The organism is Microbacterium phycohabitans, from assembly GCF_032464935.1.
Taxonomy (GTDB): domain Bacteria; phylum Actinomycetota; class Actinomycetes; order Actinomycetales; family Microbacteriaceae; genus Microbacterium; species Microbacterium phycohabitans.
Genome location: NZ_JAWDIT010000001.1, coordinates 904,024 through 961,289 on the forward strand (window position 1 = coordinate 904,024; position 57,266 = coordinate 961,289).

At 71.6% G+C, this 57,266-nt stretch carries 50 protein-coding genes and 1 pseudogene (1 of these 51 running past the window's edge); 22 read left to right on the forward strand and 29 right to left on the reverse strand.

Annotation, left to right across the window (positions count from 1 at the left end; all coding sequences use genetic code 11):
- From RWH44_RS04260 to RWH44_RS04295, 8 genes are all read right to left on the reverse strand, one after another.
- On the reverse strand, positions 1-1,182 hold the 5' portion of the coding sequence (locus RWH44_RS04260) for an ATP-binding cassette domain-containing protein (RefSeq protein WP_316003573.1). The gene continues 1,158 nt to the left of window position 1, outside the view; only the first 1,182 of its 2,340 coding nucleotides appear in the window; its start codon is at positions 1,180-1,182; the stop codon falls past the left edge of the window.
- A 271-nt stretch (positions 1,183-1,453) separates the two neighbouring features.
- Positions 1,454-3,007 carry a DEAD/DEAH box helicase gene (locus tag RWH44_RS04265; RefSeq protein ID WP_316003574.1) on the reverse strand — a complete coding sequence of 518 codons (1,554 nt, stop codon included), beginning with the start codon at positions 3,005-3,007 and terminating at the stop codon, positions 1,454-1,456.
- Positions 3,008-3,204: 197 nt separating this feature from the next.
- Positions 3,205-3,774: a DNA-3-methyladenine glycosylase I gene (locus RWH44_RS04270; RefSeq protein WP_316003575.1), complete on the reverse strand. Its 570-nt coding sequence runs from the start codon at positions 3,772-3,774 to the stop codon at positions 3,205-3,207.
- Between the two features lie 176 nt (positions 3,775-3,950).
- On the reverse strand, positions 3,951-6,053 hold the full coding sequence (locus RWH44_RS04275) for an acyl-CoA dehydrogenase family protein (RefSeq protein ID WP_316003576.1): 2,103 nt from the start codon (positions 6,051-6,053) through the stop codon (positions 3,951-3,953).
- Positions 6,054-6,348: 295 nt separating this feature from the next.
- Positions 6,349-8,385, reverse strand: coding sequence for a DNA helicase RecQ (gene recQ, locus RWH44_RS04280; RefSeq protein WP_316003577.1), 2,037 nt, complete (start codon positions 8,383-8,385; stop codon positions 6,349-6,351).
- Between the two features lie 86 nt (positions 8,386-8,471).
- Complete coding sequence (eccCa, locus tag RWH44_RS04285) at positions 8,472-12,476, reverse strand: type VII secretion protein EccCa (protein WP_316003578.1); 4,005 nt, start codon at positions 12,474-12,476, stop codon at positions 8,472-8,474.
- Complete coding sequence (locus tag RWH44_RS04290; RefSeq protein ID WP_316003579.1) at positions 12,473-13,513, reverse strand: FHA domain-containing protein; 1,041 nt, start codon at positions 13,511-13,513, stop codon at positions 12,473-12,475. Before RWH44_RS04290 ends, eccCa begins: the two co-directional genes overlap by 4 nt.
- Complete coding sequence (locus RWH44_RS04295) at positions 13,510-14,874, reverse strand: hypothetical protein (protein WP_316003580.1); 1,365 nt, start codon at positions 14,872-14,874, stop codon at positions 13,510-13,512. The genes RWH44_RS04290 and RWH44_RS04295 overlap by 4 nt, the downstream gene beginning before the upstream one ends.
- Before the next feature lie 292 nt (positions 14,875-15,166).
- Between RWH44_RS04295 and RWH44_RS04300 the strand changes: the two genes are divergently transcribed.
- From RWH44_RS04300 to RWH44_RS04345, 10 genes are all read left to right on the forward strand, one after another.
- Positions 15,167-15,478, forward strand: a complete 312-nt coding sequence (locus tag RWH44_RS04300) for a WXG100 family type VII secretion target (protein ID WP_076673401.1) — start codon at positions 15,167-15,169, stop codon at positions 15,476-15,478.
- 28 nt (positions 15,479-15,506) lie between these two features.
- Complete coding sequence (locus tag RWH44_RS04305) at positions 15,507-15,794, forward strand: WXG100 family type VII secretion target (protein WP_076673399.1); 288 nt, start codon at positions 15,507-15,509, stop codon at positions 15,792-15,794.
- Between the two features lie 115 nt (positions 15,795-15,909).
- Positions 15,910-16,308 (forward strand): hypothetical protein, encoded by a 399-nt coding sequence (locus tag RWH44_RS04310; protein ID WP_076673397.1) that lies wholly within the window; start codon positions 15,910-15,912, stop codon positions 16,306-16,308.
- Entirely contained in the window at positions 16,305-17,606 is a 1,302-nt protein-coding gene (locus RWH44_RS04315) for a S8 family peptidase (RefSeq protein WP_316003581.1), read from the forward strand. The genes RWH44_RS04310 and RWH44_RS04315 overlap by 4 nt, the downstream gene beginning before the upstream one ends.
- Positions 17,603-19,138 carry a hypothetical protein gene (locus RWH44_RS04320; protein WP_316003582.1) on the forward strand — a complete coding sequence of 512 codons (1,536 nt, stop codon included), beginning with the start codon at positions 17,603-17,605 and terminating at the stop codon, positions 19,136-19,138. The genes RWH44_RS04315 and RWH44_RS04320 overlap by 4 nt, the downstream gene beginning before the upstream one ends.
- Positions 19,139-19,179: 41 nt before the next feature.
- Positions 19,180-19,497, forward strand: a complete 318-nt coding sequence (locus RWH44_RS04325) for a WXG100 family type VII secretion target (protein ID WP_076673392.1) — start codon at positions 19,180-19,182, stop codon at positions 19,495-19,497.
- A gap of 1 nt (position 19,498) precedes the next feature.
- Positions 19,499-19,786, forward strand: coding sequence for a WXG100 family type VII secretion target (locus RWH44_RS04330; protein ID WP_298870681.1), 288 nt, complete (start codon positions 19,499-19,501; stop codon positions 19,784-19,786).
- A 156-nt stretch (positions 19,787-19,942) separates the two neighbouring features.
- Positions 19,943-21,277, forward strand: a complete 1,335-nt coding sequence (gene eccD / locus RWH44_RS04335) for a type VII secretion integral membrane protein EccD (protein WP_298870679.1) — start codon at positions 19,943-19,945, stop codon at positions 21,275-21,277.
- Between the two features lie 4 nt (positions 21,278-21,281).
- Positions 21,282-22,610, forward strand: coding sequence for a type VII secretion protein EccB (eccB, locus tag RWH44_RS04340; RefSeq protein WP_316003583.1), 1,329 nt, complete (start codon positions 21,282-21,284; stop codon positions 22,608-22,610).
- Entirely contained in the window at positions 22,607-23,950 is a 1,344-nt protein-coding gene (locus RWH44_RS04345) for a S8 family serine peptidase (RefSeq protein WP_316003584.1), read from the forward strand. The genes eccB and RWH44_RS04345 overlap by 4 nt, the downstream gene beginning before the upstream one ends.
- A 189-nt stretch (positions 23,951-24,139) precedes the next feature.
- Here RWH44_RS04345 and RWH44_RS04350 read toward each other — a convergent pair whose 3' ends face one another.
- Both RWH44_RS04350 and RWH44_RS04355 read right to left on the reverse strand, forming a co-directional pair.
- Complete coding sequence (locus RWH44_RS04350) at positions 24,140-25,417, reverse strand: FHA domain-containing protein (RefSeq protein WP_316003585.1); 1,278 nt, start codon at positions 25,415-25,417, stop codon at positions 24,140-24,142.
- Positions 25,418-25,531: 114 nt separating this feature from the next.
- Entirely contained in the window at positions 25,532-25,726 is a 195-nt protein-coding gene (locus RWH44_RS04355) for a hypothetical protein (RefSeq protein ID WP_316003586.1), read from the reverse strand.
- Positions 25,727-25,751: 25 nt separating this feature from the next.
- Here RWH44_RS04355 and RWH44_RS04360 point away from each other — a divergent pair, with 25 nt between their 5' ends.
- Complete coding sequence (locus RWH44_RS04360; RefSeq protein ID WP_316003587.1) at positions 25,752-26,267, forward strand: CGNR zinc finger domain-containing protein; 516 nt, start codon at positions 25,752-25,754, stop codon at positions 26,265-26,267.
- A 63-nt stretch (positions 26,268-26,330) separates the two neighbouring features.
- On the opposite strand, the gene RWH44_RS04365 is transcribed toward RWH44_RS04360, so the two are convergent.
- Genes RWH44_RS04365 through RWH44_RS04390 form a run of 6 tightly spaced genes read right to left on the reverse strand, consistent with a single transcriptional unit; the run spans position 26,331 to position 32,618 of the window.
- The gene (locus RWH44_RS04365) at positions 26,331-27,785 is read right to left on the reverse strand and encodes a sodium/solute symporter (RefSeq protein ID WP_316003588.1); all 1,455 of its coding nucleotides are present in this window, start codon (positions 27,783-27,785) and stop codon (positions 26,331-26,333) included.
- Positions 27,782-28,174: a heavy metal transporter gene (locus RWH44_RS04370; RefSeq protein ID WP_316003589.1), complete on the reverse strand. Its 393-nt coding sequence runs from the start codon at positions 28,172-28,174 to the stop codon at positions 27,782-27,784. The genes RWH44_RS04365 and RWH44_RS04370 overlap by 4 nt, the downstream gene beginning before the upstream one ends.
- A 43-nt stretch (positions 28,175-28,217) precedes the next feature.
- Positions 28,218-28,922 (reverse strand): LytR/AlgR family response regulator transcription factor, encoded by a 705-nt coding sequence (locus tag RWH44_RS04375; protein ID WP_316003590.1) that lies wholly within the window; start codon positions 28,920-28,922, stop codon positions 28,218-28,220.
- Positions 28,919-30,091, reverse strand: a complete 1,173-nt coding sequence (locus tag RWH44_RS04380; protein WP_316003591.1) for a sensor histidine kinase — start codon at positions 30,089-30,091, stop codon at positions 28,919-28,921. The genes RWH44_RS04375 and RWH44_RS04380 overlap by 4 nt, the downstream gene beginning before the upstream one ends.
- A gap of 13 nt (positions 30,092-30,104) precedes the next feature.
- The gene (locus RWH44_RS04385) at positions 30,105-30,341 is read right to left on the reverse strand and encodes a YbdD/YjiX family protein (protein ID WP_316003592.1); all 237 of its coding nucleotides are present in this window, start codon (positions 30,339-30,341) and stop codon (positions 30,105-30,107) included.
- 15 nt (positions 30,342-30,356) lie between these two features.
- Complete coding sequence (locus RWH44_RS04390) at positions 30,357-32,618, reverse strand: carbon starvation CstA family protein (protein WP_316003593.1); 2,262 nt, start codon at positions 32,616-32,618, stop codon at positions 30,357-30,359.
- Between the two features lie 319 nt (positions 32,619-32,937).
- Between RWH44_RS04390 and RWH44_RS04395 the strand changes: the two genes are divergently transcribed.
- Positions 32,938-33,249 carry a GNAT family N-acetyltransferase gene (locus tag RWH44_RS04395; protein WP_316003594.1) on the forward strand — a complete coding sequence of 104 codons (312 nt, stop codon included), beginning with the start codon at positions 32,938-32,940 and terminating at the stop codon, positions 33,247-33,249.
- Positions 33,246-34,268 carry a pirin family protein gene (locus RWH44_RS04400; protein ID WP_316003595.1) on the forward strand — a complete coding sequence of 341 codons (1,023 nt, stop codon included), beginning with the start codon at positions 33,246-33,248 and terminating at the stop codon, positions 34,266-34,268. Before RWH44_RS04395 ends, RWH44_RS04400 begins: the two co-directional genes overlap by 4 nt.
- A 101-nt stretch (positions 34,269-34,369) precedes the next feature.
- On the opposite strand, the gene RWH44_RS04405 is transcribed toward RWH44_RS04400, so the two are convergent.
- Both RWH44_RS04405 and RWH44_RS04410 read right to left on the reverse strand, forming a co-directional pair.
- On the reverse strand, positions 34,370-35,515 hold the full coding sequence (locus tag RWH44_RS04405; protein ID WP_316003596.1) for a M15 family metallopeptidase: 1,146 nt from the start codon (positions 35,513-35,515) through the stop codon (positions 34,370-34,372).
- Between the two features lie 128 nt (positions 35,516-35,643).
- Positions 35,644-36,336, reverse strand: a complete 693-nt coding sequence (locus RWH44_RS04410) for a hypothetical protein (protein WP_316003597.1) — start codon at positions 36,334-36,336, stop codon at positions 35,644-35,646.
- Positions 36,337-36,465: 129 nt separating this feature from the next.
- Here RWH44_RS04410 and RWH44_RS04415 point away from each other — a divergent pair, with 129 nt between their 5' ends.
- On the forward strand, positions 36,466-37,569 hold the full coding sequence (locus tag RWH44_RS04415; protein WP_316003598.1) for an Rv2578c family radical SAM protein: 1,104 nt from the start codon (positions 36,466-36,468) through the stop codon (positions 37,567-37,569).
- A gap of 147 nt (positions 37,570-37,716) precedes the next feature.
- Here RWH44_RS04415 and RWH44_RS04420 read toward each other — a convergent pair whose 3' ends face one another.
- The gene (locus tag RWH44_RS04420; protein WP_316003599.1) at positions 37,717-39,987 is read right to left on the reverse strand and encodes a DEAD/DEAH box helicase; all 2,271 of its coding nucleotides are present in this window, start codon (positions 39,985-39,987) and stop codon (positions 37,717-37,719) included.
- A 560-nt stretch (positions 39,988-40,547) separates the two neighbouring features.
- Here RWH44_RS04420 and RWH44_RS04425 point away from each other — a divergent pair.
- The 3 genes and pseudogenes from RWH44_RS04425 to RWH44_RS04435 all read left to right on the forward strand — a co-directional run.
- The gene (locus RWH44_RS04425) at positions 40,548-41,171 is read left to right on the forward strand and encodes an antibiotic biosynthesis monooxygenase (protein WP_298870640.1); all 624 of its coding nucleotides are present in this window, start codon (positions 40,548-40,550) and stop codon (positions 41,169-41,171) included.
- A complete protein-coding gene (locus tag RWH44_RS04430) occupies positions 41,168-42,073 on the forward strand; it encodes an aldose 1-epimerase family protein (protein ID WP_316003600.1) in 906 nt (301 codons plus the stop codon). Before RWH44_RS04425 ends, RWH44_RS04430 begins: the two co-directional genes overlap by 4 nt.
- A gap of 241 nt (positions 42,074-42,314) precedes the next feature.
- Positions 42,315-42,941, forward strand: a pseudogene (locus RWH44_RS04435) (DUF998 domain-containing protein); the annotation flags it as partial.
- 562 nt (positions 42,942-43,503) lie between these two features.
- Here RWH44_RS04435 and RWH44_RS04440 read toward each other — a convergent pair.
- The 5 genes from RWH44_RS04440 to RWH44_RS04460 form a co-directional block, all read right to left on the reverse strand.
- On the reverse strand, positions 43,504-46,674 hold the full coding sequence (locus RWH44_RS04440; protein ID WP_316003601.1) for an efflux RND transporter permease subunit: 3,171 nt from the start codon (positions 46,672-46,674) through the stop codon (positions 43,504-43,506).
- Between the two features lie 82 nt (positions 46,675-46,756).
- The gene (crcB, locus tag RWH44_RS04445; RefSeq protein WP_298870632.1) at positions 46,757-47,122 is read right to left on the reverse strand and encodes a fluoride efflux transporter CrcB; all 366 of its coding nucleotides are present in this window, start codon (positions 47,120-47,122) and stop codon (positions 46,757-46,759) included.
- A complete protein-coding gene (locus RWH44_RS04450) occupies positions 47,119-47,481 on the reverse strand; it encodes a fluoride efflux transporter FluC (RefSeq protein WP_316003631.1) in 363 nt (120 codons plus the stop codon). Before RWH44_RS04450 ends, crcB begins: the two co-directional genes overlap by 4 nt.
- Before the next feature lie 147 nt (positions 47,482-47,628).
- Complete coding sequence (locus tag RWH44_RS04455) at positions 47,629-48,594, reverse strand: DNA topoisomerase IB (RefSeq protein WP_316003602.1); 966 nt, start codon at positions 48,592-48,594, stop codon at positions 47,629-47,631.
- 5 nt (positions 48,595-48,599) lie between these two features.
- Positions 48,600-48,869, reverse strand: coding sequence for a DUF7218 family protein (locus tag RWH44_RS04460; RefSeq protein WP_316003603.1), 270 nt, complete (start codon positions 48,867-48,869; stop codon positions 48,600-48,602).
- A 238-nt stretch (positions 48,870-49,107) separates the two neighbouring features.
- On the opposite strand from RWH44_RS04460, the gene RWH44_RS04465 reads away from it, so the two are divergent.
- The 3 genes from RWH44_RS04465 to RWH44_RS04475 all read left to right on the forward strand — a co-directional run bounded on the left by RWH44_RS04465 (position 49,108) and on the right by RWH44_RS04475 (position 51,034).
- A complete protein-coding gene (locus tag RWH44_RS04465) occupies positions 49,108-49,272 on the forward strand; it encodes a hypothetical protein (RefSeq protein WP_298870623.1) in 165 nt (54 codons plus the stop codon).
- Between the two features lie 311 nt (positions 49,273-49,583).
- The gene (locus RWH44_RS04470) at positions 49,584-50,429 is read left to right on the forward strand and encodes a DUF4097 family beta strand repeat-containing protein (RefSeq protein ID WP_298870621.1); all 846 of its coding nucleotides are present in this window, start codon (positions 49,584-49,586) and stop codon (positions 50,427-50,429) included.
- Positions 50,429-51,034 (forward strand): PadR family transcriptional regulator, encoded by a 606-nt coding sequence (locus RWH44_RS04475; RefSeq protein ID WP_298870618.1) that lies wholly within the window; start codon positions 50,429-50,431, stop codon positions 51,032-51,034. The genes RWH44_RS04470 and RWH44_RS04475 overlap by 1 nt, the downstream gene beginning before the upstream one ends.
- Positions 51,035-51,038: 4 nt before the next feature.
- Here RWH44_RS04475 and RWH44_RS04480 read toward each other — a convergent pair whose 3' ends face one another.
- Positions 51,039-51,554, reverse strand: a complete 516-nt coding sequence (locus tag RWH44_RS04480; RefSeq protein ID WP_316003604.1) for a universal stress protein — start codon at positions 51,552-51,554, stop codon at positions 51,039-51,041.
- Between the two features lie 176 nt (positions 51,555-51,730).
- On the opposite strand from RWH44_RS04480, the gene RWH44_RS04485 reads away from it, so the two are divergent.
- Positions 51,731-51,913, forward strand: a complete 183-nt coding sequence (locus tag RWH44_RS04485) for a DUF3073 family protein (protein WP_136586128.1) — start codon at positions 51,731-51,733, stop codon at positions 51,911-51,913.
- A gap of 144 nt (positions 51,914-52,057) precedes the next feature.
- Here RWH44_RS04485 and RWH44_RS04490 read toward each other — a convergent pair whose 3' ends face one another.
- From RWH44_RS04490 to purM, 3 genes are read right to left on the reverse strand one after another with little or no spacing between them, the layout of a single operon-like run.
- Entirely contained in the window at positions 52,058-53,275 is a 1,218-nt protein-coding gene (locus tag RWH44_RS04490; RefSeq protein WP_316003605.1) for an MFS transporter, read from the reverse strand.
- The gene (gene purF / locus RWH44_RS04495; protein WP_298870605.1) at positions 53,272-54,747 is read right to left on the reverse strand and encodes an amidophosphoribosyltransferase; all 1,476 of its coding nucleotides are present in this window, start codon (positions 54,745-54,747) and stop codon (positions 53,272-53,274) included. Before purF ends, RWH44_RS04490 begins: the two co-directional genes overlap by 4 nt.
- A gap of 6 nt (positions 54,748-54,753) precedes the next feature.
- A complete protein-coding gene (gene purM, locus RWH44_RS04500) occupies positions 54,754-55,896 on the reverse strand; it encodes a phosphoribosylformylglycinamidine cyclo-ligase (protein WP_298870602.1) in 1,143 nt (380 codons plus the stop codon).
- Between the two features lie 92 nt (positions 55,897-55,988).
- On the opposite strand from purM, the gene RWH44_RS04505 reads away from it, so the two are divergent.
- Positions 55,989-56,600: a zinc-binding alcohol dehydrogenase gene (locus RWH44_RS04505; protein WP_316003606.1), complete on the forward strand. Its 612-nt coding sequence runs from the start codon at positions 55,989-55,991 to the stop codon at positions 56,598-56,600.
- 3 nt (positions 56,601-56,603) lie between these two features.
- Here the strand turns inward: RWH44_RS04505 and RWH44_RS04510 are convergent, their stop codons facing one another.
- A complete protein-coding gene (locus RWH44_RS04510; RefSeq protein ID WP_316003607.1) occupies positions 56,604-56,939 on the reverse strand; it encodes a potassium transporter Trk in 336 nt (111 codons plus the stop codon).
- Between the last annotated feature and the right edge of the window lie 327 nt (positions 56,940-57,266).

The window sequence follows — 57,266 nt, forward strand, 5'->3', positions numbered from 1 at the left end:
CGCGGTGGGTTCGTCGAAGACGTAGGTGATGTCGCTGAGACTCGAGCCCAGGTGGCGGATCATCTTGGTGCGCTGCGCCTCTCCCCCGGACAGCGTGCCGCTGGAACGGTCGAGCGAGAGGTAGCCGAGCCCGATGTGGACGAACGCGTCGAGCGTGTCGCGCAGACCCTGCACGAGGGGCGCCACCGAAGGGTCGTCGATGGTGCCGACCCAGACCGCGAGATCGGTGATCTGCATGGCCGCGGCATCCGCGATGTTGACGTCCCCGATGCGCGATGACCGCGCGCCCTCGTTGAGGCGAGTGCCCTCGCACGCCGGGCACGCGACGACCGTGGCCGCACGGTCGACGAAGGCGCGGACGTGCGGCTGCAACGCGTCGCGGTCTTTCTGCAGCATGCTCTTGGTGATCTTGGGGACGAGCCCCTCGTACGTCATGTTGGTGTTCGCGATGCGGACCTTCGTCTGCTCCTTGTAGAAGAAGTCGGCGTGCTCCTGGGGGGTGAAGTCGCGCACGGGCTTGTCGGGGTCGACGAAGCCCGACTCGCTGAAGACGCGCACCATCCAGCCGTCGGCCGTGTAGCCGGGCACGAGGATGGCTCCGGCGTTGAGCGAGAGCGAGGCGTCGACGAGTTGATCGAGGTCGAGGTCGCCGACCTGACCGAGGCCCTCGCACTCGGGGCACATGCCACCGGTGATCTCGAACGAGCGACGCTGCTTCTGCCCCTTTTTCGCGCCCGTGGCGATCGTGACCGCACCCGCCCCCGAGATCGAGGGCACGTTGAACGAGAACGCCTGAGAAGACCCGACGTGCGGCTGACCGAGGCGGCTGAACAGGACCCGCAGCATGGCGTGCACGTCGGTCGCGGTGCCGACGGTGGAGCGGGCGTTCGCAGCCATGCGCTCCTGATCGACGCGGATGGTGGCGCTGAGGTTCTCGAGGGCGTCGACGTCGGGTCGCGACAGCTCGCCCATGAATTGCTGCACGAAGGTGGGGTAGGTCTCGTTGATCAGCCGCTGCGACTCGGCGGCGATCGTGCCGAAGACCAGCGACGACTTGCCCGATCCGCTGACCCCGGTGAACACCGTGAGGCGCCGCTTGGGCACGTCGAGGTCGACGTTCTTCAAATTGTTCTCGCGGGCGCCGCGCACGCGGATGACGTCGTGGGCGTCGGGATCGGTCATGGGCGCCTCCTCGGGATCGTCCCCAGTGTGGCGCAGATCACCGACATCGACGATGTGCCGATTCGGCGGTGCGTCCCGGTCGGCCGTGGGGTCGCCCGTCGGCGCCCGCGTGCACAACGGCAGGCCGACCCCGCGACACACCGCAGCACAGGCCCCCAGGCTCGGCGGGTCGCCCACGGCATCCGCCGTTGTGCACAGGGGCGCGGGCGAGCGACCGCACAGACGACGGCGCCCCCGCAGACGGATCTGCGGGGGCGCCAGGAGGAAGGCGTCAGCCCTGAGCGCGACGGTTCGTGCGCGGGCTGCGGGCGCCGACGACCATGCCGGTCGTGGGCGTTCCGGATGCCGAGCGACCCGCGCCCTGCGGACGACCCGCGCCGGCGCCGGCGCGCTGCGCACCCGCTCCGGCCTGGCCGCGACCGGCGCCCGAGCGCTGGCCCTGGCCACGGCCACCCTGGGGAGCGTGGCCGGACGCTGCGGGGGCCTCGCCACCCTGACCGCTGCCGCCGCGTCCGCGACGACGGCGACCGCCGCCGGCGGCCGGGGCCGCGGCATCCTGACCCGGGGTGCGGGCGGCGCGCTTGCGCTGGGCGTTGGCGCCCTGCGAGCGTCCACCGCCCTGCGGCTGCACGACGACGGGCTCGGGCTTGACGTACGGGGCGACCTCGCCGACCAGCGCCACGACCTCGGGCGAGGTCGGGGTGACGGGCTGCGGGGTGGCCGAGATCTTGGCCTTGCGCAGGATGTCGAGCGTGTCGCGTCGCTGCTCGGGGAGCATGATCGTCACGACGTCGCCGGCCGTGCCCGCGCGGGCCGTGCGGCCGGAGCGGTGCAGGTACGCCTTGTGCTCGACGGGCGGGTCGACGTGCACGACCAGCTCGACGCCGTCGACGTGGACGCCGCGGGCGGCCACGTCGGTGGCGACGAGCACCTTGGCGCGTCCGTCGCCGAAGGCGGCGAGGTTGCGGTCGCGCTGCGGCTGCGACAGGTTGCCGTGCAGGTCGACCGAGGGGATGCCGGCGGCGGTGAGCGCCTTCGCCAGCTTCTTGGCCTGGTGCTTGGTGCGCATGAAGAGGATGCGACGGGCCGTGCCCGAGGCGAGCGTCTGCACGAGCTCCTTCTTCGCGTCGGCGTCGGCGGGGGCGAAGACGTGGTGCGTCATCGCGGCGACGTGCGAGTGCGCCTCGTCGACCGAGTGCAGGACTTCGTTGCGGAGGAACCGCTTGACGAGCTTGTCGACGCCGTTGTCGAGCGTCGCCGAGAACAGCAGACGCTGACCGTCGGCGGGCGTGCGCGACAGCAGACGGGTGACACCGGGGAGGAAGCCGAGGTCGGCCATGTGATCGGCCTCGTCGAGGACGGTGATCTCGACGTCGCCGAGGTTGGCGAAGCCCTGACCGATCAGGTCTTCGAGGCGGCCCGGGCAGGCGACGAGGATGTCGACACCCGCGGCGAGCGCGTCGACCTGGCGCTTCTGGTTGACCCCGCCGTACACGGTGGTGGTGACCAGCCCGAAGGCGGCGGCGAGGGGCTTGATGACCTCGTCGATCTGGTTCGCGAGCTCGCGCGTGGGTGCCAGCACGAGGGCGCGGGGCTTGCGACCGCGGCGGCGGTCGGTCTTCGCGGCGAGGCGTGCCACGAGCGGCAGCGAGAAGGCCAGGGTCTTGCCGGAGCCGGTCTTGCCGCGGCCGAGCACGTCACGGCCGGCGAGGGTGTCGGGCAGGGTGTCGGCCTGGATGGGGAAGGGCTCGTTCTTGCCCTGAGCGGCGAGAACGTCGACCAGCGGCGCGGGCACGCCGAGGTCGGTGAAAGTCTGAGACGTCATGAATACTCCTGCCGCGGCGCGGGAGCACGCGGCGGTTCGGGATGCCGCGATGCTGCGGCAGAAATGGGCGAAGGCGCCGGGTGGCGCATCCGTTCGCCGTGAAGGTCAAAGGCCCGAGAAGAAGGGGCCGGTGCGTTCGACGACGCGTGGAGCGAGAGCTCCTGCACCTAGTCTACCGGTTCCGAGCAGCCCGCCCGTCAGGCCGCTCGCCAGCACCCCGCCACGTGGTCGTCGACCATGCCCGACGACTGCATGAGGGCGTACATCGTGGTGGGCCCGACGAACCGGAACCCTCGGCGGCGGAGCTCGGTGCTCATCGCGGTCGATTCGGGCGTCACCGCGGGAACGTCGGCGAAGGTCGCCGGCGGCGTGTGCGACGCCGGTGCGAACGACCACATCAGTGCATCGAGCTCGCCCGGGGCCATCCCCGCGACGATCGTGGCGTTGCCGATCACGGCCTCGATCTTGCCGCGGTGGCGGATGATTCCGGCATCCTGGAGCAGGCGCTCGACGTCGTCGGGACCGAATCGCGCCACGGCCGAGGGCTCGAAATCGTGGAACACCTCACGGAAGCGCGGACGCTTGCGCAGGATGGTGATCCAGGCGAGGCCCGCCTGGAATCCCTCGAGGCTCATCTTCTCGAACAGCGGGCGGTCGCCGTGCAACGCAGTACCCCACTCCTCGTCGTGGTAACGCTGATACTCGGCGTCGGCGCCCGCCCACGCGCAGCGGGTGACGCCGTCGCCTGCGGTCACGAGGTCGCTCATGCCCCCAGGCTATGCCGGACCCCCGACACCCACCGCGCGGCGATCGGGCCAGGGGATCGTTCGAGGACAGGACCGATGAGCGGCCACCCGGCCTGTTCTCGACGGATGTCCTGTCACGGCGCGCCGAAACGACACCGCCCCGCCTCTCGTGGAGGCGGGGCGGTGTCGATCGCGACTCAGCGCGCGGGCTTCTTCTCCGGAACCGGGGCGTTGCCCGACGCCTTCAACGCGGCGTAGTACGACGCGGCCTCGTTCTGACGATCGTCCTCGACGCCCGACGCGATCGAGGCGCGGATGTGCTCGGGGCCGTAGCCGAACGCGTCGACGAGGTCTTGCGCGTGCGGGCGCAGACGAGCGCACAGACGGTCGATGTAGCTCGACACCGCCGCGGCCCGCTGCGTCGACAGCCGCCCGTGGATGAGGTACCAGGCCAGGTGCTTCTCGATCAGCTGCAGACCGAACAGGTCGCGCAACCAGGTGAGCACCTTCAGGGTGTCGCGGTCGTCGATGCGGTTGATGGCGTCGGTGAACGCCTCCCACTGCAGCAGCTCGCCGTGGGCGCGCGCGGCCTCGATGAGCTCCGCCTGGTTCTCGTTGAACAACGCCGCCGCGTCTTCGCGCGAGAGCTTGGATGCCGGACGCAGGCGCCCCGCGATGTCGGCGATCATCTGCTGCACGCGGTCGGCGAGCAGCTCGTGCTGCTGTTCGGCGCGCAGTCCCTTCTCGACCGAGCGGGCGGTCGAGCCGAAGTCGCTCACGGCCTGACCCAGCTGACGCATGCCCGCGCCGTGGAAGAGCTTGCCGGCCGTCTGGCCGACCGCGAAGGCGGCGAGCTGCTTGGCATCCTTGCCCTTGAACTGCTTCGCGTAGTCGGCGAGCAGACGCTTGCCGACGAGCTGCAGCAGGATGTTGTTGTCGCCCTCGAAGGTGACGTAGATGTCGAGATCGGCGCGCAGGCCCACCAGACGGTTCTCGAAGAGGAAGCCCTGGCCGCCGCACGCCTCTCGTGACTCCTGCAGCGTGTCGAGCGCGTGCCAGGTCGACAGGGGCTTCAGGGCGGCCGCGAGCGTCTCGAGGTCTTCGCGGTCGGCGTCGGTGTCGAGCGCGCCGCTGAAGACGCCGTCGAACTTCTGCAGGAACTCGTCGTGCGCGAAGATCTGGGCGTAGGTCGTGGCCAGGCGCGGCAGAAGACGTCGCTGGTGCTTGCCGTAGTCGAGCAAAGTCACCTCGGGGGTGCCGCTGCCCGAATCGAACTGACGGCGCTGGTTGCCGTAGGTGATCGCGATCGTGAGGCCGATGGCCGACGCCCAGGCGGCCGCGCCGTCGAGCGAGACGCGCCCCTGCACGAGCGTGCCGAGCATCGTGAAGAACCGGCGGCCGGGGCTCGCGATCTCGCTCGAGTACGTGCCGTCGGCAGCGACGTCGCCGTAGCGGTTGAGGAGGTTCGTGCGGGGGACGCGCACCTGGTCGAAGTGCAGCCGCCCGTTGTCGATGCCGTTCAGACCGCCCTTGAGGCCGTCGTCCTCGCCGCCGATGCCGGGGAGGAAGTTCCCCTCGTCGTCGCGCAGCGGCACGTAGAAGCAGTGCACGCCGTGGTTGACGCCCTTCGTGATGAGCTGGGCGAACACCGTGGCGGCCTTGCCGTGCAGAGCGGCGTTGCCCAGGTAGTCCTTCCAGGCGCCGCGGAACGGCGTGTGGATGACGAATTCCTCGGCCTCGGGGTCGTAGGTCGCGGTGGTGCCGATGGCCGAGACGTCGGAGCCGTGCCCGGTCTCGGTCATGGCGAACGCGCCGGGGATCTCGAGGCTCATGATGCCGGGGAGCCACTTGTCGTGGTGCTCGCGCGTGCCCAACTGCAGCACGGCCGAGCCGAACAGGCCCCACTGCACACCCGACTTGATCTGCAGGCTGGGATCGGCGGCGACGAGTTCTTCGAAGCCGGCGATGTTGGCGCCGTTGTTCTCCTCCCCGCCGAAACGCTTCGGAAAGGCCCGGTGCACGGCCCTGTTCTGCACGAGGAGGTGCAGCTGGCTGAGGGTGCGCTCGCGGTGCGCGTCCATGCCGAGGCTGTCATCGCGCCAGAGCGCGGGGTCTTTGATCATCTCGCGCGCCTCGCGGCGGATGTGGCCCCACGTACCGAGCAGCAGATCAGTGACCCGCTCGGTGTCGATGCGGGCTTCGGCGGCCTCGGCCGCGGTGTGCGCGGCGGTGGGCGCTCCCCCGACGGGCGTGCGCGTGCTCGTGGCGGGCGTGGTGGGACGGACGGCGGCGTCGGTCATTCTCGGCACCTTTCGACGTTGCAAAGGGATGCCATCCACGGTAGGTGTCCCACAACGACCGCTCAAACATCCTGTGTGATGTTCACAACGCGGCCGGTCGCCCGCGCCTGGAGTCGTTGTGGGGGGTCAACATTCCCGGGAGTGCGCTGGGCGCGGGGATGGCGCGGCGGCAGCGCGGCGGCGGGCGGCGGCGGGCGCGGCACGGACGACACGGCGCGGACGACACGGCGCGGCGCGGGCGACGTCGCCGGAGCCCAGAGGGTGCTCCGTGGGCGCGACCCGCCGGCGGGCCGCGTCAGTTCGCCGCGACCACCGTCAGAATGCCCTCGCCGTACGCCTCGCGCTTCTTGGCACCGATGCCGGTGATGCCGTCGAGATCGCCGACCGCGGCGGGTCGCGCCGCGGCGATCGCGCGCAGCGTGGCGTCGCCGAAGACGATGTACGCCGGCACCCCCTGCTCGCGCGCCTTCTCGGCCCGCCATGCGCGCAGCGCCTCGAAGAGATCGCGATCGTCGGGGGCGACATCGTCGGCGCTCGATTTGCGCTGACGGCTCCCCCCGCCGCCACCGGTGCGGCCGAGGGCGTCGCGACGCAGCGGCACGGGGGTCTCTCCGCGCAGCACCCCGGCAGAGGCCTCGCTCAGTGCGAGCGTGCCGTAGTCGCCCTGAGCAACGATGATGCCGCGGGCGAGCAGCTGCCGGATGACGCTGCGCCAGTCCTGATCGGACAGGTCGGCTCCCAGACCGTAGGTGCTCAGACGGTCGTGGCCCTGCTGCGCGATGCGCTCCGTCTTGGCCCCGCGCAGGATGTCGATGAGGTGGCCCGCGCCGAAGGCCTGCCCGCGCTCGCGCTGCAGACGCACGATCGTCGACAGCAGCTTCTGCGCGGCGATGAGGCCGTCCCAGGTGTCGGGCGGGGTGAGGCAGGTGTCGCAGTTGCCGCAGGGCTCGGAGCGCTGACCGAAGTAGTCGAGCAGGTTCTGGCGTCGGCATCCGACCGTCTCGCACAGCGCGAGCATCGCGTCGAGATGCTGGCCGAGGCGCATCTTGTAGGAGCGGTCGCCCGGTGACTGATCGATCATGCGGCGCTGCTGCACGACGTCACCCAGGCCGTAGGCCATCCACACCACCGACGGGTCGCCGTCGCGGCCCGCTCGACCGGTCTCCTGGTAGTAGCCCTCGACCGATTTGGGCAGATCGATGTGGGCGACGAAACGCACGTCGGGCTTGTCGATGCCCATGCCGAACGCGATCGTGGCGACCATCACCACACCGTCGTCGCGGAGGAACCGCGACTGGTGCGCCGCGCGCACGGACGCGTCGAGACCCGCGTGGTACGGGAGGGCATCGAGGCCCTGAGACGCCAGATAGGCGGCGGTCTGCTCGACGGTCTTGCGGCTGAGGGCGTAGACGATGCCCGCCGATCCCTCGGGCTGCGAGCGGATGAACTGCACCAGCTGACGACGCGGGTCGACCTTGGCGTCGATGCGGTACTGGATGTTGGGCCGGTCGAAACTCGCGACGAAGCCACGGGCGTCGCGCAGCCGCAGACGCTCCACGATCTCGCGCGCTGTCTCGGGCGTCGCCGTGGCGGTGAGCGCCATGCGCGGAACGCCGGGGAACCGGTCGGCGAGGTCGCCGAGCGCGAGGTAATCGGGGCGGAAGTCGTGACCCCACTGCGACACGCAGTGCGCCTCGTCGATCGCGATGACGCTGAGGCGGCCGCGGGCGAGCAGCCCGAGGGTCTGCGCGCCGTTCAACCGCTCGGGCGCGACGTACAGGAGGTCGAGCTCGCCCGCGAGGTACGCCTGCTCGACGGCCTGGCGCTCGGCGGGCGCCTGCGTCGAGTTGAGGTAGCCGGCGCGCACGCCGTTGGCGATGAGCGCCTCGACCTGGTCGTGCATGAGGGCGATCAGGGGGCTGACGACCAGGCCCGTTCCGGGCCGCACGAGAGCGGGCACCTGGTAGGTGACGCTCTTTCCTCCACCGGTGGGCATGAGCACCACCGCGTCGCCGCCGTCGATCACGTGCTGGACGATGTCGGCCTGGTCGCCCCGGAACGCGTCGTAGCCGTAGACCTCGTGCAGCACCGCGCGCGGGTCGTGACCGGTGAAGTCGCGGACGGCCGGCAGCTCGCGGGCCGTTCCCGTGGCGGCGGCCGCGCGGGCGAAGGCCGACGCGGGGTCGACCGGCGGCGGCGGCGCGTCGAGATCGTCGGGCGGCGCGAACTGATCGGGGTCCCACTGCGCGCCGGCGTACGGATCGTCGGGGACGTCGTACGACTCGGGCGGCGCGTCGGCGTACGACTCGGGGGCGGCGCCGGGATATGTCACGCCTCCACGGTAACCCGGGCCGCCGACACCGACACCGCCCCGCCATCTGCTGGGGATGACGGGGCGGCTGGGGAGGAGCGGCTCGATCAGTGCGTCGGCGGCGAGAACACGAGCTGGGATGCCACGAGCCCGTGCTCGCGGCTGACGATCTGCGCGCGGCCGGGAGCGGCGCGCTCCGGCTTGACGCGGCCGATCAGTGCCCCCTCTTCGGGGTTGCCGCCGAGCAGGATGCCGGTGACGCCGAGGTCGGTGAACCGCTGGATGATCGGGTCGTACGCCGCGCGGCTCGCGCCGCCCGAGCGTCGGGTGAGGATCACGTGCAGGCCGAGGTCGCCCGCCTGGGCGAGCAGCGGCTGGAGGACGGCGAGAGGGTTCCCCTGGCTCGTGGCGACGAGGTCGTAGTCGTCGACGAGGATGAACCCCTCGGCGCCCTTCCACCAGCTGCGCTCCCGCAGCTGCGCCGGGGTGACGTCGGGCCCCGGGATGCGCGTGGTGAAGTACTGCGCCAGGTCGTTCATGCCGCCGGTCGCGAGATCGTGCGAGGTGAGGTAGGCGCCGAGGTAGTCGTCGGGGATCTCCCCGAGGAGCGCACGGCGGTAGTCGACCACGAAGATCTTCGCCTCGGCGGGGGTGTACAGCCTCTGGATCTCCTTCGCCACCGCCCGGAGGAACGACGACTTGCCCATGCCCGAGTCGCCGTACACGAACAGGTGCGGCTCGACGCGGGGGTCGATGCCGAAGGGCGCCAGCTGAGCCTCCTCGATGCCGAGCAGCATGCGGCCGTCGCCGGGCTCGGTGAGCGCGCGCACCTCGTCGAGCGTGATGTTCTCCGGCAGCAGACGCAGCTTCGGTCCGGGCTCGCCGTGCCACGCCGCCGCGACGCGGCCGATCATGTCGGCGACGCCGTCGGCGATCGTGGCGGGATCGTCGGCTCCGTCGACGCGCGGCACCGCGGTGAGCATCTGCAGCTTGGACGCACTGAGACCACGACCGGGCTGACCGACGGGCACGTTCGCCGCCTGCTTGCGGTCGACGTCGGAGTCGGTCGGGTCGCCCAGGCGCAGTTCGAGGCGCGTCTGGATGAGGTCCTTCAGGTTGGCGCGGATCTCGAGCCAGCGGTTCGCGGTGACGACGACGTGCACGCCGAAGCTGAGGCCGCGGGCGGCGATGGTCTGCACCCGCGCCTCGAGCGGCTCGAACTCCGAGCGCAGGGTCGACCAGCCGTCGATGACGAGGAAGACGTCGCCGAAACCGTCGTCGAGGCGTCCCTCGCGTCGGCGCGAACGGTACGTCTCGATGGAGTCGACCGCATTGCGGCGGAAGTACTGCTCGCGCGCGTCGAGCACGGCCTCCACCTCGGCCACGGCCCGGCGCACCGCCTCGGGCTCCGTACGCGTGGCGACGCCCGACACGTGCGGATGCTGCTGCATCGCGGTGAAGCCGCCCCCGCCGAAGTCGAGGACGAAGAACTGGAACTCCCGCGGAGTCCCGGTCAGCGCGAGGGCCGAGACGAGCGTGCGCGCGAGCGTCGACTTGCCGCTCAGGGGCGAGCCGACGATCGCCACGTGACCCGCGGCGCCGCCGAGCGACACGGTGAGGTGGTCGCGGCGCTGTTCGAGCGGGATGTCGACGAGTCCGATCGGCACGGTCAGCGCGCCGGCGCCGCGCCAGCGGTGCGACACGAGTCCGAGCTCGGGGTCCTCGGCGAGATCCGGCATGAGGGCGTCCAGCGGCGACGGCTCCGCAAGAGGGGGCAGCCACACCTGGTGAGCCTCCGGGCCGCGGTCCTTCATGCGGTCGACCGCGATCTGGAACGTGGAGCGCTTCTCCGCCGTGGGGGCCGCGATCGCCGCGGGCGCGGCATCCGCCTCCTCCGGCGACCCGTCGTCGTCGGGCTGGGCCAGAGCCGTGAACACCTCGACGCGGGCGGGGCCGCCCGAGACGGACTCGGCGCCTCCGACATCGACACCGGCCGTGCCCCGCGGGCGCCCGGAGACGTAGGCCGCGCGGAACTGCACGAGGTTCTCGGTGTCGCTCTTGAGGAAGCCGACGCCGGGCTCCTGCGGGAGCGTGTAGGCGTCGGGGGTGCCGATGATGGTGCGGGATTCGGATGCCGAGAACGTCCGCAAGCCGATCCGGTACGACAGGTAGGTGTCGAGGCCGCGGAGCTTCCCCTCTTCGAGGCGCTGGGATGCCAGGAGCAGGTGCACGTGCAGCGAACGGCCGACGCGGCCGATGTTGAGGAAGCTGTCGACGAACTCGGGCTTGGCCGTGAGCAGTTCGGAGAACTCGTCGACGACGATGAGCAGGGCCGGCAGCGGCACCAGGTCGCCGCGCCCACCGCGACGTGCGGCCTCGTACTCGCCGACGTTGGCGAAGTTGCCCGCCGAGCGCAGCAGTTCCTGGCGGCGCACGACCTCGCCCTGCAGGGCGTCCTGGAAGCGGTCGACGAGCGCGAGCTCGCTGCCGAGGTTGGTGATGACCGCCGACACGTGCGGCATCTCGGCCATGCCCGCGAAGGTCGCTCCACCCTTGAAGTCGACGAGGACGAAGTTGAGCTGCTCGGGCGAATGGGTCATGGCGAGAGCGAGCACGAGGGTGCGCAGCACCTCGGACTTGCCCGAACCCGTCGCTCCGACCATCACGCCGTGCGGGCCCATGCCCTGAGAGGCGGACTCCTTGAGATCGAGCACGAGCGGGGCGCCCGAGGGCTCCTGCCCGATCGGCACGCGAAGGCGGTCGCGCTCGAGGCGCGGAGTCCACGCCTGATCGAAGTCGACGGCGCGCACGTCGGGCAGGCCGAGGAGCTCGGTCAGCTCCGCCTGGCCCTGCGCGGTGGGGGCGTCGACGACGACCATCGGGGCGGGGCGCAACGGCATGAGGCGGCGCGCGGTCGCCTCGGCCTCGGCGATGGACATGGCATCCGGGACGAAGGACTGCGCGCGACCGGCGCCGTCGATGAATTCGGCGGGGGCGACGGCGGGCACGGCCTCACCGCGACGCGTGCGGACGGCGACCGGGGCGTCCGCCAGGGCGACGCGGGCGATGGCCGGGTCGTCGAGCTCGTCCCAGCGCGTGGGCAGGTCGATGACGGTGACGCCCTGCGCGCCCTCGAGTCCGGTGAGCGGGGCGTTCGAGGAGGCCTCGACGCCGTCGACCACCAGGACGACGTGCGGGGTGATTCCACCGCCGGGGGTGAAGCGGGCGCGCGAGGCGAGCTGAGCGGGCAGCATGTCCATCAGCTCGTCGGGCGATGCCGCGATCATGCGCGCGGGGCCGAGGCGGTCCTGCACGCGCGACGACATCGCGTGCGGCAGCCACTTCACCCAGTCCCAAGCGCCGATCTGCGCGGGCCCGGCGAGGACCGCGATAATGACGTCTTCGGGGTCGTGCAACGTCGCCGCCGACGCGACGAGCGAGCGGGCGAGGCTGCGCACGGCCTCCTCGTCGGGACCGACGAGCTCGATGCGCGCGTACTCGCCGAGCGGGAAGCCCAACGGCAGATCGCGCTGGATCTCGTGCGTGAGCATGAAGCGGTGCGCCGCGGAGGCCGCGACGGGGTCGAGCTGGGCCAGGGGCGGCAGCTCGGGAGCCTCGAGCGTGAGGCTGAGCGGCTGATCGGCCACGCCGATGCGGGCCAGCAGGAACGTCTCGTCGCCGGGCTGACGCTCCCACACGCGCGAGCGCTCCTCGGCGATGAACGGCAGGGCCGAGGGGGCGGGCATGATCCACCCGCCGTGACGACGCTGCTTGCGCGCGGCCACGCGCACGGTCTCGCGCAGCTCCGACAGATAGGCGAGGTACTCGCGCCGGTTGCCGAGCACCTCGGCGTTGCGCTGCGCGCGCTGGCGCCACCCGTTCACGGCCACGAAGCCCAGCGACGACAGCAGGAACATGCCACCGATGAGGAAACCGGTCGGGCCGCTGTTCGAGATCGTGACCATGACGATCGCGCCCACGCTGCCGAGCATCGGCAGGAGGGAGGTCAGGATGCCGCTGCCGCCTTCGTTCGGAACGAGCTCGGGCGGCGGCTGCAGCACGACCCGCCCGTTGGGCAGCGATGGCGGGGCGATACGCGGACCCGTGCTCACACCGGACCTCCGATCAATCGGCTCAGGGTGAACACGCGCTCGCTCAGACGCACCCGGGTGCCGTCTTCGAGCAGCGTGCGCGCACCGGGCTGCAGGGGGTGGACGGCTCCGTCGTCGTCGATGAGCTCCGAGCCGTTCGTGGAACCCGCGTCGATGACCCACGCGGTCTCGCCGTCGTGCTCGAGGCGCAGGTGCGTCTTCGAGATGAGACGATCGGGATCGTCGACGGCGATCAGGACGTCGCCCGGCTCGCTCGCGACCGGCGCGCGCCCGAAGTTCACCGAGGCGGGCAGGTCGATCTGCTCGCGCTGACCGGTGTCGAAGATCACGAGCAGCTGCGCGCGGCCCACGCCGCCCGTGACGATCGGCTCCTCCGCCGCCCGCGCGGGCGGTGCGGCGACGGGGGCACGCCCGCCCGCCGCAGCGGGGGCGTCGACGGCGGCCGGAACGTCGGTCGCAACCGGCGCATCGACGGCGAGCAGCGGGGTGTCCCACGCCGGCGCGGTGGGCAGCGCGGCGGCGGCGGCGGACACGCGCAGGGGTTCGCGGCCGGCGGAGGGGCGCGCGTGGACGGTGGGTTCGGCGAGCGCGGGGGCGTCGTCGGCATCCTGTTCCTGCCGCCCTCGGGGAGCGACGACGAGGACGGTGCCGGCCGCGCGGTCGGCCCAGGAGCGTCGCAAACCCGAGCGGTCGAAAGCGGCCGACGCGACGACGACCCAGGCTCCGGCGACGAGGACGAGACCTCCGAGCAGCACGAGCGACCCGCGCACGAACGCCCTTCCCGCGCCGGGCACGAGCGGAGCCTCGGCGCGCGAGGTGCGCAGACCGAACAACAGCGCGCCCGGGCCGAAACCGCGACGCGCCTGGAGGATCCACAGGCCCAGCAGCGCCTCGGCGGCAACCGCGGCCCCCAGGACGGGCGATCCGAGGAGGGATGCCGCGCCGGCGGCGATGACCACGAGGGCGGCGTCGACGCTGAAGGCGCCAAGGCGCACCCCCACCGTCGCGGGCGCGCCGAGCGGCGGCGAGGGCGTCATGCCGCCATCATCGCACGCGCGACCTCGATCGCTCCGGCGGCCAGCAGACCGGCCGGGAGCGACAGGGCCGTCGCGAGCGCCTCGAACACGTCGCCCGTGCGCGACCATCCCAGCGACCTCAGGCCGCGCCCCACCGGGACCACGAGGAGGGCGGCGGCGAGGGCGGCGACCAGGATGACGCCGGCGACGACGACGAGCATGTCGGACGCGATCGTGGGCACGAGGGCCGTCAGCACGGCCGCCGTCACCGCCACGGCACCGAATCGAGCCACCCATCGCAGGAAGGGCACCGTGCTCTTTCGCGAACTCAACAGCAGCGCGAGCACCACCGTGACGGCGAGGGCGATGCGCCCGCCGAGAACGACAGGGTCGGCGACCGCGAAGGTCGGCAGGGCGGCGAACGCACTGGCCGCCCCCGCCGCGACGAGGAGCACGACCCCGACCGTCAACCGTGCGGTCGAGCGCTCGACGAGGGCGTCGGCGTCGTCGGCCTCGATCGTGCGCACCTCGTCGGGCAGGCTCTGCCGCACCGTCCATCGGGTGCTCTGGAAGCGTGCGTAGTCGATGAACGTGCCGGGCTCGACGTCGACGAGGCTCGACTGCAGGATGCGCTGGGCCACGGGAACGAGTCCGAGGGTCACGGCGGCGGGGGCCGAGGGGTCGAGGTGCAGCAGGAGCGCGAGCGCCCACACGGCCGCAAGCACGGCGGAGATGATCGTCGCGGTGCGGCTCTGCGCGCGGAGGGTCTGGGTGGCGCCCATCACTCCGGCGACCCCGGTGACGACGGACGCAGCGAGAAGACCCGTGAACACCGCGACCTGCACGGACGACGCGGGAAGATCGGGCACGATCGCCACTCCCCCGCCGAACGCGAGGGCGGCGACGGACACGACGGGGGCGAGAGTCGCCGTGCGCGCCCGCGCGCGCAGCGAGAACACCGCGACGGCCGCGAGAGCCGCGAGCAGGGCCAGCGCGGCGACGGGAGTGCGCACCTCGCCCGGAAGAGTGTCGGCGCCGAGCAGACGGAGGAAGGCCAAGATGCCGCCCGCCGCGGCGATCACCATCCACACGGCCGTCGCGCGCGCCGCGATCGGCACCCGTGTCGCGCGCCGATCGACCGGGTCGACCGTGGCGGCGGGGTCGACCAGGACGAGGACGACTCCGTCCTCGAGGGCGGTCATCGTCGTCGAGCGGTCGATCTCGCGCCCCGAGAGCCCCACCACGCGCACATCGCGCTCGAGCGGGCTGCCCGCGGCGCGAAGAACATCGCGGACTTCGGCACGCAGCGGCACCACGAGGTCGAATCTCGACGCGCCATCGATGAGAGCGACGCGTCGCCCCTGCATCACTTCCGCGCTCAACGGTCCCCCTCGTTCTCGCGCCACCGACCCGAGGGCCGGCTCAACCGCACCAGCGTATCCGCCCGGCGGAGGCGGTCGCGTGTTTCCATTCATCACCGGGAATAAAGATGAGAGTTTTGTCATCTTTCAAAAAGCGCAAGAGGGTTGTCGCTTCGTCGAGCATTACGTAAGTTCAAAGGTCGGTGGGGGGCTCCGGTCACTCCATCGATCCCGCGCTCGGGGCCGATCCCCGTGCGTGCAGACACGATCCGCAACGCCCGGGCGCGCCCCGGAGGAACATCGAGGAGACAACGTGGCAGATCTCATCGCAGCCCAGGAGGGTGCGCTTCGTCGCGGGGCCGAAGCGGTCAACACCGCGAAGTCGGGCATCGACGAGCAGGTGCGCAAAGTCCGCAGCGAACTCGACCAGGTGGCCGGGTTCTGGACCGGCGCCGCAGCCGGTTCCTACACCCAGCTCATGCAGCGGTGGAACGAAGAGACGACCAAGCTCAACAACGTGCTCGTGACGCTCGAGGACGCCCTCCGCGGCACCGAGCGCGACCAGGCGGCGTCGGAAGAGTCGCACCAGCAGACCATCGGCAACCTGGGCTCGCTGCTCGGCTGACCCGCTCGACACGAAAGAAGGAACTCTCATGCAGTCCATGTCCGTTCGTCCCGAGCAGGTCATCGCCCTCTCCGGTCAGATCCGCAACGGCGCCTCCGGCATCCGCACCCGTCTCGACGAGCTCGAGTCGCAGGTCAACGCCCTCCGCGCGTCCTGGGATGGTGAGGCGCAGACCGCCTACGACCAGGCCCAGGCGCAGTGGACCCAGTCCATCACCCGCCTGAACGAGCTGCTCCAGCAGATCGCCGGCAAGACCGACGAGATCGCCCAGGGCTACACCTCGACCGACAAGTCGGCCGCGGGCCGCTTCGCCTGAACCACTCCGGACCGGCGGTCGCTGCGGCGGCCGCCGGTTCTCTGGGCTCGTGCGCCTCGTCGCTCACGAGCCCGATCCCCTCGCATCCCGATCACAGAGAAACGAGTGATCCCCCATGGCCGACTCGATCTTCCTCAACCTCGACCTCGCCATCCAGCGCGTCCTGCAGCTGACGCAGGTACCGGAGGAGCTTCCCTCCGCGGGCGCCATCGAGATCGTCGACGGCAACGGCACCGAGCCGGCCGCGGCGGCGTTCACCGATCGCGTCCGCCAGCGCGCGCAGGAGCTGGCCTCGGAGGTGGAGAAGCTGCGTCAGATGGTGGCCGGGAGCGCCGACGCCCTGTCACAGGCTGCGCAGTCGCTCCAGGACACCGACACCTCGGGTTCGGCCATGGCGCAGAACGCCCTCTCGATCGTCGAGTCGGCCTCGGAGCCCACCGCGGCGCCCGCTCAGCCGGCGCCCACCGGCGGTGCGGCGGGCGTGCGCTCCGTTCTCGGCGGAGGACCCCAGTGACCCGACGCCGTCGCCGGGCCCTGCGCGCGCTGGGGGGCGCGCTGATCGTCGGCGTCTTCGCCGGCGCGGGCGTCGCACCGGCTGCGCAGGCTGCGGCCGGGGGCGACTACGACTGGTGGTACGACACGTACGAGGTGCAGGCCGCGCACGACTCCGGAATCACCGGGGCGGGCGTCAAGATCGCCGTCATCGACACGCAGATCGATCCCGACCTGCCGATCTTCGAGGGACGCAACCTCACCGTCAGCGACACCCAGATCTGCGAGTCCCGCACCGAACCGGTGTCCGAGACGGCGACCGAACCCTCCATTCACGGCACCACGATGGCCGCCCTGCTCATCGGCAACGGCGCCGGCGCGAGCGGCATCCGCGGTATCGCCCCCGACGCCGATGTGACCTTCTACGGATACGGCACCCTCGACCTTCGGGAGGAGGATTATTGCCGCCCGAACACGGACGACGACGTCTCGATGTTCGGCTACGCGGTGAAGAAGGCCGTGGACGAGGGGGCCGAGATCATCACGACGTCGGTTCAGAGGAGGGCGTACGAGAACGACGCACCGGCCATCGCGTACGCCCTCGCGCGCGGGGTGACGATCGTCGTGGGCACACCCAACGCCGACACTCCCGTGGACAGCGGAACGGACGTGGCGAGCTTCAACGGTGTCATCGCCGCCACCGCGATCGACCGTGAAGGCGCCGTCCAGACCGACGGGGCCGGTGCGCCCTTCGTCGTGCCCACGACCGATGTCGTCGCTGCGGGCGTCAATCTGCCGACCGTCGGGATCGACGGCGACTGGAACTCCTCGCGTGCAGCCGTGGGTTCGTCATTCGCCGCGCCCATGGTGGCGGGCATGCTCGCCCTCGCCGCGCAGAAATACCCCGAGGCCACCGGTGACCAACTCGTTCAATCGCTGATCGCGACCACGAACGGCACGCAGCACGATCCGGCGCGCACCGAAGACGGTTACGGCTACGGGGCCGCGTGGCTCCCGACTCTGCTCAGCGTGGACCCGACCACCTTCCCGGATGAATCGCCTCTCCTGAGCAAACAGGTGGGTGTACCGACGCCGGAGCAGATCGACACGGCGAAGACCGAGGGCTTCGTCCCCGTCACCATCCCTCGCAGCATGGATCAGTACGGAGACACCGCTCCGCCGTCCTCCGGTTTCGACATGGCTTCTCTCGTCGTCTGGGTCGTCACCGGCATCGGTGTCCTCATCGTGGTGGCCGCCGTCGTGGTTGTGCTCATCGTCATCGCCCAGCGCCGCAAGGCCGGAAAGGGGAACACACCGTGACAGGTACGTGGGAACAGCGCCTGCAGAACCTCGCGGAGGGTGGCGTTCCGTGGGACATGCCAACCCGTTACGAGCTGGCCAACGCCCTCGAAGCGCTGAGGCAGGTCCTCGATGCGGCGTCGAAAGACACCGGCATCGGCGGGGATGCCGGAGATGCGGCGCGAGCGAAGTTCGCGGCCTCGGTCACCGAGGTCGATGCGCAAATCCAATATCTGCGCGACCATGTCAACGAGCGCCTCATCGATGCGAACGATGTGCGTCGCCAGGCGCGGGACTCGGCCGCGTCACTGCCTCCGGGCGAGATGAACGGCAACCAGGAGGCGATGGTCCGCGGGGCGGCCGCGGGCGCGTCGATCGTCTTCGGACCGGTGGCGTTCCTCGCCGGTGAAGGCGCAAGTCGTGCCATCAACGGATACATGGCCTCACAGCGCGAAGAGGCCGCACGTACGGCCGTCGAGAAGCATTCGGATCAGATGGATGCCATCGAGATGAGGGAGCCGCCGGCCTTCTCGTCGACGGTGATCTCCTCCGAACCCACGAGCTCACCCTCTTCTTCGGAAGTACCGGCCGGCGGATACGGCGCCCAGCAACGCAGTTTCGAGTCTTACCCCGACTGGGACATGTCCGGCGGCGGCGCTGCCGGTGGCGGAAACGGTGGCGGCACCGCCACTCCGCCTCCCGGGGGCGGTGGTGGCGGCGGCGGCCTCCAGCCTCCCCCGAGCGAGTACGGGCCGTTCCCGAACCCTCCCGGCCAGACCCCGGGAGGGCAGCCGCCGATCGACATCGGCAACGTCCCGCCCGACCCCACACCCGACGGCCCAATCAGTGGGAGCCCCACTCTCCCCGGTGGCATTCCGATGGTTCCCGGCGGCGGGGGCGGCGGACTCGTCGGGACGCCCGGTGGTCCCGGAGCCGGTCTCGGTTCGGGCCTGGGAGCGGGGCTCATCGCCGGCGGCGGCGGGGCGCTCGCGCTCGGACGCGTCGGCGGCGGAGCAGGAGCACCGGGCGTGCCCGGTGGCCGTCTCTTCGGCGGACCCGCGGGCGGTTCGGTTGGCGCAGGTGGCGCCGGCGGCGCACGATCCGGCGGTCTGCTCGGACGGCCCGGTGCCGGCGCCGGTCTCGGAACGCGCGGCGTCGGCGGTCTCGGCGCGGCGGGCACGGGTTCGGCCAACTCAACCGCGCGTGGCGCCGGTGCGCGAGCGGGCGGCCTCGGCGCCGCGGGCACGCGCGCCGGTGGTGTCGGCGGAGCGGGTGGCTCGGCCACGGGCACGTCCGGCGGTCGTGCAGCTGCGGCGAACGGACGTGCCGGCGTGGGCGCCGCTGGTGGTTCCGGCGCCGGAGCGGCCGGGACCGGCCGCACCGCGGGTGCCGGATCGCGCGGCGTGGGCGGCATGGGCGGCCCCGGCTCCCGCTCCGAGCGCAAGAAGGACGAGGCACGCGGTCTCGCGGGTCCGATCGCCCCGCGCATGGAAGACGACGAAGAGATCGGTCCCCGGTCCGAGAACGCCCAGGCCGGCGGCCGCGACGAGTGACCCTCGTCGCCCGATGACCCTGACCGACAAGAAGGAAGACGATGTCTGATCGCATCTCCGCCCAAGAGGGCGCGCTCGTCCGTGGCGCCGAAGTGGTGATGGGCGCGCACGCCGACATCAGCGACAGCGCCCGCCGCGTACTCGCCGAACTCGACGAGCTCGCCGCCAACTGGTCCGGCGACGCGGCGAGCTCGTACAACGCGCTCGTGAACGAGTGGACGGCCGGGGCCACCCGTCTGAACGACGTGCTCGTCACCCTCAGCGCGGCCCTGCGCGCGACCGCGAGCGACCAGGAAGCGGTCGAGGAGCAGCACCGCACCACCATCCAGGGCCTCGGCTCGCTGCTAGGAGGAGAGTGAGATGGGCGATCTCCGCGTCACCCCCGAAGCCCTGCACGCCGCCGCCGCGCGGCTGCGTTCCGAGAGCGCGCGCATCGACGCCGCCCTCGGCGGACTGGATGCCGAGGTCTCGCGCTTGCGCGGGAGTTGGGAGGGCACCGCTCAGGCGGCCTACAACAACGCCCAGCAGCAGTGGAGCGCCACTCTCGAGCAGATGCGGGACGCACTGTCGCGCATCTCGAACGCCACCGACTCGATCGCCGACGACTACGTCTCGGCCGACCGGGCGTCGGCCGCGCGCTTCCAGTGACCGGCTCGGCGCTGAGCGGCCGACGCCGAACACGCAGCGCTGAACGCCGAGCGGTGAGCGATCACCGCTCGGCGCTCGACCGCCGCCGCGACCCGCGGCGATAGGATTTCGAGGTCTGACCGCAGGGGGCTTCGGTCCGGAAAGAGGGGGCCGCGGATGGCTGACGTCATGAACGCGACACGAGCGCTGCTGCGACTCTCCGTGCAGAGCGAGGGGCGGCGGCTCGACATCGCCATTCCCGCACAGGTGCCCGTCATCGAGTTCCTGCCCGGGTTCGCCCGCTCGCTCGGGGTTCTCGACGCATCGATGACCTCCGCCGGGTACGCCCTGCAGCGCGCCGACGGGTCCACCGTCGATCCCTCGCTCGGCGCCTCGGCCCAGGGCATCGTCGACGGCGAGGTGCTCACCCTGGTGCGCGGAGGACTCGTGGCGCAGCCCCGCGTCTACGACGACATCGTCGAGGCGGTCATCGACGCCACCGCGCAGCAGAACCGCCCGTGGACCACGCGCGACAACGCTCGCACCGCGCTGGCCGTCAGCCTCGCCCTGCTCGGGGTGTGCGCGGTGCTGCTGCTCGCCGCGGGCCGCGCCTTGCCGCTCGGGGCTCTCGTCGCCGGTGGCGGTGCCGTGGTGCTGCTCGTCGTCTCGGCCGTGGTCGCCCGGCTCGGTCAGCGCGAGGCCGGCCAGGGGCTCGGCATGGCGGCATCCGTCTTCGCCGCCGTCGCAGGGTTCCTCGCGATCCCCGCCTCGTTCGACATGTGGGGCTGGCCGCTGGCCGCCGCAGGAGGCGGGGCGTTCGTGATCGCCGGCGTCGCCCTGGCGCTCACCCGCGAGCGCGCCGAGCTGCAACTGACCCCGCTCGTCGCCGGGGGCGCGCTCGGCGTCACCGGCACGCTCGCCGCGTTCTTCCCGGCCCCGACGGTGTGGACGCTCATGGTCGGAATCGTCGCGACGCTCGCGGGGGCTCTGCCGTGGCTTGCGATGAGCACCACCCGCCTGCGCGTGGCCTCCCCGCAGAACGACGTCGAGATCTTCGCCGACCCGCAGCCGATCGACGCCGATGACGTCGCCGCCCGCGTCGCGCAGGGCAAGCGCATCCTCATCGCGCTGCGCCTGGCCCTCGCGGCGGCGATCCTGGTCGCCACTCCCCTCGTCGCGGCCCAGAACGCCACGGGTGCGCTCGTGTGCGCCCTCGCCTTCGCCGGCATGATGTTCCCGTCACGGCAGACCTATGCGCGCTCGGGCGTCCTGACCGTCATGGCCACCGGCATCCTGGGGCTCGTCGTCGCGGGCGTCGTGGCCTCTCTCGCGCAGCCGGGGCTGCGGGTCGGCATCCTGGTCGTGCTGCTCATCGCGACCGTCAGCGTCGTGACCATCACCCTGCTCGCGCCGAAGACCCGTCTGCGCCTCATCCGTGTGGCCGACACCGCGGAACTGCTCGTGCTCGCCGCGCTGCTGCCGCTCGCGGTCATCTCGGCCGGGCTGGCCTGACGCGATGGCCACCAAGGGCGATCTGATCGAGGCGCAGAACTTCTCGCGCCGCCGCCTGCTCACCGCCTTCGTCAGCGGAGCCCCGGGCGGCAAAGAACTGCAGCCGACCGCTCCCCTGCGCGCCGTCATCGCCGCGATCGCGCTCACGGTCATCGTGGTTCTCGTCGGGGTCTTCTACGGGCTCATCCGCCCGGGGCTTCCCACCGGATGGGAGAACGGCAAGCTCGTGCTCGTCTCCGACACCGGCGCCCGTTTCGTCACCGTCGACGGCACCCTGCACCCTGTCATCAACACCGCCAGCGCCCGTCTGCTGCTCCCGGCGAACGAATACGGCGTGATCTCGACCGACCAGGCCACCCTCGCGGGCACCCCCGTCGGCGACACGCTCGGCATCACCGGCGCCCCCGACGAGCTGCCGCCCGTGTCGGGCCTGGTCAACACGGGGTGGAGTGCGTGCGTGTCCGACGACGCGTCGCTCGACGTGCGCATCTCGACGTCGACCGGCCCCACTCCCGCGCCGGAACGAGCCGTCGTCGTGTCGGTCGACGGCATCCTGCACGTCATCCGGGGTGAGCGGAGCTTCGCCGTGTCGAGCGAGGATCCCGACGCCGTCCTGCGCGCCGCGGGCATCTCCGCGCTCGACCCGATCACGGTTCCGGCGTCGTGGCTCGACCTCTTCACCGCGGGCACCGCGCTGACCCCGATCACGCTGAAGAACTACGGCGAGAGCGTCTCGGGCACGTCGCTGCGCGTGGGCCAGGTCGTGCGTCAGGCGGGCGCCCCCGAGGACGAGCGGTTCCTCGTGCAGACCGGTGGGGTCCTCGAGACCCTGTCCCCGCTCGCGTGGCAGCTGTATCAGCTCGGCAGCGGCAGCGCCCTCAAGGGCGAGGTCACCGAGGTGACCGGCAGCGAGATCCGCGGCCTGGCGACGGCTTCGAAGGGCATCGGCGACCAGTGGCCGTCGACGGGCTTCGAGACGGTCCCGAGCGGTCAGCGCCCCTGTGCCGTCCTCGAGGGCGGCGAGGGGCAGGCCGTGACCACCCTGGCCACGCAGCCGGTCTCGACGACCGTCTCACCGGGCGTGCGTGTCGACCCCAGCCATGGCGCCCTCGTGCGCGCGGGCGGACGCGGCGACCAGAGCACCAGCGTGCTGACCCTGGTGGATGCCACGGGCACCGCCTATCCGCTACCGAACGCGAACGACGAGACCATCGCCCGGCTGGGCTACTCGTCCGGCGACATCGGCTCGATCCCCGACGGGTGGACGGCCCTGCTGGCGACCGGCCCGTCGCTGAGCGAGAGCGCCGCGCAGCGCACCCCGGAGGCGAAGTGATCCGTCGCGTCGGGGCCGCGCGTCTCGGCGCGCTCGCCCTCGTCGTGGGGATCGCGGTCTCGGGAGCGCCCTCCGTCGCGAACGCCGCCCCGATCGCGAGCCGCATCGGCACCGTTCCCGTGCTCGCGGCCTCGGATGACGGCTGCGTCGCCTCGACGCGCGTCTCCGACACGCCGCCGGCCCTCGGGCAGCTGCAGAGCGCCGCCGCGTGGGAGATCACCAAGGGCGCAGGCGTGGTGGTGGCCGTCGTCGACTCCGGCGTGGCCCCGAACCCCCACCTCGACGCCTCCGTGCTCCCGGGGATCAATCTCGTGCCCGACGGGACCGACGCCGTCGCACGGACCGACTACTACGGCCACGGTACGGTCATCGCCGGTCAGATCGCGGCGCAGATCATCCCGGATTCGGGGGTGCAGGGTCTCGCTCCGGATGCCAAGATCCTCCCGATCCGCGTGTTCGCCGGCACGTCGCAGCAGCAGAAGGACGCGGGGTTCGGCCCCAACACCGCGCGCATGGCCGACGGCATCCGGATCGCCGCCGACCTCGGCGCGCAGATCATCAACGTCTCGATGAGCACGACCGCGGAGGACGGGAACCTCGCCTCGGCCGTCGCCTATGCACGCGATCGCGGCAGTCTCGTCGTCGCCAGTGCCGGCAACCGCGACTCCGAAGCGGCCGTCGAGGAGGACGACTCCGACGGCGTGCGCTACCCGGCCGGTTTCCGCGGAGCGATCGGGGTCGCGGCCACCAACTCGGCGAGCGTCGTCACCAGCGCGAGCATCCGAGGATCGCACGTGAAGCTGTCGGCCCCCGGCCAGGCCATCGCCTCGTCGTGGCCGCAGGGCGGCGACTGCGTGGTGTCGAGCGATCAACCCGCGACCAGCTACGCGGCCGCGTACGTGTCGGCCGCCGCCGCGCTTGTCGCGTCAGCGCACCCCGACGAGACGCCCGACCAGTGGGCGTACCGCCTCGAGGCGACCGCGGTGCGGGGGCAGCCCGACGCACGGTCGAACACCTCGGGATGGGGCGTGGTGCAGCCTTACGACGCGATCGTGCTCGTCCCGGGATCGGGCCTTCGCGGACCCTCGAGCCCGTTCGTCTCCTCGTCCGCCTCGCCCGAGCCGAGTGGAACCCCGACCCCGGTGAGCATCGCGGTGGGTCCGGGTCCGGATGCCGCGGCCATCACGATGGCGACCGGTATCGGCGCGGGAGCGCTGGTGCTGCTGGGCGCGATCGGGGCGATGGCGGTGTTCGTCAGTCGCCGACGTGACGACACGGCCTCCCGTCGTCCGGCGCCGACCGGGCGCGGGCTGTACGGCGACGACACCGCCACCGACTGAGATCCGGCGGCACGTCCGCCGCCCGATGGTGTCTACCCGGCCGCACGGGAGTCCGCGCCATCCAGCGCGACCCCGCGCCCCCCGTCGCGTCCGGTGCAGCCGCGCCGACGGCTCGCGTCATCGACACGTCCGTCGAGCAGACGCGAGGGCGACCCCGTGATCGACCCCGCGGCCATCGTCGCGCCGCGCTCAGCCCGCCGTCGGACGGAGCCGGAGGTCGGCGTCGCCGAGACGGAAGCGGGTCGGCACAGGAGCCGTGGCGCCGCCGGGGAGGCGTTCGACGCGCCCGTCGTCGTGGACGAGGGTGACGCCGTTGGTGGAGTCGAGGTCGGTGATCGTCCAGCCGGTGACGGTCCAGTCGAGGCGGGCGTGCTCCTTCGACATCGTGCGGCTGTCGTCGTGCACGGCGACGTACTGCACCGCCTCGTCGGCGTTCGAGGGCTTGCGCCCCAGGACCACGGTGCGGCCGGCGAGGGAGACCGCGGCTCCGTCGGGAAGAGCGAGGGTCCACTCCCCCCGGCGGCGCGAGCGCGGACGCGCCGTCTGCGTCGACTCGTCGACGGGAGCGGCGACGTCGGTGCGCCCGGCGGAGCGTTCGGCCGTGGAGTCCGTGGTCTCCGACACGCGGTCGCCGCGACCGTCGGTCAGGTCGTGGGGCTGCGCGCCGGAGGGCTGCGCGCCGGAGGGCTGCGCGTCAGAGGGCTGTTCGCCGGAGGGCTGCGCATCGGCGGCCGCGGGCGGCGCTGCGGCGAACCCCGTCGACACGGCTTCGGGGATCCGCGTCACCGGAGCCGCCGGCGCAGCTGCAGCGATCGACGGAGCCGCCGAGGTAGGTGCGGCGCTCGACGACGTCGCGGTCGCTCCCGCCCCGCCGTCGAGGTCGGTCGTCGCGGCCGGCTCGACGATCGCCGCTTGCGCGCTCGCACCGATCTCGCGGGGCCCGGGCAGGACGGGGGGCGCGTACGGCTCATCGTGCTGGGAGGCGCCGCGTCGGCCGCCCGCGGCGGCGGCAGCCGGAGCTCCGGGGACCGCCGCGATGGGTCCCGCGGTCCCGACGGCGGGGTCCGACTCGTCGAGGGCGATCTGCGGGCGCGCCGAGGGCTCGGCATCCGTCGTTTCCGAGGTCCGCGCGAGGACCATCGCCCACGCGGGCGCCAGGACCACGGCGAGAGCCGTCGTCCCGGCCCCGCGACCGCTGGCCCGGCCCAGTCGGTTCGCCGCCGTCGCCTTCAACACGAGCCCGTAGACGTTGACGAACGGGACGATCAGCAGCACGGCCCGCACCGGATCGAGGCGGCCCAGACGGAAGACCTCCGCCTCGTTCACGAGCGGCACCCACGCGCGCCACGGTTCGCCGCCGTGCGCGGCGATCACGCGCGACAACCCGATCGCGTACCAGACGTGCAGCACGAGGGCGATCACCAGCACCGCTCCCGCGATCGTGGCGAACAGGCTCAGGGCATCCATGCGTCCTCCGTCGACGGTCCTCCTCGACGCTACCGTGCGGGTGGCCCCGACGGGTGGCGCCTCACACGGTCGCGAACCCTCCGACGCCGAGCAGCAGACGACGCCTCGTCGACGTCACGCGATGACACGCGAGACGGCGGTGGGCGGTATCGCCGCCGCCGCATCGGCATCCACGCGCCAGGCGTCGCACCCCGCGCAGCGCACGTATCGCACGCGTCCGGCGCTCGTGGCGTGCACCGATTCGGTGACCCAGCCGTGCTCGTGGACGGATGCCGCGGCGGCGGCCGATCGGGTTCGGGAGGCGGTCATGATCCCAGCGTGTTGTAATGCCCTTATGCATCTCAACCCTTACGGGGAGTACGCGGTCCTGCTCGCCGCCTCGCTCGCGAACGAGTGGCCGGACGACCGCGCGGGGATCGAGGAGCGGACGATCGAGATGGGGATGACGATGCGCTTCCCCGTGGCATCCGACGATCACAAGAGGACGCGAGCGGTCATCGACGAGTGGCTGCGCGTCGTGGATGAGGCCGATCCGGCCGGACGGGCCGCGCTGCTGAATGAGCAGATGGCCGCCGTCGCGGCGTATCCGCGTCTCACGGATCACGACGGTGAGGGGTGGCACCTGCACTACCGCGACAGCGACGAGGCGCTGCCGCGCGTGCTCGCGGCCGTCATCTCGGTGGGGACCTCGCTGCACCTCGTCACCCGCGGGATGGACCGCCTCGGCCGCTGCGCATCGGAGCCCTGCGACCGGGTGGTGGTCGACGTCACGCGGAACGGCCGTCAGCGCTACTGCTCGGTGCGGTGCGCGAACCGGGCCGCCGTCCGGCGGCATCGCGCCCGCTCCTGAGCCGGCGGGCGCGGACGCCGCACCTCGACCTCGGTTTCCGCCCACGGCGGGGGAGCGGGTGAGTCAGGCGTCCGGCGTGTGCAGCCGCGCGAGATAGCGCTCCACGCGCACCGGCACGCCGCCGCGATCGCGCAGCGAGACGACCACGATGACCGCGGTCGTGAGCGGAACGGCCCACGCCGCGGGCTGAGCGAACACCACGGCCCACCCGCCCGAACCGCGCAGCATCCCACCCGCCAGCAGGGCGGCACCGCACGACACGGCCCCCACGACCATGCCGGCCACCGCCCCGCGCGCCGTCAGGCGCGGCCACCACACCGCGAGCAGCAGCACGGGCGACAGGGTCGAGGCGGCGAAGACGAACACCAGCCCTACGCTCGCCACCAGGCCCGCGGGCTCCGTCAGCAGAGCGACGGCGAGCGGCACCACGGTGCACAGCACCGCCGACACGCGGAAGGAGCGGACCCCGCCACCGAAGACGTCCTGACTGACCACTCCGGCGAGCGAGACGACGATTCCCGACGTCGTCGCCAGGAAGGCCGCGAACGCTCCCGCCACGAGCAGCGCCGTGAGCAGTTCGCCGACGAGGCCGGGGAACACGCGCGAGGGCAGGGCCAGAACGACCGTGTCGGCCACCCCGGCGACCGCGAGGTCGGGGGCGACGATGCGCGCGAGAAGACCCATGGTCGACGAAACCGCGTAGAACGCCCCGATGAGCACGATGACCACGACCGTCGTGCGCCGAGCCGACGCCCCGTCGGGGCTGGTGTAGAACCGCACGAGCACGTGGGGCAGGCCGATCGTGCCCAGCAGGAGAGCGAGCAGCAGCGACGAGGTCGCGTAAACGTCGAGGGCTCCCGGTCCGCTCTCGACGGGGAAGACCTGCACCGGATCGATGTCGCGGGCGCCGCCCGACAAGGCCGCGAGCAGGAAAACCGCGGGCACCAGCAGGGCCGTGAGCTTGAGCCAGTACTGGAACGCCTGCACCGCGGTTATCGCGCGCATTCCCCCGGCGGCGACGATCGCGGCGACCAGGACCGCCACCACCACCCCGCCCGTCCACGGCGGGACGTCGGCCACGACCCCGAGCGCGAGCGCCGCCCCGTGCAGCTGGGGCACGATGTACAGCCAGCCGATCACGAGCACGACGACGCTGGTGACCCTCCGGGCGCCGCGCGACTCCAAGCGAGCCTCGACGAAATCGGGGATCGTGTAGGCGCCGCTGCGCCGCAGCGGGGCCGCGACGAACAGCAGCACCAGCAGGTATCCCGCGGCGTAGCCGATCGGGAACCAGAACCCCTCCGCCCCCGAGAGCAGCACGAGCCCCGCGAGCCCGAGGAACGTGCCCGCCGAGAGATACTCGCCGCTGATGGCGGACGCGTTCCAGAGGCTTCCGACACTGCGCGAGGCGACGAAGAAGTCGCTGCGCGTGCGGGAGGAACGGATACCGGCGAACCCGAGCACGGCGGTGATCACCACCAACAGGCCGACCGCCGTCAGGTCGAACACCGGATTCACGCGGCGTCCCCCGGCTCGGTGAGCTGGCGGTAGCGCCGCTCGTTGCGGGCGGCCGCGCGGGCGTAGATGAGCGCGAACACGAGGATCAGCGGGTAGAAGCCGTAGGCGTGCAACAGCCACGACATCGGGACCGACCACAGCACCGGGTCGCCGAGGGCCGGGAGGGCCGCGATCACCCCCGTGAGCGCCGCGGCCATGACCACGAACGCCGTGACGCACCCGATCGCCAGCCGCAGTTGCGCGCGCACGAGACCGCGCGAGAAGACCGCGTCGGCCTCGTCGGCGACCCGGCCGGGCAGCGCGAACCCGCGCGTGGGCGCTCTCGTCACGCGTCCCGCGGTGGATGCCGTGACCCGCACGCGCGGGGGCGGACGCGACTCGGGATTCATGGCATCCCCCGGTCGCCTCGACCGAGGGGCTCCGGACGCCACCTCATCCGCGCAGCGCCTCGCGCACGGCCGCGACGAGCCGACGGCTGACGGGGAGTTCGATGTCGCTCAGGGCGAGAGTGGGGGCGGTGCCCGACAAGCGCATCTCGACGACCGCATCGCGGTGCACGAGGTACGACCGGTGCACCCGCACGAAGCCGGCGTCGGCCCATCGCTCGGCGAGATCGGACAGGGGAACGCGCACCAGGTGGTCGCCACCGGGGGTGTACAGCCGCGAGTAATCGCCGTTGGCCTGCACCCAGCGCACCTCGGCCCGCCGCACCCAGCGGGTCTTCGAGCCGACCGTGACCGGGATCGTCTCGTCTTCGGCAGCATCGACGCCCGCCCCGGCCGCGAGCGCCCGCCCGAGCGCGCGGGAGAGCCGTTCCACGCGGACGGGCTTGAGCACGTAGTCGACCGCCTCGAGATCGAACGCCCGAACCGCACCGGAGTCGTCGGCCGTCACGAACACCACCGCGGGCCGCACGCGCAGGCCCGAGAGCGCCCGGGCGAGGTCGAAGCCCGTGATCCCGGGCATATGGATGTCGAGGAAGGCCACCGCCACCTCACCGCGTTCGAGCACCCGCAGCGCCTCGGCTCCCCCGTTCGCCGTGTGGACGGTCGCCACGCGGGGATCGGCTGACAGCAGCGCCGCGAGTTCGCGCAGCGCCGGAGCCTCGTCGTCGGCGACGAGGACCTCGACGCTCACGCGTGCACCGTCTCGTGCAGCGGCTGCGACTTGGGCACGCGCAGGCGTACCGTCGTGCCCGCGCCCACGTTCGTCTCGACGACCAGGCCACCGGCGGGGCCGTAGAGCTGGCGCAGGCGCGCGTCGACGTTGCGCAGACCGACGTGCGACGAGGGCGCGTCGAGATCGAGCAGGGCCGCCAGTTCGTCGGGGTCCATTCCGACCCCGTCGTCGTCGACGATGACCTCGGTGTGCGTGCCATCGTCGATCGAGGTCACCGTGAGCACTCCTCCGCCCTCGCCCGGCTCGAGACCGTGCCGCACGGCGTTCTCCACGAGCGGCTGGACGGAGAGGAAGGGGATGACGGTGGCCAGGGTCTCGGGCGCGATGCGCAGACGCACGGTGAGGCGCTCTCCGAAGCGCGCGCGCTCCAGCTCCAGGTAGGAATGGATGCTGCGCAGCTCCTCCGCCAGGGTCGTGAACTCCCCCTGCCGACGGAACGAGTACCGCGTGAAGTCGGCGAACTCCAGCACGAGGTCGCGCGCCCGGGGTGGATCGGTGGAGATGAACGAGGCGATCGCGGTCAGGGCGTTGTAGATGAAGTGCGGGCTGATCTGGGCGCGCAGCGCGCGCAGCTCCGCCTCGGCGAGGGCCGCCCGCGACGCGTCGAGGCCGGAGAGCTCGATCTGGGCCGCGCACCAGTCGGCGACGTCGCCCGTCGCGCGAACGAGCGGGGCGCGCGCCTCGTCGGCGAACGCGACGACCGCTCCCCACACCCGGCCGTCGACGACGATCGGGGCGCCCACCGCCGAGCCGCCGTGCTCCGAGAACACCTGCCGCCGCCCCGTGTCGTACACGCGCGCCGCGACCCGGCGGGCGGACGTCGCGAGCGTGTCGGGCCCGTCGAGCGCCACGCGGTCGGCGCCCGACTCCACGATCGCCACCGCGTCGGCGCCCAGCAGCACTCGCAGGTGCGTTGCGGCCCGTTCGGCGTCGGGTTCGTCGCGGCCCCCGCGCAACGCCGCGGCGGCGGCCGCCGCGACGTGCAGTGTGCGGTGCGTCGCGCGGTCGGCGTCGCTGCCCAGGTCGCGCGAGTCCCTCGCGAAGCGCCGGGCGGACAGGAGCGCGAGGGTCAGGATCGCGCCGACCACGACCCCCACGGCGCCCGCGAGCAACGGTGCGTCCAGCATCCTCGCAGCCTACTCAGCAGCATCGCGCGCCGGGGTTGCGGTCCTGTTCGTCGGATCGCTGCCGCCAGAACTGCCGCTCCGTGAGCGGTTGCGCGGCGGGGTGGTGAGCCCGGAGGTGACGGACGTACACGTCGTAGGCGCGATCGCCCATGAGGGTCGTCACGTACCACCGGATGCCACGGCCCGCCCGCACGAGTCGGGCGCCCAGGCTCTCGCGGGGGCAGGGGGTCGTGGCATCCGTGCGGTCCATGATCGGCGGCCGGCCTCAGTGCGCCGAGGCGGTCGGGCGGTCGGGGTGGTCGGCGGGAAGAGCCTCCCACTGCTTCTCGATGACGCGCTCCTGCTTCGTGGCAAGGAAGCCCGCGGCGGCGAAGCGCCGCGAGGGGACGGGCGCGTCTTCGAGGTTGTCGCCGCCGCCGGCGCGCAGCGCCTTCGCCGTGACGATCACGGCCATGACGATGACGATGATCGCCAGCGTCACGAAGATGACCGACAGCACGCCCTGCACGAACGTGTTGCGCACGACCGCCTCCATCGCAGCCACGCTCTTCGCCGTTCCGAACTCGGTCTTGCCCTCGGCCAGAGCTCCGCGGAAGGCGAAGTGGTTGGCCCAGTACCCCACCGCGGGCACCGGCGAGAAGATCTTGTACATGGATGCCGTGATGGTCACGACGGCGGCGAAGGCCAAGGGCAGAGCGACGATCCACAGCCACCGGAAGTACGAGCGACCCCGCTTGGCGACGATGGCCAGGACCACGGCGAGCGCGATGGCGGCCAGCAGCTGGTTGGCGATGCCGAACAGCGGGAAGAAGGTGTTGATGCCGCCGAGCGGATCGGTCACGCCCAGGATGAGGATCGAGCCCCACCCGGCGACCATCACCGCCGTGCAGATCCACACCCCGGGTCGCCACGACAGGTCCTTGAACTTCGGGATGACGGTGCCGATCGAGTCCTGGAGCATGAAGCGGGCCACGCGGGTTCCGGCATCCACCGCCGTCAAGATGAACAGGGCCTCGAACATGATCGCGAAGTGGTACCAGAAGGCCATCATCGCCTGACCGCCGAGGGCCTGCTGCATGATGTGCGCGAGACCGAGGGCGAGGGTCGGGGCACCGCCGGTGCGCGAGACGATCGAGCTCTCGCCGACCGCCGCCGCGGTGGAGGTGAGCATGTCGGGCGTGAGGTTGACTCCCGCGAGCCCGAGTCCGTTGACGAAGGCCACGGCGCCCTCGACGGTGCCGAGGGTCGCGGCCGGCGAGGAGTTCATCGCGAAGTAGATGCCGCGGTCGATCGACAGCGCCGCCACCAGCGCCATGATCGCCACGAACGACTCCATGAGCATGCCGCCGTAACCGATGAAGCGCGTCTGGCGCTCCTTCTCGACGAGCTTGGGGGTCGTGCCCGAGGCGATGAGCGCGTGGAATCCGCTCAGGGCACCGCACGCGATCGTGACGAAGAGGAACGGGAAGATCGGACCACTGAAGACCGGGCCCGTCTGACCGCCGGCGAATTCGCTGAACGCGGGGACCGAGATCTCGGGGCGCACCAGCACGATCGCGCCGGCGAGCATGACGATGACACCGACCTTCATGAAGGTCGAGAGGTAGTCGCGCGGGGCGAGCAGCAGCCACACCGGCAGCACCGCGGCCACGAAGCCGTAGACGATGATGCCCCAGGCGATGACGGTGCGGTCGAGGTGGAAGGCCGCGTAGCCCCACTCGGTCGAGGCGACCCAGCCGCCCGCGACGATCGCGCCGATCAGCAGCACGAAGCCGATGATCGAGATCTCGGTGATGCGGCCGGGGCGGATGTAACGCAGGTACAGGCCCATGAAGAGGGCGATCGGGATGGTCATCGAGACGCTGAAGACGCCCCAGGGGCTTTCGCCGAGGGCGTTGACCACGACGAGGGCGAGGATCGCGACGATGATCAGCATGATCAGCAGGCTCGCGAGGATCGCGGCGGTGCCGCCGATCTTTCCGAGCTCGTCGCGGGCCATCTGGCCGATTGTCCGGCCGCCGCGACGCATCGAGAAGAACAGCACGAGGTAGTCCTGCACCGCGCCCGCGAGGATGACGCCGACGATGATCCAGATCGTTCCCGGGAGGTACCCCATCTGGGCGGCGAGCACGGGGCCGACGAGGGGACCGGCACCGGCGATGGCGGCGAAGTGGTGGCCGTAGAGCACGCGGCGGTCGGTGGGGACGAAGTCCTTGCCGTCGGCCTTGCGCTCGGCGGGGGTGGCGCGGCGGTCGTCGGGGCGCGTGATGTAGCGCTCGATGACCTTCGAGTAGAACCGGTAACCGATGAGGTACGTGCAGACGGCGGCGAACACGAACCAGATCGCGTTCACCGTCTCCCCGCGCACGATCGCGAGCATCGTCCAGCCCAGACCGCCCAGCAGGGCGATCCCGATCCAGAGGGCGATCTTCGCCGGGGTCCACCGGCTCTCGAGCTTGTCGGGCGGTACCGCGACGGGCGGAAGATTCGGGTCGGTGACGACGTCGTCGTCGACGGATGCGCTCATGATGCCTCCAGTTCGCGGCTCTGCGGACTCGCCGACACTAAGCGGATGCCGTGCCCCGGCGCGGTGGCATCCGTCGATCGTGCGGTGAGCGGCGTGAACGGTGCGACGAGCGGCGCCGCGTCCCGATCGCGACGCGAGTCGTCGGGTCACCGGGCTCGTCGACGGGAGCGGAACGGGGGTCGCGCCGGCGTCTTCGACGAGCTCGCCCACCTCCCCCGGTCCCGAGCCCGCAGGACAGTCGGATGCCGCGGTGTCGAGGGGGTGCGGAACATCCATGCCAGCGCATACGTTGCTGTGAGCACCGACGACAGGAGACCCCATGGCCGACGACCTGACCGTGACCCGCAACGACGAGGCGCACCGCTACGAGATCCACGTGGGCGACGAGCTCGGCGGGTTCCTCGAGTTCGAGCCCGCGGGCGACCGCGTCGAGCTCCCCCACACCGAGATCGACCCGGCCTTCAAGGGGAAGGGTCTCGGCTCGAAGCTCGCGAGCGAGGCGTTGAACGATCTCGCGCGGCGCGGCGACACCGTCATCCCCTCCTGCCCGTTCGTGGCGCACTACCTCGGCGAGCACGACGTCGAGGGCCTCTCGGTGGAGTGGCCCGAGGGCGTCGACGAGGCGTCGTGACCCGCCTCGACGTCGCCCCGCCCGAGGCGGAGGGCCCCGTCGAATGCGACGGTCCGCGCGCGCTCGTCGTGGAGGCGCGCGAGGTGCCGCTGGGTGGGGTGCGCGGCATGGAGGTGCACCGCACGCTCCCGCACCGTTCGCTGCCGATGGTCGGCGCATGGTGCTTCCTCGACCGGTTCGGTCCGCAGGACACCCTGATGCGCGTCGAGCCGCACCCCCACATCGGTCTGCAGACGGTCACGTGGCCGATCATCGGCGAGGTGCGGCACCGCGACACCGTGGGCAGCGATGTCGTCGTGCGTCCCGGCGCGCTGAACCTCATGACCAGCGGCGCGGGCATCGCCCACTCGGAGTACTCGGTCGGCGAGGGCCCCATCCCCCTCGACGCCCTGCAGCTGTGGGTGGCGCTCCCCGAATCCCGACGGCACGGCGCCCCCGCGTTCGAGCGACACGACGACCTGCCCGTGCTCGACCTCGGCGGCGGCGCCGACGCGGTCGTGGTGATGGGCGAGTTGGACACGGTGGTCTCCCCCGCGACCGTCCACACGCCGATCGTGGGCGCGGAAGTGCGCCTCCCCGCGGGAGCGACGGTTCGCGTGCCGCTGCGGGACGACTGGGAGTACGCCGTCTACGGAATGACCGGTACCGCCGAGGCGGTGACCGGAGTGGATGCCGTCGACGCCGACGCCGCGAGACGACCGGCGCCGGCGCTCGAGGCGGGGTCCACGGCATCCGTCGATCACACGCGGCTGGTCTACCTCGGCACCGGTCGCGATCACCTCGAGCTGCGCAGCGACGAGGGCGCCCGGGTGTTCCTGCTGGGCGGCGAGCCCTTCGAGGCCGACATCGTCATGTGGTGGAACTTCGTCGGCCGCACGCACGACGAGATCGTCGCGGCGCGCGAGGAGTGGGAGGCCCGCGGAGCGCGGTTCGGCGAGGTCGTCGACCACGGCCCCGAGCGCATTCCGGCGCCTCCGCTGCCCGCGGTGCGCCTCACCGCGCGACGGCGTCGGGTCTGACCCGCGCGAGCGGCTGATCCGCGGGGCGCCGACGCGCGGCGAGCCGCGCCCAGGCGTGTACGAGCACGGCGACCAGCGCCCCGTGGCGCGTCGAGATGCGCTCAGTACGTCGGCGCCGCCGGCAGCCCGAAGAACTCTTCGAGCGTGGTGTAGCCGCCCTCGTGGTACGCCTGCGCCAGCTCCGGTCCGATGTAGCGCAGGTGCCACGCCTCCGGCTCGTACCCGCTGTAGTCCTCGCGCCCTTCGGCGTAGCGGGTGATGAAGCCGAACTCCCACGCGTGCTCGCGCACCCAGGCACCCTGCGCCGACGCGGCCACGTCGTCGAGCGTTCCGCACGAGCCGTTGCACGGGACGATGTCGACGGCTTTGCCCGTCTGGTGCTCGCTGAACCCCGGCCGCGCGCTCTCGCGATCGGCTTCGGCGACGCCGCCCACGGCGACGCGGCCGGCATAGGTGGACTGCTGCGTGGAGTAGGAGCGGAAGGCGCTGAGATAGCCGATCTCGCCGGCCCCGGCGTCGGACGCGGCGCGGACCATCGCGCTCAACGCCTCGGCGGGAGCGGCCCGCAGCGCCGACTGCTCGAGGGCGCGCACGTTCGACGGCATCACGAGGTCGCCCGGGTAGTAGTCGATCGGGTCGAGCGGGCGCTGCTTGTTGACCACGAGCCACTCGCGATCCGGATCGCTGAGCGAGACGCAGGGGGCGATCCCGGATGCCACCGCGGAGCGGAACGCCGCCCCACCGCCCGCCGCGGCGATCGCGGCGGTGTCGTCGCCCTGGGCGAGAGCGGTGGTGAAGTCCGGGTCGTCGCACGGGGTGGCGGTCGCGGCGACCGCGGCGACCTGGGGCACCGGCAGTCCCTCGTCGGAGATCGCCGGGGGGCCGGCCACGGCGGCGGTGACGGTGTCGTCGACGGATGCCGAGGCCGCGACATCGTGCGCCGAGCCCGCGGCTGCGCCGATCGCCACCGCGACGCCGACGACGACCGCGACGGATGCCCCGACCACGACGGCGAGACGTCGGCGGCGGTGCGCGGGAAGGGCCGCGATGAGCTGCGGAAGACGGCGCCAGGTCGCACTGCGCGCCTCGGCCTGCTCGTCAGCGGGGAGCGCATCCGCACTCGCCGCCTCGCGCAGCTGACGCCGGGTGGGGGCGGGAGGCGGGACCTGCGCGAGCACCGCCGTCGCGAGTCGCTCGGCCTCCGCGCGCGCGGCGCGGCGGGGGGACAGCTCGGGATCGGGGGACATGAGTGCTCTCATTCTCCCCCGGCTGCGCGCCGCGGTCGAGCCCGCCGCTCGATCGGCGCTGTCACGGGGCGGGAGACGCCTCCGCCTTCTCACCGCCCGTCCGCTCGGACGACACGGTTCCCGGAACGCTAGGCGAGGCCGCTCGACGCCACCTCAGCCGCCGCGAAGAGCGCGACCACGATGCTCAACAGCCCCGCGACCAGCAGGAGCGAGGGATGCGCGAGCCCGATCACGAGGCGCCGGGTGCGCGGCAGCTCGGTGAGGAATTCGTCGGGGATGCGGTGGCGCACGGGCACCCCCGCCCACCCGCGAAGGCGGGCGATGTAGCCGACGCAGCGGAAGACGAGGACGGCCCAGAGCATCGCGACGACGAACGGCACGACGGCGCCGAAGATCTCGAAGGCCTCGACCCACGCCTTCTCGGCGTCGGCACCGGTGTCCTCCGCCAGCTGGACGGCCACCGCGGCACCGAGGACGACCGATCCGACCCACAGGATCAGCGCGCCGAGCACGGCGAAGAACCGCGCGAAGAAGTGCCCGAGGATGGACTCCTCGTACTCGAGGTGCGTGCGCGGCGTCTGCGCGAGCACCAGCAGCGTCGCTCCGAGTGACGGCAGGGCCCCGAGCAGGGAGACGACGACCCCGGCGGTCTCGTCGTCGACCCAGAGCTCGCAGACGACGAGCAGCACCACCGCTGCGGCGAGCCAGATCCACCCCGAGAGGGTGGGATGCCGCACCAGGAAGAGCGGATGCAGGGACTCGACCCGGCGCGCGGATCCGTTCACGAGGGCGTGGCCCCACACGTGCCGGTCCGCATCCATGTCCGCCCCCTGTCGACCCGCGCGGCGAGCGGGCTTCGCAGTCACAGTAGCGGTTCTCCGTTCGCCCATGCGGACGCATGTGGAAAGGGCGATCTTGCGCTGCGGTAGAACATGTGTTCGACTGTTCACATGAGATGGCAGGGTCAGCAGCTGGGCGTCGACGACGCGGCGGCGCTGCCCGGCATGGAGCGCATGGACGGTCTCGTCCGGTCGGTCACCACTCCTGAGTTCGCGGGGATGACGTTCCATGAGGTGCTGTGCAAGACGGCCCTCAACCGCGTTCCCGGGGCATCGGCCATGCCGTTCGACTGGACCGTGAACCCCTACCGGGGCTGCAGTCATGCGTGCTCCTACTGCTTCGCCCGCAAGACGCACGAGTATCTCGACCTCGATTACGGCGCGGACTTCGACTCGCAGATCGTCGTGAAGGTCAACGTCGCCGACGTCCTCCGCACCGAATTGCAGCGCGGATCCTGGGCGCGCGAGCCGGTCATGCTCGGGACGAACACTGATCCCTACCAGCGGGCGGAGGGCCGTTATCGCCTGATGCCCGAGATCGTCGCAGCCCTCACCGACAACGGCACGCCCTTCTCGATCCTCACGAAGGGCACGCTCCTGCGGCGCGACCTGCCGCTGCTCACCGAGGCCGCCCAGCAGGTCACGGTGTCACTGGCGATGTCGATCGCCGTCTTCGACGCCACCCTCCAGCACTCGATCGAGCCGGGCACCCCCAGCGCCGAGGCCCGACTCGAGACGGTTCGCGCCGCGACGGCGGCGGGATTCCGCGTGACGGTGTTCCTCATGCCGATCCTCCCCCACCTCACCGACTCGATCCCGGTCCTCGACGACGCCCTGGCACGCCTGCGTGCGGCCGGCGCCGCAAGGGTCGTCTACGGCGCGTTGCACCTGCGCCCGGGCGCCAAACAGTGGTTCTTCGAGTGGCTCGAACGTGAGCACCCGCACCTCGTGTCGTCGTACCGCGGCCTCTACCCGGGCGTCTCGGTGACGGCGCCGAAGGCCTATCGCACCTGGCTCGGTAAGCGCATGCGTCCCCTGTTGCGGATGCACCGCCTCGACGGGTGGGACGAAGACGACCACCCCCGCGGCCGCCCGCAGCCGGGGCTCGCCGCCCGCGCGCCGGCCACGAGCACCCTCGGTCCGATCCGCAGCACCGCAGGCCTTGCATCCGGTCGGCCGCGGGTCGCCCCGGCGAGCGAGCCGACGCTGTTCTGAGCGGCGGATCGGCGAACCGCGATGAGCCTCCGTGAGGATCCTCGCCCGGCCGCCAGCGACCACGCCCCTCGAGATGCCGAAGGGCCTCCGGGTACGAAGAAGCCCCCGCCGCGACACGCGCGGACGGGGGCCTTTCAGCAGAACGGGTTACGACGTGACGTCGGCGAGCTGACGACCCGAGAGCTCCTCGAGCACGTCGTCGCCGAGCTGGGTCTCCTCGAAGGGGGCCTCGATCTCGGCACGATCCAGCAGCTCGGTCATGCGACGACGGCGCTGACGCGTGATGAGCGTCACGACCGTGCCGCTGCGACCGGCGCGACCGGTGCGGCCGGAGCGGTGCAGGTAGGTCTTGTACTCGTCAGGGGCGTCGGCCTGGATGACCAGGTCGATGTCGTCGACGTGGATGCCGCGAGCGGCGACGTCGGTGGCGACGAGCACGTTGACACGACCCGAGGTGAGCTTCTCGAGGTTCCGGGTGCGCTTCTGCTGGTTCAGGTCGCCGTGCAACGCGACCGCGGCGATCCCGGCGTCGTCGAACTGCTCGGCGAGCATCTCGGCGTAGGCGCGGGTGCGCGCGAAGACAAGCGTCTTGCCCTCGCGGTCGACGAGCGAGTCGAGGATCTGCGCCTTGTCGCGGTGCTCGATCACGAGCACGCGGTGCTCGATCGTGCTCGACTCCTGGTCTTCACCGGCGACCTCGTAGACGGCCGGCTCGACGAGGAACTCGTCGACCAGGGCCGCGACCTCGCGGTCGAGCGTGGCCGAGAACAGCAGCTTCTGGCTGCCCTTCGCGGTGGCGCGCAGGATGCGCTGCACGGGCTCGAGGAAGCCCAGCTCGCACATGTGGTCGGCCTCGTCGAGCACGGCGACCGTGACCTCGGAGAGGTTCAGCTTGCCCTGGTTGAGGAGGTCTTCGATGCGACCGGGGGTGCCGATGATGATGTCGACGCCCTTCTTGAGCGCACCCACCTGGCGCGCCTGGGGAACGCCGCCGTAGATCTGCGTGGTGAAGAGACCGACGCTGCGCGCGATCGGCTGGATCGTGCGGTCGATCTGCAGAGCGAGCTCGCGCGTCGGCGCGAGGATGAGCGCCTTCGGGGCACGGCCGAACTCGCGGCGCTTGCCGGCCTGCGAGCGCAGGATGCTCTCGACCAGCGGCGCACCGAAGGCGATGGTCTTGCCCGAGCCGGTGCGGCCGCGGGCGAGCACGTCACGGCCCTCGAGGATCGGGGCGACCGTGGCCGCCTGGATCGGGAAGGGGCTCGCCGCGCCGAGGTCGGCGAGGGCGCGGACGATGTTGTCGCCCAGGCCCAGCTCGGAGAACCCGGCACCGGTCACGGTCGCGGCGTCGACGGCCTGAGCCTGCAGGCGCTCGTGCACGACGTCGACGCGCTGCTCGTGCTCGGCCGAACGCTTCGGGGTGGCGTTCCAGTCGCTGCGGTTCGGCGCCTCGGTGCGACGCGGGCGGTCGTCGAACGACCGGGCGGGACGCTCGTCGCGGGCCGGACGATCGCTGCGGTCGAAGGAACGCGCGGGACGGTCGCTGCGGTCGAAGGAGCCGGCCGGACGATCGGCGCCGTCGCGGCGCGGACGGTCGTCGAACGACCGGGCGGGGCGCTCGGTGCGATCGAAGGAACGCGCGGGACGGTCGTCGCGGGCCGGACGATCGTTGCGGTCGAAGGAGCGGGCCGGGCGGTCGTCGAACGACCGACGCGGGCGCTCGTCGCGGTCGAACGACCGAGCGGGACGGTCACTGCGATCGAACGACCGCGCCGGACGGTCATCGCGCGCGGGACGCTGGTCACGGTCGAACGAGCGCGCGGGGCGGTCGCTGCGATCGAACGAACGGGCGGGACGGTCACTGCGGTCGAAGGAACGGGCCGGACGGTCGTTGCGATCGAACGAACGCGCGGGACGGTCATCGCGCGCGGGACGCTGGTCACGGTCGAACGAGCGCGCGGGGCGGTCGCTGCGGTCGAACGAACGGGCGGGACGCTCGGTGCGGTCGAAGGAACGGGCCGGACGGTCGTCGAACGAGCGACGCGGGCGCTCGTCACGGTCGAACGATCGAGCCGGACGGTCGCTGCGATCGAACGAACGCGCCGGACGGTCATCGCGGCCCCGGGGGGCGGCATCCCGTTCGGGGCGGGAGTAACGGTCATCACCGCGGGCCTGGCTGCGGATGCCATGAGCCTCGTCGCGACCGACGCGATCCTGCGCGCTCCAGCGACGCTTCGCGGGGGCGGCGTCGGCCTCGGGGGCGCGGTAACCGCGGTGGCCGGGGCTCTTGCTGCCGGGCTTGTCGGCGGCGGCACCCTCGGGGCGACGCTTGCGGTCCTGGAACGAGGTCTTCGCGCCGTAGCGGGGCTCGAAGTTCTTGGCGGCGCGGCCGCCGGCGGGCTTCTTGTTCTTGGGCATGGAGGACTTCCTGGGTTCTGTTCGCGCGAAACAGCGACACCGCTCGTGGCGGTGCGATACCCGGACTGTCGTCGGCCGGGGGCCATTCACTGATGATGGTCGAGGCCGCGATCGCGTCCTGTCCATCGGCCCCTTGGACTCACAAACCCATCCGCGCATCACACGCGGCGTCCAGAGCCGACCGCCCTACGTTACAGCCCGCGCCTGGGAATGGCATCCATGTCGCTCACATCGTCCCTCGTCCCACTTGTGGCCGGTGCCAGCACCCCACACCCACCACAATCGGGACACGCACCGCCATAACTGGGACAACCCCCCGGAACACCCCGCGTCCCACTTATAGCCGGTGCCAGCACCCCACACCCGCCACAACTGGGACACACACCGCCATAACTGGGACAGCCCCCGGAACACCCCGCGTCCCACTTATAGCCGGCGCCAGGCACCCCACACCCACCACAACCGGGACACGCACCGCCACAAGTGGGACGAACGCGCCGACACCGCGCCGACGCGACGGAGCGCCCGAAGACCATCGCGCCGTGCACGAAACTAGACGCATGGCAGACACCGACGCCCACCCCATCACGGTGGCGATCGAGCGGCGCATCGACCCGACGCGCACCGCCGAAGCGACCTCCTGGATGCAGGCCGGCACCGACCTCGCGACCGCCTTCCCGGGCTTCCTCGGCTCGGGGTGGGTGCGCGCGGGGGAAGACAGCGACCTCTGGTACATGCTGTACCGCTTCCGCGACATCACCACCCTCGAGCAGTGGGAGACGTCCTCGCAGCGGCAGTGGTGGCTCGACTCCGGGCGCCCCTTCGCGCGCGAGGAGCGGACCGAACGCCGCACCGGCATCGAGGGGTGGTTCGACGCCGCGTTCGGCTCGGTGCTGGCCCCGACGGATGCCACGACCTCCCCCGTGCAGCAACCGGTGCCGCCGGCTCCCCCGCGGTGGAAGCAGGCCGTGACGATCTGGGTGGGCTTCTTCCCCACCAATCTCCTGGCGTCCTGGCTGCTGGGATTCGTGCCCGGGTTCGCCGAGGTGCCCCTCGTGCTGCGCGTACTTGCCACGACCCTCATGCTCACCCCCGTCATGACCTACGCGGTCCTGCCGTGGGTGACCCGTCTGCTCCGCCCCTGGTTGCAGCGTCCGCCCCGCCCTCGAAAGGCCTCGTCATGACCGCTGATCCCACCGGCCGGCGCTTCCACCTGCGCGGCCCGCACTCGTCCGCCGAGATCGCCCAGGTGGGCGCGGCGCTGCGCGCACTCACCGTCGACGGCGTCGACCTCGTGCCCCGCTATCCCGACGACGTCCCCACTCCCGCGGCATCCGGGGTCGTGCTGGTCCCGTGGCCGAACCGCATCCGCGATGGGCGGTACTCCTTCGACGGCGCCGACCTGCAGCTGGCGATCAGTGAGCCGAAGTTCGGCAACGCCAGCCATGGCCTCCTGCGCTTCGGCACGTACGAGCCGATCGAGCAGTCCGACGAGCGACTCGTCCTCGGCGCCGACGTCGTCCCGCAGACCGGCTACCCGTTCCACCTGCGCACGCGGGTGACGTTCTCACTGCAGCGCGACGGACTCCACGTCGCCCACGACATCGAGAACAGCGGCGCGACCACGGCGCCCGTGGCGCTGGGCGTGCATCCGTACCTGCAGATCGGCGGCGTCGCCACGGCCGACCTCGTCGTGCGCTCGACGGGCACGACCACGCTCGTCCTCGACGACCGCAACATCCCCGTCGACGAGGTTCCCGTCGGCACGGGAACCGACCTCCGCGCGGGCGTGCGTCTGGGAGACGCCGCCCTCGACAACGGCTACCGGGGATTGGAGAGGGATGCCGAGGGCCTCGCGCGGCACACCCTGACCGCCCCCGACGGGGCGCGCGTCGAGCTCTGGCAGGACGAGGGGTTCCGCTGGGCGCAGGTGTTCACGACAGACCTTTATCCGGGCCAGCCCCTCGCGGTCGCGATCGAGCCGATGACGGCCCCCGCGAACGCCTTCGCCACGGGCGACGACGTCGAGCGGCTCGAGCCGGGAGACATTCTGCACCGGGAATGGGGCGTGCGGTTCGCGGCATGAGATTCCTTGTCCCCCATTTGGGGGACAAGGAATCTGGCATATGACCTGGGAAAAGCTGGGACAAGCCCTTTCCTTTTTCGGCGGCGCGAACGATATCATCCGTGGTGACGGTTTTCCGTCAAGGCCGGGGGCGGCAAAGGGTCAAGGTTCGCCCCGGTTCATACCCGAATGAGCCGACGGGGGCCGAGGGTCTCGCGATGTGGGGGGATCCTCGTTCCGTCACGAGGAAAGATCCCCCATCATGAGCAGCGCGCTCCGCTCCGCCGTCCCCTTCTCCCCGTCGACGACGCACCTGACCGGCCTCACCCGCCGTCTGCGCTCCCTCCCGTCGCTGCACGTCGGTGCCGCCGCCCTGACCGTGCTCGTCACCGGCCTGCTGCTGGCGATCGTGACGACGAGCGACCCGCTGTGGTGGCAGCTGCACTTCAGCCAGCTCGGGATCTTCGGCGACCTCTCGAGCGCGTTCTTCAACACCACGCTGAAGGTGAGCGGCCTCATCGTCGTCGTCTTCGCGTTCTGCGTGCGCCGCGACGTCCGTCGGCTCGGGCGGGGCCCGGTGCGCCGCGGAGCGGCGACCGTGGCATTCATCTGCCTGAATGTCGTCGGCGTCAATCTCGCCCTCGTGGGCTGCATTCCCCTCAACACCGACAAAGACCTCCACGACCGTGTCGCCGGCTCGATGGTGCTCGGCTTCCTCGCTCTTCTGATCAGCGCTCCGATCATGTTCAACCGCCTCGGAAAGCGCATGGCGCTGAGCACCGCCATCGCCACCGTGTGGTTGATCATCTCGATCGCGCTCTTCGTCTCGGCCACGATCAACCTCGCCCTTTTCGAGACCATCTCGTGCACCGCGATGTTCGCCTGGTCGGGAATGTTCACGCACGTTCTCGCCGGCGCCGCGTCGCGCACCGCCGCTCCCGCGCCCGCCGGATCCCCGCGCTCGTCGGCGCACGTCGCGCCTCGCCGAGCGCGCCGCCGCAGCCTGGCCTCCTCCTCCACGATCGCCGCCACCACGATCGCCGGGTCGCCCGCGCCGCGCACCCGCGCCCCGCGCGTCAGCGGCCCCGGTCGCACTGCGCGCCGCATCGCCGCGCTCGCGCTCCTCGCCGACCGGTCCGCCCTGCCGCTCTCGCCCCAGGGCGCAGCACGCCGGTCCACCGCTTCGCCCGTCACGTCCCTCCCCGACGCTCGCCGGTCGACAGCGGCAGCGCGGGCACACGGAATCCTCGAGGCGTCGACCCCGATCAGCGCTGACGCGCCGACCTCCCCGCGCGCGAAGGCGCACCGCAATGCCGCGATGACGGCGACTCCTCGTCCGGCGCAGGGCACCGCGGCATCCGCCGCACGCCCCGACACCATCGGTCACGCGACCGGGTGCGGGCCGCGCCACGGACGAGCCGCCGCGACGCCCGACGCGGGCTCGCGTGCCGTCAGTGCTTCTCGCGCAGCTCGCGTCGGCTCAACGGGTGGCCGTCGTCCGCAATCGCGGCCGACGACGCGGACCCAGCCTCGTCGCGCTCGGCACGCCGCGCCCGGCGCCGTTCGCTCGCTCCTTCGATGAGGTTGTAGAGCGTCGGCAGCACCAGCAGCGTCAGGAACGTCGACGACACGAGACCGCCGATCACGACGACCGCGAGCGGTTGCGAGATGAACCCGCCGTGACCGGTGATGCCGAGGGCCATCGGCACGAGCGCGAAGATCGCGGCGAGCGCCGTCATCAGGATCGGCCGGAGGCGTCGCGCCCCACCGACGATCGTGGCGTCGTGGACGCTGAGCCCGCGGGCGCGGTACTGGTTGACGAGGTCGATCAGCACGATCGCGTTCGTCACCACGATGCCCACGAGCATCAGCGCGCCGATCATGCCGGCGACCCCGAGCGGCACGCCCGTGATCAGCAGCAGCAGGATGGCGCCGGTCGCGGCGAACGGCACCGACACGAGCAGTTCGAGGGGCTGGCGGAGCGACTTGAAGGTCGCGACCATCACGACGTACACGATGAGGATGGCGGCCAGCAGGGCGAGACCGAGCTGTCCGAACGCGTCCTGCTGATCGGTGACCACGCCGCCCACCTTCGCGTCGGCGCCCTCGGGCAGCTGCACGTCGGCGAGGGCCCGGGTGACGGCGGCCGAGGAGCTGCCGAGGTCGTCGGAGGTCGGCGTGACGGTGATGGATGCCGTGCGCAGTCCCCGCGCGGTGGTGATCGAGGGCGGTGTCTGGCTCTGCTCGACCGTGGCGATCTCGTCGAGACGCACGTTCCCGCGGGCGCTGGGGATCTCGAGGGCGCGCAGGTCGTCGATGGTCTGCGGCGGGTTGGCCGTGGCGAGGTACACCGTGACCCCGCGACCGTCGATCTCGACCGTGCCGGCCTGGCGCGGCTGCTGGGCGCCCGAGACGAGTGCGCCGACCGTGCGCTCCGACAGCCCGCGTTCGGCGGCGGCGTCGCGGTCGACGCGCACCGACACGAAGGGGAGAGAGGCCGAGAGGCTGCTGGTGACCTGGCCGATTCCGTCTTCGCCCTGCAGCTGCGCCACGACCGCGTCGTTGGCCTGCTGCAGCGACTGCCCGTCGGCCGCGGTCACGTCGACGGTGATGTCGGTGGAGCCGAAGCCGCCGCCGGAGGCGGCCACCTCGATCTCGCCGGCATCCGTGAGCTTCTCGAGCTCGGTGCGCACGCGTTCGCGCAGCTCCACCTGGTCGGTGCCCGACTGAGACGTGATCGAGTACGTGATCCCCGAACCGCCGCCCGAGAACGCGTCGCGCAGCGCCGATCCGCTCGAGCCGATCGAGGTCTGCACGGTCTGGACGCCCTCGGTCTCGAGCAGCACCGCCTCGACCTTCTGCGCGGCCGCATCCTCGGCATCCAGGCTCGGGGCGGAGCCGATCTTCTGCGTGACGGTGAAGGTGTTCTGGCCCGAGTCGCCGAGGAAGTCGGTCTTGAGCAGGGGAACGGACGCGAGGGTGCCGCCGAGCACGAGCACGGCGAGGCCGAGGGTGACCCACGAGTGCTTCAGCGTCCAGCTCAGCACCGGAACGTACGCCTTCTGCAGACGGGTCGGGGGCGCGTCCGCGGCCTCGGGGTCGATCGCGTTGCCCTCGGCGTCGCGCACGACCTTGCCGGGCTTGAGGAACCACGACGCCAGCACGGGCACGATCGTGAGCGAGACGAGCAGGGACGCCGCCATCGCGATGGTCACGGTGAGCGAGAACGGCCGGAACAGCTCGCCGGTGACGTCGCCGACGAACGCGATCGGCAGGAACACCGCGACGGAGGTGATCGTGGATGCCGTGATGGCGGCCGCGACCTCGCGCACCGCCCGGATGATCGTGGGGATCTTCTCGGCGTCGCCGACGTAGTGACGCTTGATGTTCTCGATGACGACGATGGAGTCGTCGACGACGCGGCCGATGGCGATCGTCAGGGCGCCGAGCGTGAGGATGTTGAGCGAGTACCCGAAGGCCTGCAGCCCGACGAAGGTGATGAGCACACTCGTGGGGATCGAGATGGCCGTGACGAGCGTCGATCGCACCGACATCAGGAAGATCAGGATGATCACGACCGCGAACACCAGGCCCAGCAGGCCCTCCTGGGCGAGCGCCTCGATGGACTGCGTCACGAACGGCGCCTGATCGAACACCACCGTGAAGGTGGCGCCCTGGCCCAGCGTGGACTCGAGGCCGGGGAGCGCCGCGAGCACGCCGCGGGAGACGTCGACGGTGTTGGCGGCGGGGAGCTTGGTCACGGCGATGGTGAGGGCGGGCTGTCCATCGACGCGCGAGAGGGTCGTGACGGGATCGGCCTGCAACTCGACGGTGGCGACGTCGGCGATGGTCGTCTGCCCCGCCTGGAACTGCGCGGCATCCGTGGGCACCAGCGGAAGCGCGGCGATCTCGTCGACGCTCGTGAGCTTGGTGCCCGTCTGCACGGTGAGGGTCTGATCGCCCTCGGTGAGCGAGCCGCCGGGGAAGAGCACGCCGTTCGCGTCAAGGGCGTCGGTGATCGCCTGCTGGCTGAAGCCACGCTCGCCGAGCTTCGTCGTGTCGGGGGTGATGGTGACGCGCTGGCCTGTACCGCCGACGATCTGGGCGCCGTTGACGCCGTCGACGTCTTCGAGGTCGGGGATGACGCTCGTCTGCAGGATCGACTGCGTGGCCTGGGCGTCGGTGAAGCCGGTGACGGCGAGCTGGATGACGGGGAAGTCATCGATGCTGGCGGAGGCGACGGTGGTGTCGGCCGACTCGGGCAGCTGGTCGTTGATGCGGGCGATGGCGGCGAGGATCTTCTGCTGCGCCGCCGCCAGGTCGGTGCCGTACGTGAACGAGGCCGACACGATCGACGAGTTCGTCGTGCTCGTCGCGGTGGTGGACTCGAGGCCGTCGACACCGCGGATCGCGCTCTCGATGGGGGTGGACACGTCGGCCTCGACCACCTCGGGAGAGGCGCCCGGGTAGGTCGTGACGATCGCGAGCTGGGGGAACTCGATCGAGGGGATGAGCTCCTGCTTCAGGCTCGTCAACGCGAGCCCGCCGAAGATCGCCGCGACGATCGTCACCAGGGCGATGAGGGCGCGGTTCTTCAGGCTCAGAACGGCCAGGTACGACACGAAGGACCCTCCGGGATCACCATTCGATACAGGGATGTATCGAACGCCCAGTATCCCACGCCGCTCCGCGCTCGGGCGCGGGTCAGAGCAGCGAGCCCACCGTGAGTCCCACCGCCGCGGCCACCACCGAACCCACGAACGAGAGCACGGCGTACGACACCGCCGCCCGGGTGCGCCCCTCCTCGGCCAGCAGGGCGGTGGTCACCGCGACCGCGCTGAAGGTCGTGTACCCGCCGAGCAGACCCGTTCCCAGGATCCACCGCCAGGCTTCGTCGGCGGGAAGGGGACTCAGGATGCCGAGCACCAGCGCCCCGGTGAGATTGACGACCAGGATGCCCCACGGGAACCGCTCCCCCGTGCGGCGACGGATCGCGAGGTCGAGAAGGTAGCGCAGCGCCGCGCCGACGCCGCCGGCGAGGGCGACCACGAGGAAGACCAGTGGGGTCACCGTACGCGCCCCCCGCGCCCGAGCAGCACGCCGCCCCAGGCGGCCGCGGTCCCGACGACCACCGTCGCCACGCCCCACCACACCAGGGCGAGATCGGCGGACTCCACGGCGAGCGCGCTGTAGGTGGTGAAGCCGCCCAGCACACCCGTGCCGACGAAGAGCTGCACCCGTTGCGCGCGCGAGGACTCCGGCATCCGGGCCCGCCATCCGAACAGGATGCCGATCGCGAACGCCCCCACGACGTTGATGATCGGCACGAGAGCCGAACCGAGGTCGTCGCCGAGCGCGAGAGTGAGCCCCGCGCGGGCGGCGGTGCCGATCGCACCGCCCACGGCGACGAGGACCGCGTCACGCCACATGCTCACCGCGCCACCCTACGCCGCGAGCACGAGGAACCGCTCAACCCGGGCCCCTCGCGATCGGGCGTCCATGACACCCGGATGGCCCTCGGAATGCCCCCGGTGTCCCGGACGCTCGGCGCCGCCGGGCCGCACGGGCCGACGCCGTCACTCCCCGAGGATCAGGCGCCGGATCGCGGCATCCTTCGATCCCCCCAGGTCCATCGTGCGACCCTTGCGGTACAGCGAGAAGACCCGGGGATCGATGTAGCTCGCCCGCGCGACCGCCGGGGTGTTGCCGAGGGCCTCGGCGGTGCAGCGCACGGCGGCGAGCTCGGCCTTCTTGCGCTCGTTCTTGCCGCCCACGGCGCCTGCCTTCGCCAGCGATTCGGCGGCGAGGATCGTGCCGCGCAGGGTGCGGAAGTCCTTCGCGCTGAACGGACCGCCGGTGAGCGAGCGCACGTAGGCGTTGACGTCGCCCGGCGTCAGCGGCACACGTCGGCGTCCGCGCTTGTAGCTCAGCAGCGCCGCGCGCGAACGCCCGAGCGCGAGTTCTTCGATGAGGGATGCCAATTCGGCGTCGTGCACGCGCAGGTCGGCGCGCTTGCCGCTCTTGGCCGGGAACGACAGACGGATGAGATCGCCCTCGATCGTGGCGTCCCTGCGCTGGAGCGTGGTGAGCCCGCGACTGCCGTTGGTGACGAAGTAGCGCGCGTTGCCGACGCGCGGTGCGACGAGATCCAGCAACCGGAACGACACCGCCAGCACGCGCTCGCGGTCGATGTCGCTCCGGCGCAGCGATTGCGTCACCCGTGCGCGTGCGCGCGGCAGGGTCTCGGCGAGCTGCAGCGCGCGCGAGAACTTGCCCTTGTCCTGCCGCTTCGACCAGTCGGCGTGGTAGGTGTACTGGCGCCGGCCGGCTTCGTCGGTGCCGACGGCCTGGATGTGCGCGTTGGGCTCCCGCGCGATCCACACCTCGCGCCACGCGGGCGGGATGACCAGACCGCGCGCACGCTCGGCGTCGCGTTCGGGGATCGCGGCGCCGGTGTGGTCGACGAACCGGAATCCCGACCCCGAGCGCACCCGTCGGTAACCCGGATCCTCGTAGGGCCGGACGCGGATGAGCCGCGCCATGCGCGTCAGTGGAAGCGGAGCATGTCGATCAGCTCCGCCTTCTTCTTGCCGGAGTATCCGGTGATGCCGAGTTCCTTCGCGCGCTTCTTCAGCTCGTCGACGGTGCGGTCCTCGTAATCCTCGGCGTGCCCGCCCTTCTCCCCGATGGTGTCGCGTCCCTGCGCCGCGGCGGCATTCGAGATGCGGGCCGCCTTCTCCTTCGAGTCGCCCTGCTTTCGCAGCTCCTCGTACATCTCGGGATCCTTGAGGCTGTTGGACCCTCGTCCCTGGGGCATGATCGACTCCTTCCGTCGGGGAAAACGACGCTACGGGCGCGCGCATCCCGGCGTCCGCGGGTTGACATCCGCGCGGGTAACAGCCGGTTTCGCGCAGCGTCAACCCCGCTGACCGAGACCCTCGTCGGTGGCACCGTGGAACTCAGCCCCCGTTGCGTGCTGCGCTCGTCGCAGAGCGGAGCGGGTGGACCACCTCGCCAGGTCCCGCGCCCGCGCGCGGGGAAGAAGGAGCCCCCCAATGAACATCTTCCTGATCATCATCATCGTCGCCGCGATCGTCATCGCCATCTTCAGCGGACTCGGCCAGGCGGCCAACTTCCTGCTGTGGATCGCCATCATCGTCGGCCTCATCGCCCTCATCGTGCTGCTGTTCCGCCTCATCAGCGGACGCAAGCCCGTCTGACCTCATCGAGCAGGCGACGCGCTTCGGGTGCGCGTCGCCCTCGACTCCCGGCGGGTCCTCCCGCCCCGGATGCCACGTCCTCATCGAGGGCGTGGCATCCGTCGTCTCCGCCCGTCGCGGTCCCTTCGACAGGCTCAGGGACCTCCACTTCATGGTGGCTGAGCCCGTCGAAGCCACCGGAACCGTCGCACCCAGGCGTTTGAGCTTGTCGAGGCCACCGGAACCCACTCGGCTCCGCCGGGGTTGACGAACTCGCGATATATCGCGATACTCGACTCAACGCGATATATCGCGAGTGAGGAGAACCCACCATGGAGAAATGGATCGTCCATCCCGGCGAGACGCGCGTCATCGACGTCGCAGCCCTGCGCGAGCTCAAGATCGGCCTCGTCGGAGGGCAGATCGACGTCATCGCCCATGACGAGACCGATGCCCGCATCGAGGTGCACGGCGTCACCGTCAAAGACCTCCGCATCGAGATGGTCGACGACCGCCTCGAGATCGACCACCCCCAGCTGCGGTGGGACAACTTCCTCGAGGTGTTCCGCAACTTCGGCGCGGGCGGCCCCCGGGCCGAGATCAGCGTCGCCGTGCCGCGCACCGTCGCCCTCACGCTCGGCGTGGTCAGCGCCAGCGCGCTGGTCGCGGGTCTGCGTAGCGACGTGCGCCTGAACACCGTGTCGGGCGACATCATCGTCGACGGGTTGGAGGGCGACGTCGACCTCAACGCCGTCTCGGGCGACCTCCAGGTGCGCGAGCTCGACGGCGCGCTGAGCGCCAACAGCGTCTCGGGCGACGTGGCCGCCACCGGCCGCATCACGAAGGCCTCCATCGACACGGTCTCCGGCGCGATGCTCGTCGACTCCACCGGTCCGACGCAGTCGATCTCGCTGAACTCCGTCAGCGGCACCGCGACCATCCGCCTCGATCGCTCGCTCCCCGCGAACTACGTGTCGCGCTCGGTGAGCGGCCGCGTGCAGATCGACGGGTCCGTCCGCTCGGGCAAGGGCCCCACCAACTACACCGGTTCGACGGGCACGTTGGCCGGACAGTTCGTCGACGTGCGCGCCAACACCGTCTCGGGAGAGATCACGGTGCTGCGCCGCGGCATCTCCGGTCTCCGCCCCGAGGAACTCGCCGGAGAGGAGGAGTGGTGATGCCCCCCGTCTTCTCCCACGGCGATCTGCGCCTGTACATCCTCAGCCTGCTCGATGAGGCACCCCGCCACGGCTACGACCTCATGCAGGCCCTCTCGGAGCGGACCGGAGGCACGTACTCGCCGTCCGCCGGCACCATCTATCCGCGCCTGTCGAAGCTCGAAGAAGAGGGTCTGGTGACCAAGTCCGTCGACGGACGCAAGACCGTCTACGAGATCACGGATGCCGGACGAGCCGAGGTCGCGGAGCGCTCGGGCGATCTGGAGGGGATCCAGGCCGGACTCGCCGACAGTGTGCGCCTCATCGCCGACGAGGTGCGCGGCAGCGTACGCGACGCGATGCGGAGCCTGCGGGCCGACCTCGCCGCCGCGTCCCGAGAGGAGCGCGAACAGGCGCGAGCGACCCCCGCCGACGACGCCCGCTCACGGAGTCGCGAGCAGCTGTCGCGGGCCGATGCGGCGATCACCGAGTTCCGCGGCCGGGTGCGTTCGGAGCTCCGCGCGCACGTCGCCCGCGGCGGCGAACTGTCGGCATCCGGGGTCGACGGGATCGAGGAGGCGCTGCGACGCGCGTCGGACGCCGTCGCCCACGCACTGCGCGGCTAGGGCCTCACTCCCACGGCAGCTGATCGTCGGCGCCGGCCGGCTCCCCCAGCGGGACCACGAGCACCGGTCGGCGCTGACGATGCGTCAGCCGCGCCGCGACCGACCCGGTGAGGAACTCCCGCAGCGACTCGCCCAGCCCGCGCTTTCGCGTGCCGACGACGAGGAGCGACGCCTCGATCTGGTCGGCGAGGTGGATCAGCGCGAGCGCGGGGTCGCCGATCTCCTGACGCACGCTCCAGCTCACCTCGTCGCCGGCCAAAGCTGCGGTGGCCGCCTGGCGCACCTCGTCGAGCGCCGCCTTCGACGCCGCCCCCGCCACGTCGACCGTGGAGGAGTGGACGTAGCCGTCGGGGTCTTCGAACGCGACGAAGCGGGTCGTGTCGACGTGGACGATGACGAGGGGTGCTTTCGCGAGCGCGGCGTAGCGTGCGGCCTCGCGCACGACCCGCGGCGACTGCCCGGGAACGACCCCGGCGATCACCGCTCCCGCGGCGACGGGCGAAGGGGACTGATCGGTCATGCCTGCTCCTCTCGACACCGGCGCCGACCACCCCGCGGCCGCCGGCCGGTGGGCCCGGACGGCTGGGCCGGAATGCGCCGTGATATCCTGGCTGTTACTCTTACCGGCTCGGTCCGGAACCGCAATACGCAGGGCCCGCAACGCGGCCCTCGACGTCGATCGTGAGGGGGTCTCGCATGGGGCGTGGCCGTCAGAAGGCGAAGAACACCAAGATCGCCCGTGAGCTGAAGTACGACACCTACTCGGTGAACTACTCGGCACTCGAGCGCGAGCTGGGCGCACCCGCGGCGGGTGAAGACGCCTACGTCGACAAGTGGGCCGACCAGTACGCCGACGAATACGAAGACGAGAAGGCCTGACGACGCCTTCTGCTCCTCGACGCGCCCGCCGACGCCTCCGCGTCGCGTGAGCGACAGCGCTTTTCGCCGACCCTCGACGTCGAACGGCGGTGACGTGATCGTCACCGCCGTTCGCATGTCGGCAGGCATGAGGGCGCCGGTCCGTCACCAGGTGCGACCGGTTCGGCGCTCCCACGCGTCTTCGATGGTCTCTCGCCGCGCCACGACGAGGCCCGCCGGAACGGCGCAGACGACGGCCGCTCCGAGCAGCACGAGGGCCGCGGTCCATCCGCCGGTGAGCTCGTGCGTCAGACCGATCGCGAGCGGCATCAGCGCCGCCAGGCCGTAGCCGACGCTCTGCACGAGACCGCTCAGGGCGACCGCCGTGTCGTGCGCGCGCGTGCGCAGGCCGAACAGCACCAGCACCATCGGGAAGAGCAGGGGTGGGATGCCGATCAGCACCACCCACAGCACGGTCGCCGCCTCGGGGGCGAACAGCAGGCCGCCGGCTCCGAGCAGACCCGAGATCACGGCCGCGGCGTAGAACGGCGTGGTCCGGCCGATGCGCTGCACGAGCAGGGGCACGATGAGCGACACCGGCAGCCCCATGAACGAGAACAGCGCGAGCAGACCGCCGGCCGCGGCGGCATCCACTCCCGCCACATCGATCAACAGGGGCGGAAGCCAGGCGAACAAGCCGTAGGCGATCGAGGAGTTCACCGCGAAGGTGACCACGAGCGCCCACGTCTGCGGCACCCGCACCACGCGCGACAGCACCGAGGTGCGCGGCTCCTCGACGAGGTCGGCCCGAGAGGCCCGCGCGCGCAGACTCATCGCGATCCACGGCACGACGGCCGCGAGCGCGACGACCGCCCAGGTCACGAACGAGCCGCGCCAGCCCACCGCCGCGGCCAGAGGGACGGCGACCAGGGGCGGGGTGAAGGTGGCCACGGCCATCGTGGTCGTGTACACGGTGGTCATCAGGCCGATGCGCTTGGGGAAGTACTTCTTCACGACCGCGGGGATCAGCACGTTGGCCACGCCCACCGCCGCGAACACCCCGGCCGTGGCCGCCAGCAACGTCCACGCGTCGACAGAGGCCGCCCGCAGAGCGAGCATCACCGCCGCGACGACGGCGGCGATCAGCACGCTGCGCTCGAGACCGAGCCGACGCTCGATCGCGGGAGCGACCATCCCCGAAAGCGCGAAGGCCACGGGCGGGGCCATGCCGATCAGCCCCACGACCGCCGCCGGCAGAGCGAAGTCGCGCCCGATGACGACCAGCAGCGGCGACAGCGACGCCACCGCGATGCGCAGCGTCAACGCCAGCAGCACGATGGCCGCGGCGGCCAGTGCCAGCGTCCCCGCCGCGCGGCGGGTCAAGATTCCTGGCTGCCCTCGACCCAGGCGAGGTACTCCTCCGACACGGTGCCCGTGACGTACCGACCATCGAAGCAGCTCATGTCGAGGTCGACCAGGTCGGTGCCCTCCATGATCGCCGCCTTCAGGTCGTCGACCTCCTGATACACCAGATAGTCGCAGCCAAGCTCTTCCGCGATCTCGGGGATCGTGCGGCCGTGCGCGACGAGCTCGTGACGCGAGGGCATGTTGATGCCGTAGACGTGGGGGTAGCGCACGGGCGGGGCCGCCGAGGCGAACGTCACGCTCTTGGCCCCGGCATCCCGGGCCATCTGGATGATCTCGCGGCTCGTCGTGCCGCGCACGATCGAGTCGTCGACGAGGAGGACGTTCTTGCCCTGGAACTCGGTCGACATCGCGTTGAGCTTCTGGCGCACGCTCTTCTTGCGCACCGCCTGCCCGGGCATGATGAACGTGCGGCCGACGTACCGGTTCTTGTAGAAGCCCTCGCGGTACTCGATGCCGAGCTTGCGGGCCACCTGCATCGCGGCCGGTCGCGCCGAATCGGGGATCGGCATGACGACGTCGATCGCGCCCGCGGGAGTGTACTTCGCGACCGTGTCGGCCAGGCGCTCGCCCATGCGCAGACGTGTCTCGTAGACCGAGACGCCGTTCATGACCGAGTCGGGACGCGCGAGGTAGACGTACTCGAACGAGCACGGCGCGAGCATCGTCTTCTCGGCGCACTGCTGGGCGTGCAGCGTGCCGTCGAGGGCGATGAAGACCGCCTCGCCGGGCTCGACGTCGCGCACGACCTCGAAGCCGCCGTTCTCGAGCACGAGCGACTCGGACGCGACGATCCACTCGTCGCGCGGCTCGCCGCCGGGCACCTGCGCCGCGGGGCGCTTGCCGAGGATGAGCGGACGGATGCCGAACGGGTCGCGGAAGGCGAGCAGGCCGTACCCGGCGATGAGGGCGATCGAGGCGTACGACCCCTCGACGCGCTCGTGCACGCGGCTCACGGCACGGAAGACCTGGGCGGGGTCGAGGTCGGGCCCGGTGATCTCGGACTGCAGCTCCGAGCCGAGGATGTTCACGAGCAGCTCGGTGTCGCTGCTGGTGTTCAGGTGCCGACGGTCCTTGCTGAACAGCTCGCGCGTGAGCTCGCGCGTGTTGGTCAGGTTGCCGTTGTGCACCAGCACGATGCCGTAGGGGGCGTTGACGTAGAAGGGCTGCGCCTCTTCTTCGTTGGATGCCGTGCCCTTGGTGGCGTAGCGCACGTGACCGAGGCCGATGTCGCCGAGGAGCGCGCGCATGTCGCGCGTACGGAACGCCTCGCGCACCTGACCACGGGCCTTGTGGATGTGGAAGACGCCGCTCGACTCGGCGGTGGCCATGCCCGTGGAGTCCTGTCCGCGGTGCTGGAGGAGGAGGAGCGCGTCGTAGATCTCCTGGTTGACCGGGCCCTGCCCGGCCATGCCGACGATGCCGCACATGGGGTGTTAGATCGCTCCGTTCGCCGGCGCACCGGCATCCGCATAGGTTCCGACGAGACGCACCGCACCGCCGTCGACGCCCTTCGCGCCCTGTTCGTAGTCGCCCTCCGGCCGGGCGTCGTCGCGTACGACGCCGACCTGCCAGGTGGCGATGCCATCGGCCTGCAGCGCCGCGGTCGCGGCATCCGCGATCTCGGGGGCGACGACGGCGAGGAAGCCGATGCCGAGGTTCCACGTGCCCTCGGTCGCGGTGAGGTCGAGTCCGCCGATGTCGGCGAGCACGCGGAACACCGGCGAGGGGCTCCAGGTCGAGCGATCGACGTCGACCCACGTGTTCTGGGGCAGCACGCGTGCGAGGTTGGCCGCGATGCCGCCGCCCGTGACGTGGCTGAGCGAGTGGATGCCGGAGCCCACCGCCGCATCGTCGAGCAGACGCAGCAGCGGCGAGGTGTACAGGCGCGTCGGCTCGAGCAGCGCCTCGCCCCACGTCGAGCCGAGCTCGGCGGAGGCGGAGCCGTAGGCGATGCCCGCTCCGGTGATGATGTGACGCACGAGCGAGTAGCCGTTGGAGTGAAGGCCGCTCGAGGCGAGGGCCAGCACGACGTCACCGTTCTTCACGCGCTCGGCGCCCAGCACGCGGTCGGCCTCGACGACGCCCGTCGCGGCTCCCGCGACGTCGTAGTCGTCGACGCCCAGCAGACCGGGGTGCTCCGCGGTCTCGCCGCCGACGAGAGCGGTGCCCGTCATGGCGCAGCCGCGCGCGATGCCCGCGACGATGTCGGCGATGCGCTGGGGCACGACCTTGCCGCACGCGATGTAGTCGGTCATGAAGAGCGGGCGCGCCCCCACCACGACGATGTCGTCGACGACCATGCCGACGAGGTCTTCGCCGATCGTGTCGTGCTTGTCGATGGCCTGGGCGATCGCGACCTTGGTGCCGACGCCGTCGGTGCTGGTCGCGAGCAGGGGCTTGGCGTAGTCGCGGAGCGCGGAGGCGTCGAAGAGACCGGCGAAACCGCCGACCCCGCCGAGCACCTCGGGCCCGTGCGTGCGACGCACGGCCGACTTCATCAGTTCGACGGCGAGATCTCCGGCGGCGGTATCGACGCCTGCGGCGGAGTACGGGTTTTCGTGGGGAGCGGAGGCCACCGCAACAGACTACCCGGGGTGACACGCGCGGGTGCGCCGGGGCCGACGCAAGGGCTGCCCCACCCGCTGTCCCGCCTCCTTACAATGGCGCCATGACGGGCGGCCAGCCGGAATGGGTGATCCGCGAAGACGCGGCGCAACCGGTGCTCGTCGCGCTCTATCTGCGCCAGGCCCTCGGCATCCGCTCTCCGGAGGAGCTCCCCGCGCTGCGCCGGGTTCCCTCGCCCCTGATCGACGAGCGGACGGATGCCGCGCAGCAGCGGCTCGAGCGCGAGTGGCGGAGCTACTGGGCGCTGACCGTGGAACCTCAGGCCCATCCCTCGCCGGTGCCGCTCGAGCTGGTCGACGGCTTCGACACGCTCGTCGCCCTTCCCGTGGAGGGCGCCGAGACGTTGCGCGGGGCGATCGGCCGGCACGCCGACGACGCCGTGGACTTCGCCCGTCTCGCCCACGATCGCTACGCGCGGGAGTCGGCCGCTCGCCCGGGGGTGTCGTATCGCGCGTATGCGAGTGCGATCGCGGCCCACGAACGCGTCGTCGGCCGTCGGGCGCACTCCTTCGAACTGAACGTGCAGGTGCTGCCGCTCGCTCAGCGGGGCGTGTGGTGGATCGGTTCGCTCACGGTCGCGGTGACCGACGGACTGCGCAGCGACGTGGTCGCGTTCGACACCGCGATCCACCCGATCATCGCCGAACTGGCGTGAGGGTCAGACCTCGAACTGCTCGTGGTCGACGGTCACCTGACGGGTGCGCCGACCGAGGACGCGCTCGAAGACGAGGGCGACGATCGCGGCGACCGCCACGCCCGCCACGACGCAGATGAGCGCCGTGAAGCCGAAGACCTGCATCTGGGAGTACACGACCTGCGTGTAGGGACTCACGTCGCTGCCGTCGATGGCGACCGTGAGGATGAGGGCCACGAGGATGCCGAGGAAGGCACCCGCGGCCAGGAACACGCCGTACTTGGGAGCGCGGCGCACCGTGACGGTCTCGATGTCGTCGCGGACGTACACCGGTCGCTCGTATGCGGGCTGGTCGGACATATGCATATTGTCCCACCGCTGCGCCGCGCGTGGGGCGGCTTTCTCGGCGTCGAGGCACCGCCGCGTCCCACGCGGGGCGCGGTTCCGCAGGCGGTGGCCCTCCGGCGGGCGAGGGCCTGTCGGCGAACAGACCGGCTCCGCGTGAGATGACCCGCGATTCGCGCGAACAGCGGGTCATCTCGGGCGTCGAGGGTCCGTTCGATGCCCGGGGCGGCGGGCGGGCGGGGCAGCGAGGCCGGCGGGGGCAGCGAGGCCGGCGGGGGGCAGCGAGGCCGGCGGGGGTAGCGCCGCCGCACGGCGGGCGGCGCGGGCGGGCCGGCGGGGGCG

Excerpts from the sequence above, each read along its gene's own strand:
- RWH44_RS04275 (WP_316003576.1), bottom strand. The coding sequence starts at position 6,053 with ATGACCGACGCCGCCGTCCGTCCCACCACGCCCGCCACGAGCACGCGC.
- RWH44_RS04355 (WP_316003586.1), bottom strand. The coding sequence starts at position 25,726 with ATGACCGCCTCCCGAACCCGATCGGCCGCCGCCGCGGCATCCGTCCAC.
- RWH44_RS04455 (WP_316003602.1), bottom strand. The coding sequence starts at position 48,594 with ATGGCGCGGCTCATCCGCGTCCGGCCCTACGAGGATCCGGGTTACCGA.
- RWH44_RS04330 (WP_298870681.1), top strand. The coding sequence starts at position 19,499 with ATGGGCGATCTCCGCGTCACCCCCGAAGCCCTGCACGCCGCCGCCGCG.
- purF (WP_298870605.1), bottom strand. The coding sequence starts at position 54,747 with ATGTGCGGCATCGTCGGCATGGCCGGGCAGGGCCCGGTCAACCAGGAG.
- RWH44_RS04370 (WP_316003589.1), bottom strand. The coding sequence starts at position 28,174 with ATGAATCCCGAGTCGCGTCCGCCCCCGCGCGTGCGGGTCACGGCATCC.
- RWH44_RS04410 (WP_316003597.1), bottom strand. The coding sequence starts at position 36,336 with ATGGATGCGGACCGGCACGTGTGGGGCCACGCCCTCGTGAACGGATCC.
- RWH44_RS04350 (WP_316003585.1), bottom strand. The coding sequence starts at position 25,417 with ATGGATGCCCTGAGCCTGTTCGCCACGATCGCGGGAGCGGTGCTGGTG.
- RWH44_RS04450 (WP_316003631.1), bottom strand. The coding sequence starts at position 47,481 with ATGTGGCGTGACGCGGTCCTCGTCGCCGTGGGCGGTGCGATCGGCACC.
- RWH44_RS04510 (WP_316003607.1), bottom strand. The coding sequence starts at position 56,939 with ATGTCCGACCAGCCCGCATACGAGCGACCGGTGTACGTCCGCGACGAC.
- RWH44_RS04460 (WP_316003603.1), bottom strand. The coding sequence starts at position 48,869 with ATGCCCCAGGGACGAGGGTCCAACAGCCTCAAGGATCCCGAGATGTAC.
- RWH44_RS04485 (WP_136586128.1), top strand. The coding sequence starts at position 51,731 with ATGGGGCGTGGCCGTCAGAAGGCGAAGAACACCAAGATCGCCCGTGAG.
- eccD (WP_298870679.1), top strand. The coding sequence starts at position 19,943 with ATGGCTGACGTCATGAACGCGACACGAGCGCTGCTGCGACTCTCCGTG.
- RWH44_RS04505 (WP_316003606.1), top strand. The coding sequence starts at position 55,989 with ATGACGGGCGGCCAGCCGGAATGGGTGATCCGCGAAGACGCGGCGCAA.
- RWH44_RS04305 (WP_076673399.1), top strand. The coding sequence starts at position 15,507 with ATGCAGTCCATGTCCGTTCGTCCCGAGCAGGTCATCGCCCTCTCCGGT.
- eccB (WP_316003583.1), top strand. The coding sequence starts at position 21,282 with ATGGCCACCAAGGGCGATCTGATCGAGGCGCAGAACTTCTCGCGCCGC.
- RWH44_RS04480 (WP_316003604.1), bottom strand. The coding sequence starts at position 51,554 with ATGACCGATCAGTCCCCTTCGCCCGTCGCCGCGGGAGCGGTGATCGCC.
- RWH44_RS04270 (WP_316003575.1), bottom strand. The coding sequence starts at position 3,774 with ATGAGCGACCTCGTGACCGCAGGCGACGGCGTCACCCGCTGCGCGTGG.
- RWH44_RS04380 (WP_316003591.1), bottom strand. The coding sequence starts at position 30,091 with ATGCTGGACGCACCGTTGCTCGCGGGCGCCGTGGGGGTCGTGGTCGGC.
- RWH44_RS04465 (WP_298870623.1), top strand. The coding sequence starts at position 49,108 with ATGAACATCTTCCTGATCATCATCATCGTCGCCGCGATCGTCATCGCC.
- RWH44_RS04360 (WP_316003587.1), top strand. The coding sequence starts at position 25,752 with ATGCATCTCAACCCTTACGGGGAGTACGCGGTCCTGCTCGCCGCCTCG.
- RWH44_RS04265 (WP_316003574.1), bottom strand. The coding sequence starts at position 3,007 with ATGACGTCTCAGACTTTCACCGACCTCGGCGTGCCCGCGCCGCTGGTC.
- RWH44_RS04310 (WP_076673397.1), top strand. The coding sequence starts at position 15,910 with ATGGCCGACTCGATCTTCCTCAACCTCGACCTCGCCATCCAGCGCGTC.
- RWH44_RS04425 (WP_298870640.1), top strand. The coding sequence starts at position 40,548 with ATGGCAGACACCGACGCCCACCCCATCACGGTGGCGATCGAGCGGCGC.
- RWH44_RS04430 (WP_316003600.1), top strand. The coding sequence starts at position 41,168 with ATGACCGCTGATCCCACCGGCCGGCGCTTCCACCTGCGCGGCCCGCAC.
- RWH44_RS04405 (WP_316003596.1), bottom strand. The coding sequence starts at position 35,515 with ATGTCCCCCGATCCCGAGCTGTCCCCCCGCCGCGCCGCGCGCGCGGAG.
- RWH44_RS04475 (WP_298870618.1), top strand. The coding sequence starts at position 50,429 with ATGCCCCCCGTCTTCTCCCACGGCGATCTGCGCCTGTACATCCTCAGC.
- RWH44_RS04390 (WP_316003593.1), bottom strand. The coding sequence starts at position 32,618 with ATGAGCGCATCCGTCGACGACGACGTCGTCACCGACCCGAATCTTCCG.
- RWH44_RS04415 (WP_316003598.1), top strand. The coding sequence starts at position 36,466 with ATGAGATGGCAGGGTCAGCAGCTGGGCGTCGACGACGCGGCGGCGCTG.
- RWH44_RS04420 (WP_316003599.1), bottom strand. The coding sequence starts at position 39,987 with ATGCCCAAGAACAAGAAGCCCGCCGGCGGCCGCGCCGCCAAGAACTTC.
- RWH44_RS04385 (WP_316003592.1), bottom strand. The coding sequence starts at position 30,341 with ATGGACCGCACGGATGCCACGACCCCCTGCCCCCGCGAGAGCCTGGGC.
- RWH44_RS04395 (WP_316003594.1), top strand. The coding sequence starts at position 32,938 with ATGGCCGACGACCTGACCGTGACCCGCAACGACGAGGCGCACCGCTAC.
- RWH44_RS04290 (WP_316003579.1), bottom strand. The coding sequence starts at position 13,513 with ATGACGCCCTCGCCGCCGCTCGGCGCGCCCGCGACGGTGGGGGTGCGC.
- RWH44_RS04325 (WP_076673392.1), top strand. The coding sequence starts at position 19,180 with ATGTCTGATCGCATCTCCGCCCAAGAGGGCGCGCTCGTCCGTGGCGCC.
- RWH44_RS04470 (WP_298870621.1), top strand. The coding sequence starts at position 49,584 with ATGGAGAAATGGATCGTCCATCCCGGCGAGACGCGCGTCATCGACGTC.